46 protein-coding genes and 1 other annotated feature (1 of these 47 running past the window's edge) are annotated in these 57,671 nt (G+C 59.7%); of the genes, 20 read left to right on the top strand and 26 right to left on the bottom strand.

Annotation, left to right across the window (positions count from 1 at the left end; all coding sequences use genetic code 11):
- The 3 genes from dcd to apbC form a co-directional block, all read right to left on the bottom strand.
- Nucleotides 1-63: the 5' portion of a dCTP deaminase gene (gene dcd / locus G5195_RS02140; protein ID WP_005336719.1), read on the bottom strand. It extends 519 nt beyond the left edge of the window; 63 of the gene's 582 nt are visible here — the first part of the coding sequence; its start codon is at nucleotides 61-63; its stop codon lies off the left edge, out of view.
- Between the two features lie 63 nt (nucleotides 64-126).
- Entirely contained in the window at nucleotides 127-771 is a 645-nt protein-coding gene (gene udk / locus G5195_RS02135; RefSeq protein ID WP_041207717.1) for a uridine kinase, read from the bottom strand.
- Between the two features lie 110 nt (nucleotides 772-881).
- On the bottom strand, nucleotides 882-1,964 hold the full coding sequence (gene apbC, locus G5195_RS02130) for an iron-sulfur cluster carrier protein ApbC (protein WP_421235787.1): 1,083 nt from the start codon (nucleotides 1,962-1,964) through the stop codon (nucleotides 882-884).
- 186 nt (nucleotides 1,965-2,150) lie between these two features.
- On the opposite strand from apbC, the gene metG reads away from it, so the two are divergent.
- Nucleotides 2,151-4,184, top strand: coding sequence for a methionine--tRNA ligase (gene metG / locus G5195_RS02125; RefSeq protein WP_421235786.1), 2,034 nt, complete (start codon nucleotides 2,151-2,153; stop codon nucleotides 4,182-4,184).
- Between the two features lie 137 nt (nucleotides 4,185-4,321).
- Here metG and G5195_RS02120 read toward each other — a convergent pair whose 3' ends face one another.
- Together G5195_RS02120 and G5195_RS02115 are read right to left on the bottom strand one after the other, a co-directional pair.
- Nucleotides 4,322-5,188, bottom strand: a complete 867-nt coding sequence (locus tag G5195_RS02120; RefSeq protein ID WP_421235785.1) for a CHAD domain-containing protein — start codon at nucleotides 5,186-5,188, stop codon at nucleotides 4,322-4,324.
- A 15-nt stretch (nucleotides 5,189-5,203) separates the two neighbouring features.
- Nucleotides 5,204-5,476 (bottom strand): acylphosphatase, encoded by a 273-nt coding sequence (locus G5195_RS02115; protein ID WP_005345583.1) that lies wholly within the window; start codon nucleotides 5,474-5,476, stop codon nucleotides 5,204-5,206.
- An 82-nt stretch (nucleotides 5,477-5,558) separates the two neighbouring features.
- Here G5195_RS02115 and G5195_RS02110 point away from each other — a divergent pair, with 82 nt between their 5' ends.
- From G5195_RS02110 to G5195_RS02085, 6 genes are all read left to right on the top strand, one after another.
- Nucleotides 5,559-6,989: a methyl-accepting chemotaxis protein gene (locus G5195_RS02110; RefSeq protein WP_421235784.1), complete on the top strand. Its 1,431-nt coding sequence runs from the start codon at nucleotides 5,559-5,561 to the stop codon at nucleotides 6,987-6,989.
- A gap of 113 nt (nucleotides 6,990-7,102) precedes the next feature.
- Nucleotides 7,103-8,296, top strand: a complete 1,194-nt coding sequence (locus G5195_RS02105) for a class I SAM-dependent methyltransferase (RefSeq protein WP_421221715.1) — start codon at nucleotides 7,103-7,105, stop codon at nucleotides 8,294-8,296.
- Between the two features lie 345 nt (nucleotides 8,297-8,641).
- A complete protein-coding gene (locus G5195_RS02100) occupies nucleotides 8,642-9,826 on the top strand; it encodes an acyltransferase family protein (RefSeq protein ID WP_421221713.1) in 1,185 nt (394 codons plus the stop codon).
- Between the two features lie 411 nt (nucleotides 9,827-10,237).
- Nucleotides 10,238-11,275, top strand: coding sequence for a selenide, water dikinase SelD (gene selD / locus G5195_RS02095; RefSeq protein WP_421221711.1), 1,038 nt, complete (start codon nucleotides 10,238-10,240; stop codon nucleotides 11,273-11,275).
- A complete protein-coding gene (gene mnmH, locus G5195_RS02090; protein ID WP_421221709.1) occupies nucleotides 11,272-12,387 on the top strand; it encodes a tRNA 2-selenouridine(34) synthase MnmH in 1,116 nt (371 codons plus the stop codon). Before selD ends, mnmH begins: the two co-directional genes overlap by 4 nt.
- A gap of 22 nt (nucleotides 12,388-12,409) precedes the next feature.
- Nucleotides 12,410-13,054 carry an MBL fold metallo-hydrolase gene (locus G5195_RS02085; protein WP_421221707.1) on the top strand — a complete coding sequence of 215 codons (645 nt, stop codon included), beginning with the start codon at nucleotides 12,410-12,412 and terminating at the stop codon, nucleotides 13,052-13,054.
- Nucleotides 13,055-13,243: 189 nt separating this feature from the next.
- Here the strand turns inward: G5195_RS02085 and rnd are convergent, their stop codons facing one another.
- The 7 genes from rnd to G5195_RS02050 all read right to left on the bottom strand — a co-directional run bounded on the left by rnd (nucleotide 13,244) and on the right by G5195_RS02050 (nucleotide 20,889).
- A complete protein-coding gene (rnd, locus tag G5195_RS02080; protein WP_058059758.1) occupies nucleotides 13,244-14,356 on the bottom strand; it encodes a ribonuclease D in 1,113 nt (370 codons plus the stop codon).
- Nucleotides 14,357-14,464: 108 nt separating this feature from the next.
- Entirely contained in the window at nucleotides 14,465-16,141 is a 1,677-nt protein-coding gene (fadD, locus tag G5195_RS02075; RefSeq protein WP_421221804.1) for a long-chain-fatty-acid--CoA ligase FadD, read from the bottom strand.
- A gap of 198 nt (nucleotides 16,142-16,339) precedes the next feature.
- Nucleotides 16,340-17,218 carry an alpha/beta fold hydrolase gene (locus G5195_RS02070; RefSeq protein ID WP_421235783.1) on the bottom strand — a complete coding sequence of 293 codons (879 nt, stop codon included), beginning with the start codon at nucleotides 17,216-17,218 and terminating at the stop codon, nucleotides 16,340-16,342.
- A gap of 8 nt (nucleotides 17,219-17,226) precedes the next feature.
- Complete coding sequence (locus G5195_RS02065; RefSeq protein ID WP_019446435.1) at nucleotides 17,227-17,742, bottom strand: Slp family lipoprotein; 516 nt, start codon at nucleotides 17,740-17,742, stop codon at nucleotides 17,227-17,229.
- Nucleotides 17,743-17,861: 119 nt separating this feature from the next.
- Nucleotides 17,862-18,563, bottom strand: a complete 702-nt coding sequence (tsaB, locus tag G5195_RS02060; protein WP_338454717.1) for a tRNA (adenosine(37)-N6)-threonylcarbamoyltransferase complex dimerization subunit type 1 TsaB — start codon at nucleotides 18,561-18,563, stop codon at nucleotides 17,862-17,864.
- Between the two features lie 93 nt (nucleotides 18,564-18,656).
- A complete protein-coding gene (locus G5195_RS02055; RefSeq protein ID WP_139461532.1) occupies nucleotides 18,657-20,576 on the bottom strand; it encodes an ATP-dependent DNA helicase in 1,920 nt (639 codons plus the stop codon).
- A 67-nt stretch (nucleotides 20,577-20,643) separates the two neighbouring features.
- A complete protein-coding gene (locus G5195_RS02050; protein ID WP_139408228.1) occupies nucleotides 20,644-20,889 on the bottom strand; it encodes a hypothetical protein in 246 nt (81 codons plus the stop codon).
- 187 nt (nucleotides 20,890-21,076) lie between these two features.
- Nucleotides 21,077-21,201: a sequence feature (His leader region), on the top strand.
- Nucleotides 21,202-21,229: 28 nt separating this feature from the next.
- Here G5195_RS02050 and hisG point away from each other — a divergent pair.
- The 8 genes from hisG (at nucleotide 21,230) to hisIE (ending at nucleotide 28,601) form a co-directional block, all read left to right on the top strand.
- The gene (gene hisG, locus G5195_RS02045; RefSeq protein ID WP_151285979.1) at nucleotides 21,230-22,126 is read left to right on the top strand and encodes an ATP phosphoribosyltransferase; all 897 of its coding nucleotides are present in this window, start codon (nucleotides 21,230-21,232) and stop codon (nucleotides 22,124-22,126) included.
- Nucleotides 22,127-22,138: 12 nt separating this feature from the next.
- Nucleotides 22,139-23,464 carry a histidinol dehydrogenase gene (gene hisD, locus G5195_RS02040; protein WP_421221701.1) on the top strand — a complete coding sequence of 442 codons (1,326 nt, stop codon included), beginning with the start codon at nucleotides 22,139-22,141 and terminating at the stop codon, nucleotides 23,462-23,464.
- Nucleotides 23,461-24,531: a histidinol-phosphate transaminase gene (gene hisC, locus G5195_RS02035; RefSeq protein WP_421235782.1), complete on the top strand. Its 1,071-nt coding sequence runs from the start codon at nucleotides 23,461-23,463 to the stop codon at nucleotides 24,529-24,531. The genes hisD and hisC overlap by 4 nt, the downstream gene beginning before the upstream one ends.
- Before the next feature lie 15 nt (nucleotides 24,532-24,546).
- On the top strand, nucleotides 24,547-25,671 hold the full coding sequence (hisB, locus tag G5195_RS02030; RefSeq protein WP_421235781.1) for a bifunctional histidinol-phosphatase/imidazoleglycerol-phosphate dehydratase HisB: 1,125 nt from the start codon (nucleotides 24,547-24,549) through the stop codon (nucleotides 25,669-25,671).
- On the top strand, nucleotides 25,671-26,312 hold the full coding sequence (hisH, locus tag G5195_RS02025) for an imidazole glycerol phosphate synthase subunit HisH (protein WP_338454711.1): 642 nt from the start codon (nucleotides 25,671-25,673) through the stop codon (nucleotides 26,310-26,312). Before hisB ends, hisH begins: the two co-directional genes overlap by 1 nt.
- A 5-nt stretch (nucleotides 26,313-26,317) precedes the next feature.
- A complete protein-coding gene (gene hisA / locus G5195_RS02020) occupies nucleotides 26,318-27,079 on the top strand; it encodes a 1-(5-phosphoribosyl)-5-[(5-phosphoribosylamino)methylideneamino]imidazole-4-carboxamide isomerase (protein ID WP_040096996.1) in 762 nt (253 codons plus the stop codon).
- On the top strand, nucleotides 27,079-27,852 hold the full coding sequence (gene hisF, locus G5195_RS02015; RefSeq protein WP_019446757.1) for an imidazole glycerol phosphate synthase subunit HisF: 774 nt from the start codon (nucleotides 27,079-27,081) through the stop codon (nucleotides 27,850-27,852). The genes hisA and hisF overlap by 1 nt, the downstream gene beginning before the upstream one ends.
- A gap of 128 nt (nucleotides 27,853-27,980) precedes the next feature.
- Nucleotides 27,981-28,601 (top strand): bifunctional phosphoribosyl-AMP cyclohydrolase/phosphoribosyl-ATP diphosphatase HisIE, encoded by a 621-nt coding sequence (hisIE, locus tag G5195_RS02010; protein ID WP_421221692.1) that lies wholly within the window; start codon nucleotides 27,981-27,983, stop codon nucleotides 28,599-28,601.
- 33 nt (nucleotides 28,602-28,634) lie between these two features.
- Here hisIE and G5195_RS02005 read toward each other — a convergent pair whose 3' ends face one another.
- Nucleotides 28,635-30,167, bottom strand: coding sequence for a KAP family P-loop NTPase fold protein (locus G5195_RS02005; RefSeq protein WP_421221690.1), 1,533 nt, complete (start codon nucleotides 30,165-30,167; stop codon nucleotides 28,635-28,637).
- A 359-nt stretch (nucleotides 30,168-30,526) separates the two neighbouring features.
- Here G5195_RS02005 and G5195_RS02000 point away from each other — a divergent pair, with 359 nt between their 5' ends.
- Nucleotides 30,527-31,816: a sensor domain-containing diguanylate cyclase gene (locus G5195_RS02000; protein WP_421221688.1), complete on the top strand. Its 1,290-nt coding sequence runs from the start codon at nucleotides 30,527-30,529 to the stop codon at nucleotides 31,814-31,816.
- An 87-nt stretch (nucleotides 31,817-31,903) separates the two neighbouring features.
- Here the strand turns inward: G5195_RS02000 and G5195_RS01995 are convergent, their stop codons facing one another.
- On the bottom strand, nucleotides 31,904-33,526 hold the full coding sequence (locus tag G5195_RS01995) for an acyl-CoA synthetase (RefSeq protein WP_421235780.1): 1,623 nt from the start codon (nucleotides 33,524-33,526) through the stop codon (nucleotides 31,904-31,906).
- 666 nt (nucleotides 33,527-34,192) lie between these two features.
- Between G5195_RS01995 and G5195_RS01990 the strand changes: the two genes are divergently transcribed.
- Nucleotides 34,193-35,719 (top strand): YfcC family protein, encoded by a 1,527-nt coding sequence (locus G5195_RS01990; protein WP_421221684.1) that lies wholly within the window; start codon nucleotides 34,193-34,195, stop codon nucleotides 35,717-35,719.
- A 62-nt stretch (nucleotides 35,720-35,781) separates the two neighbouring features.
- Here G5195_RS01990 and G5195_RS01985 read toward each other — a convergent pair whose 3' ends face one another.
- Nucleotides 35,782-35,970, bottom strand: coding sequence for a hypothetical protein (locus G5195_RS01985; RefSeq protein WP_265774386.1), 189 nt, complete (start codon nucleotides 35,968-35,970; stop codon nucleotides 35,782-35,784).
- A 501-nt stretch (nucleotides 35,971-36,471) separates the two neighbouring features.
- Between G5195_RS01985 and G5195_RS01980 the strand changes: the two genes are divergently transcribed.
- Nucleotides 36,472-37,011, top strand: a complete 540-nt coding sequence (locus G5195_RS01980; protein WP_213388654.1) for a glycine zipper 2TM domain-containing protein — start codon at nucleotides 36,472-36,474, stop codon at nucleotides 37,009-37,011.
- 116 nt (nucleotides 37,012-37,127) lie between these two features.
- On the opposite strand, the gene xdhC is transcribed toward G5195_RS01980, so the two are convergent.
- The 11 genes from xdhC to mocA all read right to left on the bottom strand — a co-directional run bounded on the left by xdhC (nucleotide 37,128) and on the right by mocA (nucleotide 55,048).
- Nucleotides 37,128-37,613 carry a xanthine dehydrogenase iron sulfur-binding subunit XdhC gene (gene xdhC / locus G5195_RS01975; protein WP_005336775.1) on the bottom strand — a complete coding sequence of 162 codons (486 nt, stop codon included), beginning with the start codon at nucleotides 37,611-37,613 and terminating at the stop codon, nucleotides 37,128-37,130.
- On the bottom strand, nucleotides 37,610-38,488 hold the full coding sequence (xdhB, locus tag G5195_RS01970) for a xanthine dehydrogenase FAD-binding subunit XdhB (protein WP_421221679.1): 879 nt from the start codon (nucleotides 38,486-38,488) through the stop codon (nucleotides 37,610-37,612). Before xdhB ends, xdhC begins: the two co-directional genes overlap by 4 nt.
- On the bottom strand, nucleotides 38,481-40,799 hold the full coding sequence (xdhA, locus tag G5195_RS01965) for a xanthine dehydrogenase molybdenum-binding subunit XdhA (protein WP_421221677.1): 2,319 nt from the start codon (nucleotides 40,797-40,799) through the stop codon (nucleotides 38,481-38,483). Before xdhA ends, xdhB begins: the two co-directional genes overlap by 8 nt.
- Nucleotides 40,800-41,163: 364 nt before the next feature.
- Complete coding sequence (locus tag G5195_RS01960; RefSeq protein WP_180343373.1) at nucleotides 41,164-42,465, bottom strand: NCS2 family permease; 1,302 nt, start codon at nucleotides 42,463-42,465, stop codon at nucleotides 41,164-41,166.
- 396 nt (nucleotides 42,466-42,861) lie between these two features.
- On the bottom strand, nucleotides 42,862-44,178 hold the full coding sequence (guaD, locus tag G5195_RS01955; RefSeq protein ID WP_005360769.1) for a guanine deaminase: 1,317 nt from the start codon (nucleotides 44,176-44,178) through the stop codon (nucleotides 42,862-42,864).
- A gap of 51 nt (nucleotides 44,179-44,229) precedes the next feature.
- Nucleotides 44,230-45,753 (bottom strand): nucleobase:cation symporter-2 family protein, encoded by a 1,524-nt coding sequence (locus G5195_RS01950; RefSeq protein ID WP_167556464.1) that lies wholly within the window; start codon nucleotides 45,751-45,753, stop codon nucleotides 44,230-44,232.
- Nucleotides 45,754-45,848: 95 nt separating this feature from the next.
- The gene (locus tag G5195_RS01945) at nucleotides 45,849-48,746 is read right to left on the bottom strand and encodes a molybdopterin-dependent oxidoreductase Mo/Fe-S-binding subunit (protein WP_421221674.1); all 2,898 of its coding nucleotides are present in this window, start codon (nucleotides 48,744-48,746) and stop codon (nucleotides 45,849-45,851) included.
- Nucleotides 48,743-49,519 (bottom strand): molybdopterin-dependent oxidoreductase FAD-binding subunit, encoded by a 777-nt coding sequence (ygfM, locus tag G5195_RS01940; protein WP_421212357.1) that lies wholly within the window; start codon nucleotides 49,517-49,519, stop codon nucleotides 48,743-48,745. The genes G5195_RS01945 and ygfM overlap by 4 nt, the downstream gene beginning before the upstream one ends.
- 80 nt (nucleotides 49,520-49,599) lie before the next feature.
- Nucleotides 49,600-50,928, bottom strand: a complete 1,329-nt coding sequence (gene ssnA / locus G5195_RS01935; RefSeq protein ID WP_421212358.1) for a putative aminohydrolase SsnA — start codon at nucleotides 50,926-50,928, stop codon at nucleotides 49,600-49,602.
- A 30-nt stretch (nucleotides 50,929-50,958) separates the two neighbouring features.
- Nucleotides 50,959-54,069 (bottom strand): putative selenate reductase subunit YgfK, encoded by a 3,111-nt coding sequence (gene ygfK, locus G5195_RS01930; protein WP_421212359.1) that lies wholly within the window; start codon nucleotides 54,067-54,069, stop codon nucleotides 50,959-50,961.
- A 331-nt stretch (nucleotides 54,070-54,400) separates the two neighbouring features.
- On the bottom strand, nucleotides 54,401-55,048 hold the full coding sequence (mocA, locus tag G5195_RS01925; protein ID WP_421221672.1) for a molybdenum cofactor cytidylyltransferase: 648 nt from the start codon (nucleotides 55,046-55,048) through the stop codon (nucleotides 54,401-54,403).
- 1 nt (nucleotide 55,049) lies between these two features.
- Here mocA and yqeC point away from each other — a divergent pair, with 1 nt between their 5' ends.
- Nucleotides 55,050-55,898 carry a selenium cofactor biosynthesis protein YqeC gene (yqeC, locus tag G5195_RS01920; protein WP_421212361.1) on the top strand — a complete coding sequence of 283 codons (849 nt, stop codon included), beginning with the start codon at nucleotides 55,050-55,052 and terminating at the stop codon, nucleotides 55,896-55,898.
- A 27-nt stretch (nucleotides 55,899-55,925) separates the two neighbouring features.
- On the top strand, nucleotides 55,926-57,518 hold the full coding sequence (yqeB, locus tag G5195_RS01915; protein ID WP_421221670.1) for a selenium-dependent molybdenum cofactor biosynthesis protein YqeB: 1,593 nt from the start codon (nucleotides 55,926-55,928) through the stop codon (nucleotides 57,516-57,518).
- Nucleotides 57,519-57,671 lie beyond the last annotated feature (153 nt).

The following is a 57,671-nucleotide window of genomic DNA, read 5'->3' as shown; positions in this document are numbered from 1 at the left end:
TGGCTCAATGACGATCTTGCCTTCATCCAGATGGCGTTCAATATCGGTATCACACAGACGCATTGGGCGACTCTCCTGACTACTTTGTGCTTTAAAAAAGCCGGGCATCACCCGGCTTGTTTCAACTTAACCAATCAACATGTGGCGAATACGCGCCTTGAGCATGTCGATAGCGATACGGTTCTTGCCACCACGGGGCACAATCACATCGGCATACTGCTTGGAAGGCTCGATGAACTGCAGGAACATGGGGCGTACGGTCTTTTGATACTGCTTGAGCACGGAGTCCATGGTCCGACCACGCTCCTGCACGTCACGCACCAGTCGGCGCAGCAGACAGATGTCGAGCGGGGTATCCATAAAGATGGAGGCATCCATCAGGTCGCGCAGACGGCTGTCGGTCAACAGCAGAATACCTTCCAGAATAATCACGCGGCGCGGGGCGAACGGAGTTACCTCGCTCATCCGGGTGTGCTCGGTGTAGGAGTACTGGGGAATATCTACCGCATCCCCTTTCAGCAATTGACTCAGGTGCTGAACCAGCAGGTCGTGATCCAGCGCATTGGGGTGGTCATAGTTGGTTTTTACCCGCTCTTCCATGGTCAGGTGGGTCTGATCACGGTAGTAGCAATCTTCGGTGATCACACCAATCTGACCTGCTCCCAGTTCTGCCACCAGCTCTTCATAAATGGTCTGGGCGATAAGACTTTTGCCAGACGCGGACGCGCCGGCAATACCGATGATCACACACGAATGTTGAGTATCAGACATGACAAATACCTAAAAGAGAAGAGCAGTGGGGATTGTTTAAACCGATCCATTATATGAAAAAGGGTGGGCCATGCCCACCCTCAAATCCCCATCAGGTGACCGACAGCTGATTATTCATCCAGCGCGACAGTATAAAGCGGGGTCGCAATCGGTTTTGCGCTGAAAAAGAGTTCGGCTCCCACCCTGCGCGCCAGCTTCAAATAGGCCTGAGCCAGGCTTCCTTCCGGCGAACTGAAGACGGTCGGACAACCATCATCCATGTGCTGGCGGATGTCGATGTGCAGCGGCAGCTGACCAAGCAGCGCCACTTGATACTGCTCTGCCATCTTCTGGCCGCCGCCGGTACCGAACAGCGGCTCATGGTGGCCACAGGCACTGCAGACGTGGTAGCTCATGTTCTCGATGATGCCGAGCACCGGCACATTGACCTTGTGGAACATGGCGATCCCCTTGCGGGTATCGGCCAGCGCCACATCCTGCGGGGTGGTGACGATCACCGCCGCCGAGGTGGGCACCTGCTGGGCCATGGTGAGCTGGATATCGCCAGTGCCCGGCGGCATGTCGACCACCAGATAATCCACCTCGCCCCAGCGGGTCTCATGGAGGATCTGCGCCAGCGCCTTGCTCGCCATCGGGCCGCGCCAGATGGTGGCATCCTGCTCGGAGACCAGATAGCCGATGCTGTTGCTCTTGAGGCCACAGGCCATCACCGGTTCCATCAGCTTGCCGTCATGGCTGACCGGGCGCTCCTTGAGGGTGCCCATCATGGTAGGAATGGAGGGGCCATAGATATCGGCATCGAGAATGGCGACCCGCGCCCCCTCCTTTTTCAGGGCCAGCGCCAGGTTGACCGCGGTGGTGGATTTGCCCACCCCGCCCTTGCCGGAAGCAACCACGATGATGTTGCGGATCCCCTGCACTGCGTTGAGCCCCTGCGCCCGCGGCATGCTGGCCACATCGATCTCCAATGCCCAATCGATGCGGGAGGCGCCGGTGGCAGCGCGCAATCTGGCGTCGAACTCCTCCTTGAGGGTATCGAGCAGCGACAGCGCGGCAAAGGGCAGCACCAGGCGGACAGAGAGACTTTGATCCTTGCTGATGACGTCGCGCACAAATCCGGCACCGACCAGATCCTTGCTCCAGCCTGCCGGCTTAAATTCGGCGAGGATCTGTTTTACTGAATCAATCACCATTAACTCCTCATTATGTTGTCATTATCTTGAGGTGAACGGTTACCGCACACAAATCAGTGGCTTGCCTGCAGTACAGATGGTGTATCCGGCCAAGCCCGGCACAGCCACAACCCTAGGCAGGCTACCCCCAATTCGGGTAACATGCACGGCACTCTATCATCCCAACAAGCACATCAAGAACGTAATATGGCAACTGATCCTCGTAAAATGCTGGTAACCTGCGCCCTCCCCTATGCCAATGGCTCCATTCACCTTGGCCACATGCTGGAACATATCCAGGCCGATATCTGGGTTCGTTATCAGCGAATGCGCGGTCATCAGGTGCACTTCATCTGTGCCGATGATGCCCACGGCACCCCGATCATGCTCAAGGCACAGCAGATGGGGATCACCCCGGAAGAGATGATCGCTGCGGTCTCCAAGGAGCACCAGGCTGATTTCGCCGGGTTCAACATCAGCTTTGACAACTATCACTCCACCCACAGCGAAGAAAACCGCGAGCTGGCGAAGTTGATCTACGGCCGCCTGAAAAATGGTGGTTTTATCAAGAGCCGCACCATCTCCCAGCTGTTCGATCCGGAAAAATCGATGTTCCTGCCGGATCGTTTCGTCAAGGGTACCTGCCCCAAGTGCAAGTCTCCGGAGCAGTATGGCGACAACTGTGACAGCTGCGGCGCCACCTACAGCCCGACTGAGCTTATCGATCCGAAATCTGCCGTCTCCGGTGCCACTCCGGTGATGAAGGACTCCGAGCACTTCTTCTTCGACCTGCCGCAGTTTGAAAAATGGCTGGCAGAGTGGGTACGTGGCTCCGGCGCCATTCAGGAAGAGATGGCCAACAAGATGCAGGAGTGGTTCGAAAGCGGCCTGCAGCAGTGGGACATCACCCGTGACGCCCCCTACTTCGGTTTCGAAATTCCCGGCGCCCCGGGCAAGTACTTCTACGTCTGGCTGGATGCGCCCATCGGTTACATGGCTTCCTTCAAGAACCTGTGCAACAAGCGTGGCGACATCGACTTTGACAGCTACTGGAAAGCGGACTCCGACGCCGAGCTCTACCACTTCATCGGCAAGGACATCGCCTACTTCCACTGCCTGTTCTGGCCGTCCATGCTGGAAGGTGCCAACTTCCGCAAACCGACCAAGGTCAACGTGCACGGCTATGTGACCGTCAACGGCGCCAAGATGTCCAAGTCCAAGGGCACCTTCATCAAGGCATCCACCTACCTGAACCACCTGGATCCGGAGTGCCTGCGTTACTACTACGCTGCCAAGCTCAACAGCCGCATCGACGATCTGGACTTGAACCTTGAAGATTTCGTGCAGCGGGTCAACGCTGACGTGGTCAACAAGCTGGTCAACCTCGCCTCCCGCAACGCCGGCTTTATTGCCAAGCGTTTTGGCGGCAAGCTGGCGGCAACCAGCGCCGAGCCCGAGCTCTACGCCGAGTTTGCCAATGCCCGTACCGCCATTGCGGAAGCGTATGAGAGCCGCGAGTTCAGCCGCGCCATCCGCGAAATCATGGCGCTGGCCGACAAGGCCAACCGCTATGTGGACGACAAGGCTCCCTGGGTCATCGCCAAGCAGGAAGGGGCAGATGCCGAGCTGCAGGCGGTTTGCTCTGTCGGCATCAACCTGTTCCGCGTGCTGATGGCCTACCTCAAGCCCGTCATGCCGCTGTTGGCCGAGCGTGCCGAAGCCTTCCTGGCTGAAACCCTCAGCTGGGATGGCATCGAGATGCCGCTGGTCGATCATACCGTTGCGCCGTTCAAGGCCCTCTTCTCCCGCATCGAGCCGGCGAAGATTGAAGCCATGATCGAGGCATCCAAGGAAGACTTGGCCAAGGAGCAGGCACCGAAAGTGAGCGGCCCGCTGGCTGATGACCCCATCAGCGAAACCATCACCTATGACGACTTTGCCAAGATTGACCTGCGCGTAGCGCTGATCAAGAAGGCCGAAGCGGTACCGGAAGCCGAGAAGCTGCTCAAGCTGCAACTGGATATCGGCGGCGAAACCCGTCAGGTGTTTGCCGGTATTAAGTCCGCCTACAACCCGGAAGATCTGGAAGGCAAGCTGACCGTGATGGTGGCCAATCTGGCCCCGCGCAAGATGCGTTTCGGCATGTCCGAAGGCATGGTGCTGGCCGCAGGCCCGGGCGGTAAGGATCTCTGGATCCTGGAGCCGCAGGAAGGCGCCCAGCCGGGCATGCGCGTCAAGTAAGCGTATCGCTGACTGCGACCACAGCCAGATAGAGAAGAGAGGCCAAACGGCCTCTCTTTTTTTGTCTCACATATTTGGCTTGGATAGTTTCTGTAGATGCTGGTCGCGGATGACTTCCGCAGATTGCGGTCTCGGGGCTATCCACAACCGGGATTCGCGGTCGATACATTTTGTTCTGAATACCTGACCAGCCGACTTGGCATGTCATTCATGTTGTGGCCTGCCTGCATCGCCAGTTTGAGCGCCACCAGCTCCGCCTGCTGGCAGTCCAATTGACGCAAACGGGCAGTGATCTTTTGCTTCAACTGCTGCCGCAGTTTCGTCTGCTTGCGGGTGTTCCCCTGCTCTGCTCGCAACCTCCGCCGCCATTGACGCCAATCCTGCAACTGGCCGAGTCGTTCCTGCCAGTGAGTCAGGGTGCTCAACCAGCCGGGATCTCCACTCCCCAGATCCAGCAACAGTTCCACGCCATAACGGGCCTGCTTGATCTCGAGGCGCAGCCGATGCCAGCGGCGCAACTGTTGCTGACGGGAGCTGGCAGATTTTCCAACGCAGGGAATAGGTTCATCGAGAGCGCCCTGCGCCTCATCAAGGCGCAGGGCCAGATGCTGCTGATAGAGAAACGCCAATGCCCGCGCATCCGGCACCTGCGCCACCGCTGCAAGCCAGCGGGCCAGTCGCCTCGACAACAGGGGCACGCGACAGGCCGATTTGTGGGTATTGCCCGTGCTGGCAGGCGGCTTGCCAAAACGCTCGGCGTAGACCTGAGCATCCCGCAGCGCCGAAAGCCGCCCGACCGAGCGCAGCAAACGCCGCTCCAGCTCGGGATGATAGGCGAGTGGTCGCCACAGGGCGAGCAGTGCCAGCAAGCGGCGCGCCGCGATACGGTAGCCATGCACGGCCGGTTCGCTGGCCTCTTCGCGCACCGCTCGCGCCGCCTCCTGATAACGGGCGACCCAGCTTGTTGCCTGAGTCAGCAACAGACTTTCCTTGTCAGCGTCCATCTCGTCCCCGCCCCTTCAGTTGGTGTGAAAGCCCTGGCCGGTGGGCGGCAGCGCCTCTTCATACTCCATCCGGGTCACCCTGGCGGTGCGCGGGCCATGCTCCAGCCAACCCAGCATCATCTGCACCCCCTGCGCGGGGCCGCTGATGAGGATCTCCACCGAGCCATCCTCCAGGTTGTAGGCATGGCCCCGCAAACCCAGTTGCAGCGCCCGCTCACGGGTGAAATAGCGAAATCCCACCCCCTGCACCTGCCCCCACACCCGAATGACAAACGATTGCTCTCCCATTTCTCACACCTTCCGCTTAAGAAAAAAATTCCCGAGACGATAATGTGCCCGACACTCTATCTCTGCAGGATGCAGCTCCATTATGAAAGAAGTTAAATTCCGGTGGGTTGACCGCTATCTCATTCACCTCACCATCAGTGAAAAATTCCATATCGCGTTCTGGTTACCTCTCTTCATCATCACCTTTCTCAGCTGGTATATGCTGGCGGCCAGCCATCAGCAGGAGATCTCCCTGCGGGTAGCGCAGTTGCAGCAACGGGTTGAGACCACGGCGCAGCTGGTCAGCCAGCAGCCCACTCTGGTGTTGCCTGCTGATCTGCGTCTGACCCGGCAAGGCAGCAGCGGGTTGCAGCAGCAAGGAGATCACTACCTCTTTACCGCGCCAGCGGGTCAGGCGGGCTACGTCACCGGTGATCTCGATACCGGCAACCTCTCCATGTGGGAGGGTCAGGGCTCGACCCTGCTCCTGATCGGCGCGCTGGCTGCCCTGATGGCACTGGTGATCCACTACATGATGACCTTTGTCTCCGGCGCCCTGTACTCCACCAACAAGGCGCTGCAAACCGTGGCGGACGGGGATCTCACCTTCCGTCTCAACTTCTTCCCGGTGCGGGACGAGTTCTCCACCCTGGCGGGCAGCATCGACCGATTTACCGACCGCCAGCACCAGATCGTCAAACTGGTGGAGGAGTCTGCCGAAGCGCTGACCATGGCCGCCGACGAGTTTCGTGACCATGCCCGCGAAGGCGAGAGCATGGCGCGTTCCCAGCGCCAGCACATGGATTCGCTGGCCACCGCCATGGAGCAGATGTCGGCGGCGATCCGCGAAGTCGCGCGCAATGCCAACGACACCCTGCAACAAACCCGCCAGTCGAGCGAAGAGGCGGCCAATGGCGCCAACCGGGTAGCCCGCACCATAGAGGCGATCCGCACCCTGGCCGACGAGATTGGCAACGCCTCCGGCGCGGTCGAGCGGCTCACCCACAACGCCAACCGGATCAACGAGGTGGTCAACGTCATCAACGCCATCTCCCAGCAGACCAACCTGCTGGCCCTCAACGCCGCTATCGAAGCGGCCCGTGCCGGTGAGCAGGGTCGCGGCTTTGCGGTGGTGGCGGATGAAGTGCGTACCCTCGCCAGCCGTACCCAGCAGGCTACGGTGGAGATCCAGCAGATGATCGAAGAGCTGCAGACCGGTACCGGCGCGCTGAACGAGATCATGGAAAAGACTGTAGGGCGCGCCGCCAGCAGCCAGCAGCTCATCAGCGAAGTGGGGCTCGATATCGAGAAGCTGAGCAACCACAGCGATGCGGTGCTGGAGATGAGCACCCAGATCGCTACCTCGAGCGAAGAGCAAAGCTCGGTCGCCGCCGAGATCACCCACAATCTGGATCAGGTACGCCATGAAGCGGCGCAGGTGGAAGAGTCCGCCAGCGCCTCGGTAGCCGGTACGCAGGGGCTCAAAGCCACCGCCAGCGAGCTGACCCAGGCACTCAAGGGGATTAAGCTCTGACCGTATGAGGTGTCAGATCAGGGCAACCCCATCCATTACACAGGGTTGTTTGAGTTTTACCTGCGGGCCACATAGAATGTGGCCCCTTTTCTTTCTACCATCGGCAAACATCCATGAGCGCTTCCATCTATCTCGTCAAAGGCCGCGAAAAATCCCTGCTGCGTCGCCACCCCTGGATCTTCTCCAAGGGGATTGAGCGGGTTCAGGGCAACCCCATTGACGGCGATACCGTCGAGATCTATGCCAACGATGGCAAGTGGCTCGCCCGTGGCGCCTGGTCAGGCAGTTCCCAGATCCGTGCCCGAGTCTGGACCTTCGACAAGGATGAGACCGTCGATCTCGACTTCTTTATCCGTCGTCTCAAATATGCGCAGGAGTCTCGCGATCCGCTGATCAAGCGTCAGGGTCTCACCGGCTATCGCCTCTGCGCCGCCGAATCCGACGGCCTACCGGGTCTGACCATCGACCGTTATGCCGATTTTCTGGTGTGCCAGATCCTCTCTGCCGGTGCCGAGTTCCAGCGTGAGCTGATAACGCAAGCACTGCGTACCCTCTATCCAGAGTGCAGCATCTATGAGCGCTCCGATGTGGCAGTGCGCAAGAAGGAAGGGCTGAAAGAGCGCACCGGCGTCATCTATGGCGAGACCCCGAACGAGCCGGTGGTCATCGAGGAGAACGGTGGCGTCAAGATCCTGGTGGATATTCGCAACGGCCATAAAACCGGCTTCTATCTGGATCAGCGGGACAACCGTCAGGCTGCCGCCAAATACACCGAAGGCAAGCGCGTCCTCAACTGCTTCTGCTACACCGGCGGGTTTGGCGTTTATGCCCTCAAGGGCGGCGCCAAGGAAGTGGTCAACGTCGATCTCTCCCAGAATGCGCTGGATATCGCCCGCCAGAATGCCGAGCTGAACGGGCTGGATATCAGCAACACCCAGTTTGTCCGTCACGACGTGTTCAAGCTGCTGCGTGAATATCGCGAAAAGGGCGAGAAGTTCGACGTCATCGTGCTGGATCCACCCAAGTTCGCCGAGAGCAAAGCCCAGCTGCTGGGTGCCTGCCGCGGCTACAAGGACATCAACATGCTGGCATTCCAGCTGCTGGCGCCGGGTGGCGTGCTCTTGACCTACTCCTGCTCCGGCCTGATGGAGCAGAGTCTGTTCCAGAAGATCGTTGCCGATGCAGCGCTCGATGCCGGTCGCGATGCCCAGATCCTGGAGCTGCTCTCCCAGGCCTCCGATCACCCCATCGGTACCGCCTATCCGGAAGGCTTCTACCTCAAGGGTCTGGTGGTACGCGCCCGCTGATCGGCAACCACCCTCCCCTTGTGATCAATCAGGCCCCTTGCGGGCCTGATTGTTTTGCTTAACGCCTATAGACCTGCCCCTCGCCCCGTTGACCACCCTCTCTGCTTTATTGGTGTTCTCTCTCCTCCTCTTTCCCTGCCTGCGTCCCACGTCTTTATCTGTTTAAATTTTTTTGCACAATAACTGCACATTTATGATTTAAATCACACCCGTATGACTCTCTTTTCCGTAGTGTGATCCCGCCTGCGGCAGCCAAGCCGGAGCAACCGTCCTATCAGGAGTGATGGACGGTACAACAACAAAAATCGATGTCAGGCCAAGCTGAACATCACAAGGGATCCCGTTATGAATCAATCATTGCCGCTGTTAACGCCGCTGCGGGGCATCGCTGCCCTGATGGTGGTGCTGTTCCATGCCCGCTTGCTGCTCTTTCCCCAGTGGATGGAGTCGATCGCAGGCCACACCCAACTCATCGAGAATGGCTACCTCTGGGTCGACCTGTTCTTTATTTTGAGCGGCGTGGTGCTGGCCCATGTCTATGGCGAGGCCTTCACCCGCACGCCCCGCACCGTGAGCTATGGCCGTTTTCTCTGGCTGCGGCTGACCCGTGTCTACCCCCTCTACCTCGTCACCCTGCTGCTGCTGGTCGGCTGGGAGCTTTACAAGGCGCAGCACGGGGTGGGCTTCTACGCCGGCCCCTTGTTCAAGATGTGGGAGTGGGAAGGGATGCCCCCCTTCGGCTCCCCCTTCACCCCGGCCGAGGCGTTGCCGAGCGCCTTCCTACTGCTACAGGTGGTAACCGATCACGGATTGACCTGGAACTTCGCAGCCTGGTCGCTCAGCGTGGAGTGGATCAGCTACCTGCTGTTCCCGCTGCTGATCCCGCTGGCGGTCACCCGCAGTCGCTGGAGCCATCTCGCCCCCCTGCTGGCGCTGACGGTGCTGGCCTTTATCGTGCACAGTCGCGGCACTCTGGATGTCACCAGCGGCGCGCTGGCGGTGGGGCGCGGGGTGAGTGAATTTGTGCTCGGCCTCTGGCTACTGCCGAGGGTCAAGGCCGCGAAAAACTTCCCCATGATGAAGCATGATCTGCCGCTGCTGGTCGCCTTTATGCTGCCCTTCGCGCTGATGCAGTTCACCATGACGCCACCACTGACACTGCTGCTGATCAGCTCCTACGTGCTGCTGATCTGGATTGCCGCCTGTCAAGGCGATCGCCAAAGCCCGCTGCTGCACCTCCTGGATAACCGCTTCACCAACTGGCTGGGGGATCTCTCCTACTCCATCTACCTGCTCCATGCGCTGGTACTGCTCACTGGCTGCGAGCTCATCCACTATCTGGCACCGGGGATCACCGAGTGGTGGTATGGCCAGACCAACCCGCTGCTGGGGGTAGTGGCAACCTTGCTGATGCTGGCGGTGCTGATCGGGCTCTCGGCGTTGAGCTACAACCTGCTGGAGCGGCCACTGCAACGGTGCCTGCGCCGCTGGGGCAAGGCTCGCCAACCGGTGCTGGAGCAAGCCGGCTAATCTGCATTCGCCAGCTGATTGCCCCGCAGAGGTTAAGCCAACCTCTGCGGGGCAAGTCCACGATTTCTCTTCACCCCTGCCGATAACTGAGCGGCTCATGCCAGCGCCCTCCTCCCTTACCTTTCACCCGCCAATCCCCTTCGCTTTGTGTGAATTCCTGTTCGAACCGGAGGGGGCATTTATGGCATAATGCCCTGTCCTGTGGCCCTTGGCGGGGCTGTGTTGGCGCATCTTTCGCCTCTTCTTCCCCGCCCTACCCGGCAGCCCTGCGTGACTGCCTGACATCACTGCTTCCAGAAGCAGCCAAGGCCACCTATTTTTGCGGCTCTTTACATGACGGTAGATGGCCGCGCATTGACCAAGATGGCTCCCGCAGAGCCTCTGCACACGGTGCACAAACAAGGGGTAAGTATGTCTTCCATTCGTCTGACCCAATACAGCCACGGCGCTGGCTGTGGCTGCAAAATCTCTCCCAAGGTGCTCGACACCATTCTCAAGAGCCAGATCCCGGGCTTCAACGACCCGACCCTGATCGTTGGCAACAGCAGCAAGGATGACGCGGCCGTGGTCGATATCGGCAACGGTCAGGGCATTGTCTCCACCACCGACTTCTTCATGCCCATCGTCGATGATCCCTTCACCTTTGGCCGCATCGCCGCCACCAACGCCATCAGCGATATCTACGCCATGGGCGGCAAGCCTATCGTTGCCATCGCCATCCTCGGCTGGCCCATCAATACCCTGCCCGCAGAAGTGGCCCAGCAGGTGATCGACGGTGGCCGTCAGGTGTGCCACGAAGCGGGGATTTCACTGGCCGGTGGTCACAGTATCGATGCCCCCGAGCCCATCTTCGGTCTTGCGGTGACCGGTATCGTGCCTCTGGATGCCATCAAGCAGAACGACACCGCCAAGGTGGGTGACACCCTCTATCTGACCAAGCCCCTTGGTATCGGCATCCTCACCACAGCCCAGAAGAAGGGCAAGCTGAAGCCTGAACACGAGCAGCTGGCCCCCAACGCCATGTGCACCCTCAACAAGATTGGCCAGCGTTTTGCCGAGCTGCCGGGTGTGCACGCCATGACCGACGTCACCGGTTTTGGTCTGGCTGGCCATCTGCTGGAGATGTGTGAAGGATCCAATGTCAGCGCCCGCCTCGACTTCAAGGCGCTGCCGCTACTGGACGAGGTAGATTACTACCTCGCCGAGGGCTGCGTACCGGGCGGGACTCTGCGCAACCACGACTCCTACGGCCACAAGCTGGATGCCATGGACGATCGCACCCGCAACATCATGTGCGACCCGCAAACCAGCGGCGGCCTGCTGGTCGCCGTGGGTAAAGAGAGCGAAGCCGAGCTGCTCGCCATCGCGCAAGACGCTGGGCTAAAACTCTCGCCCATCGGTCAGATCAAGCCCCTTGAGGGCTCCCGCTTTATCGAGATTGTCCAATGAGTGAATTGCCACTGGCCACGGACTACGCCCAGATTTTTTTAGGCGATGTGCCGTTGATTGATGTGCGCGCCCCCATCGAGTTCAAGGAGGGGGCCTTCCCCTGCTCGACCAGCCTGCCCTTGATGACAGACGATGAGCGCGCCCAGGTGGGGACCTGCTTCAAGAAGCAGGGGCAGGCCGCCGCCATTGAGCTTGGACACAAGCTGGTGGGGGGAGCAGTTCGGGCCGAGCGACTCGAAGGCTGGCTGGCGCAGTTGCGCAAGCAGCCCGATGCCATGCTCTACTGCTTTCGCGGCGGCCTGCGCTCGCAAACCGTACAACAGTGGCTGGCTGAAGCGGGGGTGACTCGCCCCCGCGTCGCCGGTGGCTACAAGGAGCTGCGCCGCTTCCTGATCGACACCCAGGACAAGGCCTCTGCCGAGTGCCACTGGACTGTGCTGACCGGCATGACCGGTTCCGGCAAGACCCATATGCTGGACCACGTGGCCCAGGCGCTCGATCTGGAAGGACACGCCCATCACAGGGGCTCGTCGTTTGGTCAACTGCCCGGCGGCCAGCCCAGCAACATCAATTTTGAAAACAACATGGCCATCGAGCTGCTCAAGCGCCGCCATCAGGGCGAGCATGCCTTCGTGGTGGAAGATGAGAGTCGCCTGATCGGCCGCTGCTGCCTGCCCCTCTCCCTCCATGAGGCCATGAGTCAGGCACCGCTGGTGGTGGTGGATGTGCCGCAGTGCGATCGGGCCGAGCAGATCCGCGAAGATTACGTGCACGATCTCTGGCTGCGCTATCAAGCCATGTATGGCCAAGAAGAGGGATGGCCGCTGTTTGCCGCCTATCTCACCGATGCGCTGGCCCGCCTCAAGCGCCGTCTTGGCGATCAGGCCCACCGCGAGCTGGATGCCCTGATGCAGACCGCCCTCACCGAGCAGGAAAAGAGCGGTGATACCGCGCTGCATCTGGCCTGGATCACGTTGCTGCTGACCCGCTACTACGACCCCATGTATCTCTATCAGCTTGGCAACAAGCAGGAGCGCATCGTGTTTCGCGGTGACAAGCAGGCCTGTCTCGACTATTTCGCCGAGCAGCATGCCAGCGCGCTGCGCGGCTGACCCATCCCAAGAGAGGAACTCTATGTTGAAATTCGAGGTGATCCCGGTCACCCAGTTCGCCCAGAACTGCTCCCTCATCTGGTGTGACGAGACCCATCAGGCGGCCCTGATCGATCCGGGCGGCGAAGCGGACAAACTGCTGGCGGCCATCGCCAAGCGCGGCCTGACCCTAACCCACATCCTGCTGACCCACGGTCATCTGGATCATGTGGGTGCCGCCGCCGAGCTGCGGGAAAACACCGGCGTCGCCATTACCGGCCCCCACAAGGAGGACGCCTTCTGGCTCGACATGCTGCCCCAGCAGAGCCAGATGTTCGGCTTCGCCCATACCCCCGCCTTCACGCCGGATCGCTGGCTTGAGCAGGGTGACAAGGTGCAGCTTGGCCAGTGCGAGCTGGATGTCTACTTCTGCCCCGGCCACACCCCGGGCCATATTGTGCTGCTGAACCAGGCCGAAAAACTCGCTTGGGTTGGCGATGTGCTGTTTGCCGGCAGCATCGGCCGCACCGACTTCCCCCGTGGGGATCACGGTACGCTGATTAAGTCGATCACCGAGACCCTGCTGCCCCTTGGCGATGAGATCGTCTTTATCCCGGGCCATGGCCCCAGCTCAACCTTCGGCCGCGAGAAGGCGAGCAACCCCTACCTGACCCAGCCTATCTGGTGATCAAAAATGGCAGCGGTGTTAGCCGCTGCCTTTTCTTCTCTGCTCTCTTTTTCACTCTCGACTCCTGCCATCCGGCCAGCCACGTCCCACCAGCGTTTCCCATTTCGGCATGCCCATTTGTCTCTTTCGCCCAATAAAAATCCCCACCCGAGGGTGAGGATTGATTTATAGGTGCAACCGTCTGGTGGCTTATTGTGCCAGCAGGTGACCTACCAGCTCATGACGCCACCCTTGCAGCAGCATCGGCTTGTCGCTGCGAGCCCGCTCTTCGTCGTTCATCCGCCAGCTCCAGGTGAAGTACTGGTGAATGATCTTCTTGCTGGCAATCAGCTCGGGCGGAATATTGCTCGCCTTGGCCTTCTCTTCCACCATGGCCTTGATGCGCTTGAGCTCGGCCTTGTACTGGGGAAAGTCCACGAGCCGGCGAATGGGCTCGGGCCAGCTGTCAGGATCGCTCTGCTGCGCCTTGGCGACAATATCGAGCATCCGCTTGCCGTGGATCTTGATCTCGATGGGCGAGAGGCCGAGCTCGTTGAGATCCCGCAGGGAGGCAGGACGACGCTCCGCCACCTTGAACAGGTGCAGCTCTTTCACCACAAAATTGAGGGCCAGATCCCGGCGCACCGCCTCTTGCTGGCGCCAGGCGGCCAGCTCGCGCAGAATGGCGAGCTCGCGGCGACCCAGTTGCCAGGCGTTGACGATGTCAAGATATGCCTGACGGGGATCGCTACCCTGGGTCTTGCGGGCGGAGTGGTTCTGGCACTCCTGCTCGAACCAGGCAAACTTGCCGCTTTCCCGCAGTTTGGCCATCACCTTCTCGTAGAGCGGCATCAGGTAGAAGACATCCGCCGCCGCGTATTCGAGCTGACGCGGTGTAAGCGGGCGTGCCAGCCAGTCGGTGCGCGCCTGATCTTTTTCCAGCTCGACCCCGAGGAATTCATTCACCAGCGCACCAAAGCCGACCGAAACGCCGTAACCGAGAAAGGCGGTAGCAAGCTGGGTGTCGTGCATCTGGTTGGGCAGGTGGCCAGCCTGATGCTGGATAAGCTCCAGATCTTCGCCAGAGGCGTGCAGGATGGCGATCTGCCCTTCCCTGCCCAGTCGTTGCCAGAGGGCGGAGAGATCCAGGGTAAGCGGATCCAGCAGCGCCAGATGCTCGCCGTCATAGATCTGGAACAGGCCAAGCTGGGGATAGTAGGTACGGGTGCGAACGAATTCAGTATCGATAGCCAGGGGAACGTCGGCCAGAGAAGCGAGATACTGCTCAAGTTCGTCTTGCTGAGTGATAAGTTGATAGTGCATCTGTGCCTGCGCGGTTGATCAGGGCCAAAAAGAAAAAACCGTGGGATGACCCACGGTTTTGCATAACGACGGTGCTGGTTTGCAGAGGGTTCTGCAGCTGCAGTCCGGTTATTGCTTGGCAATCTCCTCGTCGCGCAGTACGCGGCGCAGGATCTTGCCCACATTGGTCTTGGGAAGTTCGTCACGAAATTCTACCAGTTTCGGCACCTTATAGGCAGTCAGATGTTTGCGGCAGTGGGCAATAATCTCGTCCTCCTGCAATTTTGCATCTTTCTTGACCACAAAGATCTTCACCAGCTCGCCGGAGACCTTGTGTGGCACACCGACAGCGGCCACTTCCAGCACTTTCGGGTGCAGGGCAACGACATCTTCGATCTCGTTCGGATAGACGTTGAAACCGGAGACCAGGATCATGTCCTTCTTGCGGTCAACGATCTTGAAGAAGCCCTGCTCATCGCACACGGCGATATCACCGGTACAGAGCCAGCCATCCTGCATCACTTCGGCGGTCGCCTCGGGACGCTGCCAGTACCCCACCATCACCTGCGGGCCACGTACCTGCATTTCGCCCGGGGTACCGAATTCATGGATCACCTGACCGTTGTCATCCACCAGACGGATATCGGTGGAGCAGACCGGCAGGCCGATGGAGCCGTTGTAATCACTCAGATCGTAGGGGCAGACGCTCACCAGCGGTGAGCACTCGGTCAGGCCGTAACCTTCAAGCAGCGGGGTGCCGGTCAGCTTCTTCCACTGCTCCGCCACCGCCCGTTGCACCGCCATGCCGCCACCGATGGTGAGCTTGAGCTTGTCAAAAGCGATGCTCTGGAACTCGGCATTGTTGACCAGGGCGTTGAACAGGGTGTTGACGCCGGTAATGCAGGTGAAGGGGTACTTCTTGATCTCTTTGACAAACCCCGGGATGTCGCGCGGGTTGCTGATCAGCAGGTTGTAACCGCCGATACGCATAAAGAGCAGGCAGTTCACGGTCAGGGCGAAGACGTGATAGAGCGGCAGCGCGGTGACCACGAACTCCTTGCCACGCTCCAGCATGGGGCCGTAGACGCCGAGGCACTGCTCGACGTTGGCAATCATGTTTCGATGGGTCAGCATGGCCCCTTTGGAGAGGCCGGTGGTGCCACCGGTGTACTGCAGGAAGGCGAGATCGTCGTTGGTGATCTCCGGCTTGATGTACTGCAGGAAACGCCCCTTGGAGAGGGCCTGACGCATGGTGGTGGCGTGGGGCAGATTGTATTTCGGCACCAGCTTCTTGACGTACTTGACCACGAAGTTGACCAGGGTGCCCTTGGCCAGCCCCAGATTGTCACCCATCCGGGTCAGGATAACGTGCTTGATCGGGGTGTCGTAGACCACTTTTTCCAGGGTATGGGCGAAGTTGGAGACGATGACGATGGCCTTGGCACCGGAGTCTTTGAGCTGATGCTCCAGCTCGCGCGGGGTATAGAGCGGGTTGACGTTGACCACTATCATGCCGGCGCGCAGGATGCCGAACACGGCGATGGGGTATTGGAGCAGGTTAGGCATCATCACCGCAACCCGATCCCCTTTCTCCAGCTTCAGCTCGTTTTGCAGGTAGGCAGCAAAGGCGCGGGACTGCTCTTCCAGTCGGCGGTAGGTGATGGTTTGGCCCATGTTGACGAAGGCGGGCTGATCGGCAAACTGGGTCACCGAGGATTCGAACATCTCGACCAGGGAGCTGTATTGGTCTGGATTGATCTCGGCGGGGACCCCTTCCGGATAACGTTTCAGCCAGACTTTTTCCACAAACTTCTCCTGCATAACTAGCACCTGTGCGCTCACTGTGTTGCCTCCGTCCCGGTTCACATCCATTTTAATCGGTTGTTTTAAGCTGATGCTCTAATGCCGCACATATTTACACAGCGCAACATCAATTAACAGCAAATTAACAACAGAAAAATGTGAGGGAGAAAACAAACCTGGAATTATTGAAAGCTGGCGATTCTACCGAACTTGACAAAACTTTACGATACAAACGGCCGTATCAACCGAATTTTCCATATGAAAATGGTGGTTTCCACCCAATATGACCCGCTCGATCTGCTGGAAGGCATCCTGACGGGCCTGCCATTGGGCTTCAAGCGCAGCAAAGCCCTGCTCCCCCTGAATCAACAGCACAGGACAACGGATAGCCACCATCAATGCACGAGCCTGTCCTTCGCTCATTCTCAGGGGTGAAAGATCCCGCAAGCGGGGGTCGCTGCGCCAGTACCAGCGCCCTGCCCGCTCTTCAAGCTGCCGTTCACAGATAAGGCGCGCCGCCTGCGGCGTGATATCCGCCACTTTGCAACGGGCGGCGACAGCCTCATCGATGGAAGCAAAGCCGTTGGCACTGCGCTCCCGGGTGCGACTGCGGTTTAAAATCGCACGTCGCAGCTGGGCAGGTACCTCCTCATCGGGCTGACTGAGCGGGCCCAGCCCCTCCAGCATGATCAACCGCTCCACCTGTTCGGGGAACACCCCGGCATAGGCGGAGGCGATCAGCGCCCCGAGGGAGTGGCCGAGCAGAGTGAAACGCGACCAGCCCGCCGCCTGCACGATCTGGTAGAGATCGTCCAGCCAGTCGACAAAGACATAGGGGGTGGCTTTGTGATCGGAGTGACCGTGCCCCGGCAGATCGACACAGATGAGGTGAAAATCCCCCAGATGCGGCGCCAGCGGCAAGAAGCTGGCACTGTTGTCGAGCCAGCCATGCAGGGCGATCAGCAGGGGTTTGCCCTGCTGAGCCAGATCCGCGAGTTGATTCTCAAGCAGGGCCACCTGCCGACCATCTGCCAAGGTGAGCAGACGTTCGTGCAGAGTGCTTTTGATGCTGTTGATCATGGCAAGCCTTAACGACGCAGCGGCCGTCTCGGCCAGAAGGGATCATAGAAGGGGTCGTAGAAGTAGGGGTCCATATAGCGCACCTCCACCTCCTTGACTGGCGGCCACAGCTTGCTGCCCGTCACATTGAGCACCGAGAAGCGGTACTTGTGCTCGCCAATCTGGCTATCAACCGGTTGGCCTATGGTACCAAGCACCGTCAGACTGCGCCCCTTGGCGTAGAGGGTCGGATCGACAAAACCCTTCATGATAGCCAGAAAACGGCCCGGGCTCTGCTCGGTCTGCTCCGGCACACCGTTGGACTTGAGCGGCAGATAGACCACTTCAATAACGCTCTGATCCGCCTTGTTGTGCACCGCCGAGATAACGCCGCTCCAGCGCGCCGGCTTGCCCTCCATTCCGCCAAGGGCGGGCTGATAGGCCACCAGCTGGTTTTCAGGCTCATAGGCCAGCTCCTTGGGAACCGAGCTGCAGGCCCCGAGCAGCAGGGCCAGCGCCCCGACCACCATAGTGCGTTTCATCATATCGCTTCTGGTATTACGCATCATGTCACTCTCCTGTTGCCAGCGTGGCCTGTCGGGGCCACCCGCTTTTATTGCAGCTGATGAGCGGCAAGAGCGACATGCTGTCAGTGCTCCTGCCCTTATTCGCGACCCGGCAGTTTTTTCCAGGTCACCTTGTCACGCAAATAGACCGGCGTCGCCTGCTCCACCGGCACCGCCTCCCCCGCCAGCCAGGCGGCGCGGGCCAGCGGCAACATATCTTCTGCCGCCGGGAAACGCACCTGGCTCACCTCCAGCTCATCGGCCAGACCACTCAGGGTCTCGCCATAGGTCTCAAAACCAGTGCCGACGCAGGTCACTGGGCCCGCCAGCTTGCCACGGACGTCAACCAGTGCCGCGGGCTCGCTCACCACCTCGTCCCCCACCAGCTGCATGCGGCCATCAATCAGCTCATAGCGGCCGAAATAGACCTCGTTCATCCGCGCATCGATGGCGGTCAGCACCTGCTCGGCGCCATCCAGTCGATAGGCGCCTTGCGCCATGGCGGCCAAGGTCGAGATGCCAATCAGCGGCACACCTGCACCAAACGCCAGACCTTGCGCCACACTGATGCCGATCCGCACGCCGGTAAAGGAGCCCGGGCCGCGGCCGAACGCGATGGCATCGAGGTCACTCAAACTTATCCCGGCATCCTCTAACACAGCCTGAACCATGGGCAGGATTTTTCGGGTGTGATCCCGTGGCGCCTCCTCCCAGCGGGAGAACAGCTTGTCACCCACCAGCAAGGCGGCGGAGCAGGCTTCGGTAGCGGTATCAACGGCCAGGATCTTCAACTCGTTCATGCTTTCCAATCTCTATAAAATCAGTCAATTACATAACCGGCAAGCGAGATATGCTCACCCGTTGTTTAAATCTGTTATCTGGCGGCACACTTATTATTCACCGCGTTCAGTGCGATCGAAAAAGCTCCCCAACGTTCCCAACTCCCGGGTACGGGGGATGGCGGGCAGACTCTTGATAAAGGTGGCGCCGTAAGGTTTGTTGACCATTCGGGGATCACAGATCACCAGCACCCCGTGATCAGTGCGATCACGAATAAGCCGCCCCACCCCCTGCTTGAGGGCAATCACCGCCTTGGGCAACTGCAGCTCGGCGAAGGGATCGCCCCCCTTGAGCTTGCAATCATCCACCCGCGCCTTGAGCAGCGGATCATCGGGGCTGGCAAACGGCAGCTTGTCGATGATAACACACGACAACGCCGCCCCTCGCACGTCGATCCCCTCCCAGAAACTGCTGGTCGCCACCAGCACGGCACGGCCATTCTCGACAAACTCCTTGAGCAGCCGCTGCTTGTTGTCCTCCCCCTGCAACAAGACGGTGCGGCCAATCTCCCGGCGCAGCACCTCAGCCACCTGACGCATCACCTGATGGCTGGTGCAGAGGAAGAAACAGCCCCCCGGTGTCTTGTTGATGAGGGGGATCATCAGATTGGCCAGCTGCTCGCCACGGCCAAAGGCGTTGGGTTCCGGCAGATAGCGGGGCACACAGAGCCGCGCCTGCTCGCCATAGTCGAACGGGCTGTCGAGAATAAGCTCGGCGCTGCCTGCCAGCCCCAGCTCGGCCTTGAAGTGATCAAAGCGCATATCCACCGTCAGGGTGGCGGAGGTGAAGACCCAGGCCACTTCCGGTCTTTGCACCTCGGCACTGAATCGCTCGGCCACCGACAGCGGCGTCAGATTGAGGGTGAAATGAAGCCGTGAGCAGTCGTACCAGTAGGAGAAACCGGTCTGGTTGACCGCCAGCACTTCACCCAGGCGGGTGCGCAGTTCACTGATTCGCTCGAAGGCGTGATCCAGCTGCTCGCCACGGCCAAGAGCCAGTTTCAGCACCTCGTAGCAAAGCCCGATGGCATCGTTAAGACGAGCCAAAGCCTGCCCCCAAAGCGGCTGGCGCAGCATGTCGCGGGTATTACCACGACCGCCATCCACCCCGAAGGCGAGCCGCAGATCCTGACTGGCGATGGCAAGCCTGTCCGCCGCCTTGCCGAGCTGGGCCATGTCGTGGGCCTCTGCCCGATAGGCCAGCTGGATATCCTGCGCCAGATCCTGAATCGTTCGGCTGCCTACCGACTTGCCGAAGTAGTTGGTGGCGATCTCCGGCAGCTGGTGCGCCTCGTCAAACACATAGACTTGCGCCTCCGGCACCAACTCACCAAATCCGGTGTCTTTCACCGCCATATCGGCGAAGAAGAGGTGGTGGTTGATCACCACCACCTGGGCGTCCATGGCGCGGCGTCGGGCCACCACCAGATGGCAGTCGTCGTAATAGGGGCAGTCGCGACCGAGGCAGTTGTCGTTGGTGCTGGTGACGTGGGCGAGGATCTCGGCGTTCTCCTGCAATCCTGGAATATCCCCCACATCGCCGTTATCGGTAGCGGTGGACCAGGATTTGACCTTCACCAGATCGTTCAGGATTTCAGGCTTTTGCAGATGGGATTCGCTCAAGAGCCGGTTCATCCGCTCGATGCAGAGATAGTTGCTGCGTCCCTTGAGCAGGGCCACCGGCGGGGTGTAGGAGAGCGCCCCTGTGATGGTCGGGAGATCCCGATAGAAGAGCTGCTCCTGCAGGTTCTTGGAGCCGGTGCTGATCACCACCCGCTTGCCGGACTCCAGCGCTGGCACCAGATAGGCGTAGGTCTTGCCGGTACCTGTCCCCGCCTCCACTAGCAGACGGCCACCACTTTTGATGGCGCGCGCGACCGCTTCGGCCATCTCCAGTTGGGGAGCGCGGGCTTTGAAACCGTCGATATGGCTGGCCAGAGGGCCATCTGGCTTGAACAGGGTCTGGATGGTCAAAAGGGCGTCCCGCAGCAAAAGCGGCCATTATGCCAAAAGTGTGGCAAAAGCGGGACTGATTCTGCGCCTAGACGAACAGATCGATCTGGTGATCGGGATCCGGCTTGTGATCGTCCTCCTCCGCCTTTGGCTGATCACGCTTGGCGGGCGTGTTATAAGCCTGCTGGCGCTGCTGGGAGTCACTGTTGTCAGTGCCGGTCTTGCGCAGTTGATGTTTCTTGCTGATCTGGTTCACTTCCCGCTTGATCTCTTCGCTACCGGGCGCGGCAGGTGCCCGGGGCAAAATGGGGAACAACAGGTCCTGGCTGGGCATGATACAAACTCCTGCGGGGGTTATTGTCTAGTTATCGACCAGAAAACCGTTTTCTCAACTTTAATCGATCAAATCACAATTTCGGGTTGCATTTTCTGTCAAGGCAGGTAGTTTAAATCAGGCGTCAATTACGACATCTTATTTTGTAAAGGATTGATTACATGAAGTTCACCACCCTGAAGACTCATCACCACCATCATCATCCCGACTAGTCTTTCAGGAGGTTGACTGCTGGAGGACACTTAACTGGTGACTTCCAAAAGGACCGCAAGATTCATAAACCCTCGGAAGCACCCACTTCCGAGGGTTTTTTCGTTTTTGACTAGAAGGAAATCGAGCAATGGAAACACAACGTCTACGTATCGCCATGCAAAAGTCCGGTCGTCTGAGCCAGGACTCCCAAGCCCTGTTCAAGAGCTGCGGCCTGAAAATCAACCTGCGCGAGCAGCGCCTTATCGCCCATGTCGAGAACATGCCCATCGATATCTTGCGGGTGCGCGATGACGACATCCCGGGTCTGGTGATGGAAGGGGTGGTTGACCTTGGCATCATCGGCGAGAACGTGCTGGAAGAGGTGCAGCTTATTCGCGCTTCACAGGGACTACCCTTCGAGGTCAAAACCCTCAAGCAGCTGGACTTTGGTGGCTGCCGCCTCTCGCTGGCGGTGCCAGAAGATGTGAACTATACAGGGCCAGCGAGTCTTGCCGGCAAACGCATCGCGACCTCCTATCCCGGGCTGCTCAAGCGCTTCTTTGACGACAAGGGTCTCGGCTTCAAGAGCGTGATGCTGGGCGGCTCGGTGGAAGTGGCACCCCGCGCGGGTCTCGCCGATGCCATCTGCGATCTGGTCTCCACCGGTGCGACCCTGGAAGCCAATGGCCTCAAAGAGGTGGAGGTGATCTACCGCTCCAAGGCTGTGCTGGTACAGGCCCCCAACCCCTTGTCCGATGCCAAGCAGAAGCTCATCGACAAACTGCTGCCCCGCATTCAGGGGATGCAGCAGGCCCGCGAGAGCAAATACATCATGCTGCACGCCCCCAAAGACAAGCTCGATGCCATCACCGATCTGCTGCCGGGTGCCGAGCGCCCCACCATCATGCAGCTGGCCGGTGACACCAATCAGGTGGCGCTGCACGTCGTCTCCAGCGAGACCCTGTTCTGGGAGACCATGGAGCAGCTCAAGGCCCTCGGTGCCAGCTCCATTCTGGTGCTGCCCATCGAAAAGATGATGGAATAAGGAAGGGAAATCATGCAGACCCTGATCTGGAAGACCCTCTCCCCCGCCCAGCAAGCCGATGTGCTGACCCGCCCTGCCCTCAATGACGAGGCCGATATCGGCCTCGTGGTACGGGACATCATCGCTGCAGTGCGTAGCCGTGGCGATGAGGCCCTGCGCGAGCTGAGCCAGCGCTTCGAGCGCGCCCCCCGTGAGCAGTTGCGCGTTAGCGAGGCAGAGATTGAAGCCGCCTGCGCGCGGCTGGATAACGACATCAAAAGCGCCATCGAAGCGGCGATTGCCAATATTCGCACCTTCCACGCCGCGCAAGTGCAGCCATTGGTACGGGTAGAAACCCAGCCCGGGGTGGTATGCGAGCTGCGCACCCAGCCCATCAGTCGGGTCGGCCTCTATGTGCCGGGGGGCAGCGCGCCGCTCCCCTCCACCGTGATGATGCTGGCCATTCCGGCACGCTTAGCCGGTTGCCGTGAAGTGGTGCTCTGCACCCCGTCTCCGGCGAGCGACGAGATCCTGTTTGCCGCCCGCGCCTGCGGCGTCGAGAAGGTGTTCGCCATCGGCGGCGCCCAGGCCATCGCGGCGATGGCTTACGGCACCGAGAGCATTCCCAAGGTGGACAAGATCTTCGGCCCGGGCAACGCCTATGTGACCGAAGCCAAGGGACAGGTATCCCGCGACTGGCGCGGCGCCGCCATCGACATGCCCGCCGGCCCCTCCGAGGTGCTGGTGATTGCCGACGAGAGCGCCAACCCCGCCTTCGTGGCAGCAGATCTGCTCTCCCAGGCCGAGCATGGCCCCGACAGCCAGGTGGTGCTGGTGACTACCTCGCCCCTGTTGGCCGATGCCATCGCAGGGGAGATCAAGAGCCAGCTGGCCAAGTTGAGCCGCCGCGATATCGCCGCGCAGGCGCTCGGCAGCAGTCTGGTGATCCTCTGTGACGATCTGGCCGAGGCGTGTGCCATCTCCAACGCCTATGCGCCGGAGCACCTGATCGTGCAGACCCGAGCCCCCCGCGATCTGCTGGATAAACTCGAGAACGCCGGTTCCATCTTTCTCGGAGCATGGACCCCCGAGTCGGTCGGCGATTACGCCAGCGGCACCAACCACACTCTGCCTACCTACGGCTATGCCCGCACCTGCTCCAGCCTTGGCCTCGCCGATTATCAGCGCCGCTACACGGTGCAGGAGCTGAGTGAGCGCGGTATTCAGGGCCTTGGCCCTATCGTCGAGCGTATCGCCCAGGCCGAGGGGCTCGATGGCCACAAAAATGCCGTCACCCTCAGGTTGAATGCCTTGGCCACCGCGCCCCAACCAACAGCACAGCAGAAGGATTTGTCATGAGCATTGCCAATCTGGCGCGCCGCGTGGTGCGGGCCCTCACCCCTTATCAATCCGCCCGCCGCATCGGCGGCAAGGGCCACGTCTGGCTCAACGCCAACGAGGCGCCGCAGGCCTATCCCTTCACCATCGAGGGGAGCCGTCTCAACCGCTACCCTGAGTGCCAACCGGCCGAGGTGGTGAACGGCTATGCCGCCTATGCCGGGGTTAATCCGGATCAGGTGCTGGTGAGCCGCGGCGCCGATGAGGCCATCGAGCTCTTGATCCGCACCTTCTGTGAAGCGGGTGAAGATCAGATCCTCATCTGCCCGCCCACCTACGGCATGTACGCCATCAGCGCCGAGACCTGTGGCGTGGGCATCGTCGAACAGCCGCTGACCGCCAACCGTCAGCCAGACTGGCCCGCCATTGCCGATCGCCTCAGTGACGTGAAGCTGGTGTTTCTCTGCTCCCCCAACAACCCCACCGGGGATCTGGTGGGTCGCGATGGACTTATTGCCCTGTTGGAGAAGGCGCGGGATCGCGCCATCGTGGTGGTGGACGAGGCCTATATCGAGTTCTGCCCCGAGGCGTCCGTAGTGGACCTGCTGGCCCGCTTCCCCAATCTGGTGGTGACCCGCACCCTCTCCAAAGCCTTTGCTCTGGCGGGGATCCGCTGTGGCTTTACGCTGGCAAGCCCCGAGGTGATCGCCATGCTGGCCAAGGTGATCGCCCCCTATCCCATCCCCGAGCCCATCGCCCAGATCGCGGCGCAGGCCCTCTCCCCCATGGGACTGGAGCTGATGCGCGAGCGAGTGGTAGAGCTCAACAAGCAAAAAGCCGCCTTCAAGGCAGAGCTGACAAAGCTTGCCTGCGTGAAGGAAGTATTCGAGGACAAGGGCAACTTCGTGCTGGTGCGCTTTGTGGATGGCGCCGCCGTCTTTGCTGCCATGAAGGCTGCCGGCATCATACTGCGGGATTTCTCGACAAAACCCGGCTTGGATAACAGCATTCGCGTCACCATCGGCTATCAGGGCGAGATGGATGCCGTGCTGGCGGTACTGCGTGATATGCCCTCTCCCACTTTGTAAGACAAGGATGTAGCGATGAAGACCCCGTTTTTGTTTATCGACCGCGACGGCACCCTGATTGAAGAGCCGGTGACCGACAAGCAGGTGGATAGCCTCGCCAAGCTGCGCTTCGAGCCCATGGTCATTCCGGTGTTGCGCGAGTTGCAGGCTGCTGGCTACGTGCTGGTGATGGTGACCAATCAGGATGGGCTGGGCACCGCCAGCCTGCCGCTGGAGAACTTCCAGCCACCCCACGACCTGATGATGCACCTGTTTGAATCGCAAGGGGTGAACTGGGAGCAGGTGCTGATCTGCCCGCACTTCCCCACCGACGGCTGCAGCTGCCGCAAGCCCCACCTCGGGCTGGTAAAGGAGTATCTCGCCTCCGGTCGTATCGACTTTGCCAACTCCTTCGTGATTGGCGATCGCCAGACCGATCTGCAGCTGGCCGAGAATATGGGCATTGGCGGTATTCGCTACCACCCACAGGATCACGACTGGCTCGCCATCCGTGATCAGCTGTTGTCCAAGGGGCGCGTAGCCTCGGTGGAGCGTAACACCAAGGAGACCCGCATTCAGGTAGCGGTAGATTTGGACCCTTCTGCCACAAACAAGAGCGGCGGCAACCAGATCGCCACCGGTATCGGCTTCTTTGATCACATGCTGGATCAAATTGCCACCCACGCCGGTTTCCAGCTCAAGCTGAACGTCAGCGGCGATCTGCATATCGACGATCACCACACGGTAGAGGATGTGGGGCTGGCGCTGGGTCAGGCGCTGCGTCAGGCCCTTGGCAACAAGCGCGGGATCGGTCGCTTCGGCTTCGTGCTGGCGATGGACGAGGTGCAGGCAGTGATCGATGCGCGCCCGCTGACCGAGCAGGAGGTGAGCACCGCACTGGATCTCAGCGGTCGCCCCTACTTCGTGTTTGACTGCCCGAGCGGTTTTGGCCGCGACAACGTCGGCGAGATGGCCACTGAGATGGTGCCCCACTTTTTCCGCTCGCTGTCAGACGCCATGGCCATCACCCTGCAGATGAAGGTGGGCAACGGCAACACCCACCATCAGGTGGAAGCGCTGTTCAAAGGCTTTGGCCGCGCCCTGCGTCAGGCCATTCGGGTGGAAGGGAGCGAGCTTCCCTCCAGCAAGGGAGTGCTGTGATGGATGTGAGCAAGCAGAAGCTGGTCATCATCGACACCGGCTGTGCCAATCTGGCCTCGGTGCGCATGGCATTCGAGCGCCTCGGCGTGCAGCCGCTGGTCTCCAGCCAGGCCGCCGATATCGAGCAGGCGGACAAGCTGATCCTGCCCGGTGTCGGCACCGCGGTGGCCGCCATGAAAAACCTCAACGAGCGCGGACTAGTGCCCCTTATTCGCGCCGCCAAGCAGCCGCTGTTGGGCTTTTGCCTCGGTATGCAGATGCTGGCGGAGGCCTCCGAAGAGAGCATGGGTACGGATGACTCGTCAGAGCAGCTTATCGACTGCCTTGGCATAGTGCCGGGCAAGATCCGGCTGATGGAGGTCGGTAATCTGCGGCTGCCCCATATGGGCTGGAACCAGATTGAGCATGACGAGACCCATCCTCTGCTCAAGGGGATCCCGAGCGGCAGCTACTTCTACTTTGTTCACTCGTATGCGCTGGAGGTGACCGAAGCGACGCTGGCGACCTGCGACTACGGCCAGCCGTTTACCGCCATCGTCGGTGGGGTTGCAGAGCACAGCAACTTCTTCGGCGCCCAATTCCACCCGGAGCGCTCAGGCGTAGCCGGTGCCCGTTTGCTGCAAAACTTTCTGGAGCTGTGACTAGCATGATCATTCCCGCAATTGACCTTATCAACGGTCAGGTGGTTCGCCTCTATCAGGGGGACTACGAGCAGAAGACCGAATACAGCAGCAGCCCGCAGGCCCGCTTCGACGAATATGTCTCCCAGGGGGCGGTGCAGCTCCATCTGGTGGATCTGGACGGTGCCAAGGATGCCAAGGCGCGCCAGCTGCCCCTGCTGACCCAACTGCTGTCAGCCACCGAAGCGCCGGTGCAGGTCGGCGGTGGCGTACGTACCGAACAGGATGTGGCAGACCTCTTGGCCGCCGGCGCCAGCCGGGTGGTGATTGGCTCCACCGCCGTCAAATCCCCGGATCTGGTAGCCAGCTGGATGGAGAAATACGGCCCCGAGCAGATCGTGCTGGCCCTGGACGTCAATATCGATGAGCAGGGCAATCGCCATATCGCGGTAGCAGGCTGGCAGGAGAACAGCGGGGTGACCATCGAAGCGCTGATCGAACGCTTCCTCCCCGCCGGTCTCAAGCACGTGCTCTGCACCGACATCAGCCGTGACGGCACCCTGGCTGGCACCAATGTCGAACTCTATCGGGATCTCTGCGCCCGCTACCCGAGTGTCGCCTTTCAGGCCTCCGGCGGCATTGGCGGCATCGCGGATATCGAGGCGCTCAAGGGCTCCGGCGTCAAGGGGATCATCCTTGGCCGCGCCCTGCTGGAGGGCAAATTCTCGGTAGGTGACGCTATCGCCTGCTGGCAAGCGCCCGCTGCCGATACCAGAGGAGGCAACTGATGCTGGCAAGACGCATTATCCCCTGTCTCGACGTGAAAGATGGCGTGGTGGTCAAAGGGGTGCAGTTTCGCAACCACGAGGTGATGGGCGGCATAGTCGAGCTGGCGCGCCGCTACGCCGAAGAGGGTGCTGACGAGCTGGTGTTCTATGACATAACCGCCTCCAGCGATGCGCGGGTGGTGGACAAGAGCTGGGTGAGCCGGGTAGCGGAGGTGATCGATATCCCCTTCTGCGTCGCCGGTGGCATCAAGAGCGTGGAAGATGCCCGCCAGATCCTCGAATTTGGCGCCGACAAGGTCTCCATCAACTCCCCGGCCCTGGCCGACCCAACCCTCATCAGCCGACTGGCCGAGCGCTTTGGCGTGCAGTGCGTAGTGGTGGGCATTGACTCCTACTTCGATGCCGAAACAGGCCACTATCAGGTCAAACAGTTTACCGGTGACGAGAGCCGCACCCGCACCACCGCCTGGCACACCCTCGACTGGGTACAGGAGGTGCAAAAACGCGGCGCGGGCGAAATCGTGCTGAACGTGATGAATCAGGACGGCATGCGTCAGGGTTATGATCTCGACCAGCTCAAGCTGGTGCGCAGCGTCTGCAAGGTGCCGCTGATTGCCTCCGGCGGCGCCGGTGCCATGGCGCACTTTCGCGATGCCTTTACCCTCGCCGATGTGGACGGGGCGCTGGCCGCCTCTGTGTTCCACAAGGGCCTTATCCCCATTCCCGAATTGAAACGCTGGCTGAAAACCGAAGGAGTCGCCATCCGTGAATAACTTCTCTGAAAATGCACAAACAACCGCCAGCACGCGCCCCCTTGCCGAGCAGCTCGACTGGGAAAAGTGTAAATGCGCCATGATCCCCCGCCCAGAGTGCCGGTCTGATAATAGAGGAGCCGATACCCGTGCATAATTCCAACTTATTAATTGAACAGCTCGACTGGGAAAAATGCGATGGCATGATCCCCGCCATCGTCCAGCATGCCGCCAGCGGCGAGGTGCTGATGCAGGGCTTTATGACCCGCGAGGCGCTGGAGAAGACCCAGACTACCGGTCAGGTCACCTTCTTTAGCCGCAGCAAACAGCGGCTCTGGACCAAGGGTGAAAGCTCGGGCAATGTGCTCCAACTCGTCGCTATCAGCACCGACTGTGATCAGGATTCCCTGCTGATTGCCGCCAACCCCGTCGGCCCCACCTGCCATAAAGGGACAACCTCCTGCTTCCATGGTCACCCTCTGCCGCCCCTCGGTTTTCTGGCAGAGCTGGAGCAGGTGCTGGCAGCCCGCAAAGGGGCCGATCCGGCCACCAGCTACACCGCCAGCCTCTATGGCAAAGGGACCAAGCGCATCGCCCAGAAGGTAGGTGAGGAAGGAGTTGAGGTGGCGCTGGCCGCCATGGCCAAGGATCGAGAGGAGCTCATCAACGAATCCGCCGATCTGCTCTACCACCTGACCGTACTGCTACAAAATGAAGGGCTGGGATTACAGGATGTCGTTCAGCGGCTTTATAAGCGGCATAATAAATAAACTGATAATAAAGCCGGGTTACCCCGGCTTTATTTAGTCAAGATGCACGGCTAGCTCAACTAAATTTTTATACGTTGTTAAGCGTCGCTCCAATAGTGACAGTTCCTTTTCTGCCAAAATAGTATTTTCTTCTACAGTCAAATTCCGCATACGCCCAACACAATCTATTGTTAACGAGATAAAACGAGATGAATATTCATCATCTAAAGTCGGCTTCAATAGCCCCTCATAAGACATGACTAAAATGTTTCTCAAGGAAACCATATATTCACTATCTTTAAATGGATTTGTATATCGTTCACCATCGACATACTTAATATAACTTCCTATAGTACTCCCTGCTTTTATAAAACATTGAAAATGTTGTTCTTCATACTCACTTGTCAGACTATTAAAACCTTTCAAAGTAGGATGGTTATCTGTCTTAGGCATTTTGCCATCCGCTACAGCGCGATAATCTTCATTATTTTTCTCGCATAGAGAGAACAGGTAAACAAGAAAAATCAGATTTAATGTGCAACCTTGGTAATTTACGATGGAGGCGATCGTTCGATCCAACACTTGCTCTGTTTTTCTTAAGCTCAATGAAAAATGATCACAAACAGCAGTTAATACATTTACCAACACTTGGCTATTAGTGATCTCAGGCCATACAGTGACATGCTCAAAATGCAATTTTTTATCTACAACTGCCTGCTTAATAAACTCTCGCCGAGAGATACTGCCTAACGTAAATCGTCTATGAAAAAATCGGCCAAGATAACTTTCTGCATCAAAACCATCGCCATAAATTACCTTGATAGCATGCTGTAACTGCTCGGTATCGGTTGCAAGTACAAAAACCACGCCGGGAATATCAAAAATATGTTTTATGGTCTCCAGCATTTCTACCGCATAGGAGGGGCGACAGCGATCCAGCTCATCAATCAGAATAAAGGCTGGATAATCCAATCGACCTTGGCCATCCAATTGGTCTAAGTTTGCTGAAACCGCAGCTTCAACCCATTGCCGAATTTCTTGTTTAAGATACTGGATAGATTCATAACGCTCTTTGTGATTGCTGCAAAGTGTATCAACCAGCTTATCTGCGTCTTCGCCTTCCACAGAAAAATCACCATCTTCAAGTCCAGCTTTTTTAATAGCAGACTTGAGCACCAATTTTCCGCCCAGCTTGAGCAAACCCAATAGCTTGGGCTTGATGCCATCAGGTATGGAAACCTTATTTCCTGTTGCATCTTTCAATTGATCGATAATCGACGAAATCACCGTCAATAAGGGATCATCGGAAAAGTCCTGCTGCCAGGCGTCGATATAGACAGTGGGATAGTGCGCTTTCAGCTCCATATACCAGCGCTTGATAAACCAGGTTTTACCCGCCCCCCACTCGGCATTGAGGTTGAGCACATAGTTGCGCTGCTTGCCTTCGGCGGCGAGGTAGTTGGTCAGAAATTCGGCATAGCGGGCGCGATCCAGCCGATCTGCGCTCAAACTCTCTTCGCTACCCGCAATGGCCCCCGGCCCGTCCCACTGAACTGTGTCATTCCAATTAAACGGTGCCACTACCATCTCGTATCTCTCCATATTGCGTTGCTGGAGATGATATCAGGGACACCGAGGAAATAGTTTGACTAAAGACCTGTTCGTTACCCTTTTTGCCACTCGGGGAGGTTTATTTAGCTGTTGTTCAACTTCTCTGTCGAGAGCCGATGATACGGGGTCGATACATGGTGGCAAGCTATCTCAACAACCATGGACTCAACTGATTTCCTTTGATTTGCTAAGAGGTTACAACCATGTGACATAACGCAGAACCTGCGGAAATAAATGAGAAATATGCCGTGAAGAGTGCTTAATTTAAAGCAGTTGATGCACGTTGGCCTCGTGTTCAGCCAACCCATCACAGCGACCCAAGGATGGCCAACTTCATGAAGGATGAACCCTTCTCCACCCGATTGCAGCACGAGCTGGATCACCTCAGATCCATCTTTAACGAGATGGGGGCTTACCTCTTTACCAAGGATCTGGATGGCCGTTATATCTATGCCAATCAGGCTGTGCTGGATCTCTTTTGTTGTACCCTGGCCGAACTGCAAGGCAAGGATGATCGCGCCTTTTTTGACCTCGACTTCTCGGAAGATCTGAGACGAAATGATCGTCAGGTGCTGGAGCAGCAGGTCGCCATCGCCCGGGAGGAGATCAACTACCTCAAACCCACGGGAGAGAAACGGGTCTACTGGAGCGTGAAAAAGCCGATGTACGACCGAGATGGCAACCTGATCGGTCTGTGCGGCATCTCCACCGATATCACGGAACACAAGCTGATTGAGGCCCGTATGGCCGAGCAGCATCAGTTGCTGGAGATCATCCTGGCCAATGTGGATGCCCATATCTATATGAAGGACAGCCAGCACCGCTTTCTCTACGTCAATCAGAAGGTGTGTGCCCTGCTCGGTTTACCCGCCGAACAGATCATCAACCGCAGCGATAATGAGCTGTTCTCCCCACACGGAGCCAACCAGCTGTGGCAGCTGGACAACCGGGTGTTCGAAACGGGTGAGCTGCAAGCCGGTGAAGAGTCACTGACCGATACCGAAGGCAAGCAACATTACTACTGGTCTGTCAAAGTCCCCTTCAAGCTGGCTGATGGTACCCCCACCCTGATCGGTATCTCCTCCGATATCACCGAGCTGCACCAGCTCAAGGAACAACTGCAATATCAATCGGTTCGTGACAGCCTCTCCGGACTTTATAACCGCCGTTTCTTCTTCGAGGTGTGCGAAAAGAACCTGAGTATGAACATGCGCCACCAGCTCACCTCTGTGCTGATAGTGCTGGATGTGGATCAGTTCAAATGCATCAACGATCGCTACGGTCACCCGCTGGGCGATCAGGCGCTGATCCATCTGGGCAGGGTGATGCAATCGGTGCTGCGCAGCGAAGATGTGCTGGCCCGCATCGGCGGTGACGAGTTTGCCATCTTGCTGCCCAACACCACCCTCTCGGCCGCCGCATCCCTGGCCGAGCGGCTGCGCCTTCAGGTGATGCAAAGCCCGCTGCCCCTGCCAGATGGAGATAAGCTGGTCATCACCATCAGCGCCGGACTGGTGGAAAATGGCGAGGGGGAGCTGATGGAGAGCCTCTACGCCCGCGCAGATCAGATGCTCTATCAGGCCAAACAGAGCGGCCGCAACTGCGTCGCGTGCAAGGCACCCTAGCCATACAACGGGAGGGCCAGCAGCCCTCCATACTCCCTTGTTTATTACTCAGATGAATGGCTGTGCTGGCTCCTTACGAACAGGCGGCTACCCCAACTGTTTGCGCAGCACAAACTTTTGCACTTTGCCGGTCGAGGTCTTCGGCAGCGGGGTAAAGATGATCCGCTTGGGCGCCTTGAAGTGGGCCATCTGATCACGGCAAAAGGCGATAAGATCCGCCTGAGTAGTCTCTCTCCCCTCTTTCAGTTTCACGAAGGCGCAGGGCACCTCCCCCCACTTCTCATCGGGCATGGCGATCACTGCCGCTTCGTCCACATCGGGATGGCGATAGAGCACGTCCTCCACCTCCAGACTGGAGATATTCTCCCCGCCGGAGATGATGATGTCCTTGGATCTGTCCTTGATCTCCACATAACCATCCGGGTGCCATACCGCCAGATCGCCACTGCGAAACCACCCCTCCGCCATCGCCTCGGCGCTGGCAGCCGGATTTTTCAGATATCCCTTCATCACCACATTACCGCGCAGCACTATCTCCCCCATGGTTTTGCCATCTTTGGCCACCGGTTCGCCACTGACCGGATTGATGACCCGCATCTCCCCCTGCAGAGGCGACGCAACACCCTGGCGCGCCTTGAGGCGGGAGAGCGCCGTGGCATCCTGACCTTGCCAGCTTCTTTGCGGTTCGCACAACACGCAGGGGCCATAGGTTTCGGTGAGGCCATAGACGTGGGTCACGGCGATCCCCATCGCTTCCATACCGGCGATCACGGTGGCGGGGGGCGCAGCGCCAGCGGTCATCACCTTGATGGGGTGATCCAGCCCCTGCTTGAGCGCCGGATCGGCATTGTTGAGCATATTGAGCACGATGGGCGCTGCGCAGAAGTGGCTCACCTTGTGCTCGTGCAGCGCCTCATAAATGGCGGCCGCCTGCACATGCCGCAGGCAGACGCTCACCCCGGCGGTGGCCGCCAGCGTCCAGGGGAAACACCAGCCGTTGCAGTGAAACATCGGCAAGGTCCAGAGATAGACGGGGTGTTTGGGCAGCTCCCAGGAGAGCACGTTGTTGATGGCGTTGAGGTGGGCGCCGCGATGGTGATAGACCACCCCCTTGGGATTGCCGGTAGTGCCGGAGGTGTAGTTAAGGGAGATGGCCTGCCACTCATCTTGGGGCAGCCAGCCGGGCTCATCGCCACTCCCTTGCGCAAGGAACTGTTCATAGTCGAGGTCACTGATAAGCGCCCCCTCCCGGTAGAGGGGATCATCGATGGCGATGACCAGCGGTTGGCTCTCCAGCAGACCCAGCGCCTTGCGCACCACGGCGCCAAACTCCCTGTCTACCAGCACCACCTTGCTCTGGGCATGCTGGAAGATAAAGGCCATCGACTCGGCATCGAGCCGGGTATTGATGGTGTTGAGCACGGCGCCGCTCATGGGCACCCCGAAGTGGGCTTCAAACATCGCCGGGATATTGGGCGCAACGATGGAGACGGTATCCCCCTCTCCGATACCGCTCAGCCGCAGGGCCGAGGCCAGCTGGCGGCAACGGCGGGCGGTCTGGCCCCAGCTCTGGCGCAGCGGGCCGTGGAACAGCGCCGGATAGTCGGGATAGACCTGCTCCGCCCTCCCCAAAAAGCTGATGGGGGTCAGGGCCTCGAAATTGGCGGCGGTTTTGGCAAGGTCACGCTCATAGATGTTCTGCACTGTCATCGGATTCCTTCCTCACAAGTGGCACAAAACGGGCAGTTTCGGGATGATTCAGAGATCAGACAGCGACATAGGCATCCTGCCCGTCACTGGTCTCTTATGGGGATGACAGCCTAACAGCGAGCCTGCGGCGACAGGTATTAGCAAAACGTCTTAGACAGGGGCAGCCTGTTGCCAACAGGGGTTCCCTGTTTTCGTTGCAAAAAATATTTCGTTACTGGAAAGCGTGCCATTTTTTTCACAGGCTGTTTTTGGCGAATAACGAAAAATGACGATAGTGGAATATTATTCCGTCAAAGCTGCCTTATATGTCATTTCATTCATCTCGGCACGCACTATTTTCATGACCTTTATTTAAGGCAAGCTGCGTAAAACGAAAGCTGAAATAGTTATTGCATAATAACTTTTATTTCATATCAGCTGTTAAATCCATGGAAAATAAATTTTGTGAGCCATCCCATAAAGCGAGCATGGCACCATGTTCATCCAGCCGCGCACGGGTTACGGTTACAACGTGAAACAATCTACCGGATGTCCAATATCAGGCCAGATTTCTCGCCAATCACTACGCAATACACAGTGAATTTGCGTACCTTGGATGTATGACGCAGAAACCCTATCGACCCGATATTCCGCCGAGCCCAAACCTGCTTTATCAAGGAGCATTTTATGTGTGCCGTGCCGAATACCACACCACGCAGACAATTTCCTACTGCATTTACCATTCTGTTTCTTATTATGTTGCTGGCCATTGCGCTGACCTGGATAATTCCGGCGGGCGCCTATGCCAAACTCTCTTATAATCCGGCCAGTGAAAGCCTGATGGTCAATAGCCCACAGGGGGAAATAAGCCGACTTCCCGCAACCCAGGATGCCCTGGCAAAACTCAATATCAATATTGCGGTAGAGCAATTTACCAACGGCACCATCCGCAAGCCCATCGCCATTCCCGGCACCTATGCACGGCTGGAGCAAGCGCCCAAGGGGCTCGGTGACGTGGCAGTCAGCATGGTCAAGGGCACCATAGAGGGGGCGGATATCATCGTCTTTATTCTGGTGCTCGGGGGGCTGATCGGCGTCATCAACAAGACAGGTGCCTTCAGTGCAGGGCTGGTGGCGTTGTCGCGCAAGACCCGGGGCAACGAGTTCCTGTTTGTGGCGCTGGTCTGCTTCGTAATGGCGCTGGGAGGCACCACCTGCGGACTGGAGGAAGAGGCGGTCGCCTTCTACCCCATACTGGTGCCCATCTTTCTGGCGCTCGGCTATGACTCCATCGTCTGCGTAGGGGCCATCTTCCTCGCCGCCTCCATGGGCACCACCTTCTCCACCATCAATCCCTTCTCGGTGGTGATCGCCTCCAATGCCGCCGGCATTCCCTTTACCGAGGGGCTGATCTTTCGCGCCATTGGCTGTCTGGTGGGCACCATGGTGGTGATCAGTTATCTCTACTGGTACTGCAAGAAGATCAAGGCCAACCCGGCCTTCTCCTACACCTATGAGGACAGAGAGAGTTTTCGCGCCCGTTTTCTCAAAGAGGGCTCTATGGACGAAGGGGTACCCTTCACCCTGCGCCGCAAGATCATTCTGACCCTGTTTATCCTCGCCTTCCCGCTGATGGTGTGGGGCGTCTCCATGGCCGGTTGGTGGTTCCCGCAGATGGCGGCCTCCTTCCTGACCATCGCCATCATCATCATTTTTATCTCGGGCCTCAAAGAGAAAGAGGCGGTCGAAGCCTTCACCCAGGGCGCATCGGAGCTGGTGGCCGTTTCGCTCATCATCGGGCTGGCACGGGGGGTTAATCTGGTGCTGGATCAGGGGATGATCTCGGACACCATTCTGGCCTACGCCTCCGATCTGGTCTCCGGCATGCACGGCGCCGTGTTCGCGGTGGCGCAGATGCTGGTGTTCACCCTGCTGGGGCTGGTGGTGCCCTCCTCCTCGGGGCTCGCAGTGCTCTCCATGCCCATCATGGCGCCGCTGGCAGATACCGTGATGATCCCCCGCTATATCGTGGTGTCGGCCTACAACTGGGGCCAATACGCCATGCTGTTCCTGGCCCCCACCGGACTGGTGCTGGTCACCCTGCAGATGCTCGGCATCCAGTTCAACAAGTGGGTCAAGTTCGTGCTGCCCATGGTGGGCTTTGTGCTGGGATTTGGCGCCCTGATGCTGGTGGCGCAAGTGATGTTGGCCTGATGGGCCTGTGATACATGAGTGACAACACCCCGAGCCTGGCGCGGGGTGTTCTTTTGTCAGCCTTAGTGGCGCACCCGCCCCTGCTGGCGGAAGCAGTAGAGTTTAAGGCTGATGTCGGCGATATCGGCGGGAAGCTCCTCTCCCTGCTCGGGCAGTGGCCGGTAGAGGGATGAGAGCAGACGTTCGGCCTGCTGCGCCGTGATGATGTTGGCCTGGACGGCCGGGGTGATCCAGCTGGGTAACATTGACATATCTCCCCCTCGTTGATCCGGTGATCTCGGGTGAACTTCTTCATATCAGGTCTTACGTGGTTGTCTGCCGACCCGTTCACCCTTTGCTTCACCCAATCAAAGCAAAATGCTTGCCGTGATCTCTTATCGGCCAACATCCGATGGGGCTGGAGCCATTTATCAAGCACTTGCGTGGCCATCTCAACGAACAGAGCCCTTGTTCAAGATCTCCCTTGACCTGCCCCCGTCAGTACTTTGCCACTCTGGCATTCTGCTCACCGCCCGCCTTGCAAATTGCGACTCGAATTGCTCCTTATCACACTGGCAAAGCCCGCCATACGCCGGAAATTGGTCACTATTAGTCCGTTGTCGCCAAAGTCAGACACTTTTTCATGGTGGCTGTTTTTTGACCTTGCCAGCGCCTGTCGCAGGCCCATCCCCCTCGCCTTGTCCGGCCAACCGGTTATGACAAGATGGCGCCAGATTGGAACAGCCCGGATGGGTATGCAGGAGAACAACAAGATGAACAGATCCATGATGGCAGGTATCGGTATTGGCATCGCCTCGGCCCTGGCACTCTCGGCGGCGGCCAGCGGCTCCCTCTTTACACTCCAGCCCACCTTTGCCGAGGTGATCGCCAGCAAGCCGATCACCGAGAGCATCAAGACTCCCCGACAGGAGTGTCGCAACGTCACCGTGACCCACCGCAAGCCGGTACAGGATGAACACAAGATCCTCGGTACCGTGGTGGGCGCAGCGCTGGGTGGTGTGGTTGGCCACCAGTTTGGCGGCGGCAGCGGCAAGAAGGTGGCCACCGCAGCCGGGGCTGTCGCGGGGGGTTATGCCGGTAATCAGGTGCAGGGCAATATGCAGGCTGGCGATACCTACACCACCACCGAGCAGCGCTGCAAAACCGTGCAGGATACGAGCGTCAACACCATTGGTTATGACGTGACCTATCGCCTCGCAGGTCAGGAGGGGGTGATCCGCATGAAGCAAGCCCCGGGCGCCACCATTCCGGTCAAAGATGGCAAATTGGTGATCGACCAGCCAAAAGTGTGATTTCTCCTGACCCCGCTCAGCAGCAGGCCCGCCTCTTTCGAGGCGGGCCTGTGTTTTTGGGCGGCTTGATTTCCTTTCTCACACAACAGCACGCACCACTCACGGCACCCGAACTATCACCCTTTGCAGCACTTCTTCACCGCCCGTACCACGTTCTGATACCCGGTACAGCGGCAGAGGTTGCCCGATAGCCCGCGGCGGATCTCCGCATCGGTCAGCGGACGGCGCTCGGTCTTGTCGAGCAGGGCGGCGCTCGCCATCACGAGGCCTGGGGTGCAAAAACCGCACTGCACCGCCCCCTCGTCGATAAAGGCCTGCTGCACATCAGAGAGCTCGTTACCTTTGCGTTCCCCCTCCACGGTACGAATGGATTTGCCATCGGCCCAGACCGCCAGATAGAGGCAGCTGTCGATAGCGGTGCCATCCACCCGCACGGTACAGGCGCCGCACTCACCGACACTGCACCCCTCTTTCACGCTGATAAGCCCCTGCCCGCGCAGAAAGTGGAGCAGCGACATGGTGGGCGGCACTGCATAGGAGTAAGGCTTGCCGTTGATCTCGCACTGGATCTCCACTGCGGGACAGCTTTGCGGTTGCATCATAGGATCTTGCCTCCGGCACGTTCGACTGCGCAGGCGACCACCCGCTGCGCCAGGGTTTTGATAAGGTGCAGGCGAAACTCCTTCTCTGCCCGCCAGGAGGATCGTGGCGCCACATCGGCCACCACCGCCTCGGCAATCGCTGCCAGTGTGGCGCGAGTCAGCGGTTGCCCTTCGGCTGCCGCTTCCGCGTGAGGGGTGCGCACCGGTGTCGGGGCCGCTACCCCATAGGCCAGCCGCAGACTCTTGAAGTGACCATTCTCAATCTGACAGTAGGCGGCGCAGCCGATGGTGGCGATATCCATGGCATCGCGCATGGCGTATTTGAAGTAGTGGGAGCCCACATGGGGGTGAGAATCCGGCGCAAAGTGGAATGCCACCAGAATTTCCGCCGGTTGCAGCGCCACCTTGCCGGGACCGGTGTGAAAACCGGCGATGGGTATGCGGCGCGTACCATCGGGGCCGGCGATTTCCAGCTCTGCTTCCAGCGCGACAGTCGGCGCCGCCGAGTCTGCACTGGTGGCGCCATTGCAGATATTGCCGCCATAGGTGGCGACGTTGCGGATCTGCGGGCCGGCGATGGTAGCGGCCGCCTCGGCCAGCATCGGCAGGCGACGCTGCACCAGCTCGTTTTCGATGATCTCGGTAAAGGTGGTGCCGGAGCCGATGCGGATCGACCCATCAGGCAACTCGCACACCCCTTTGAGTTCGGGCAAGTCGTGAATATCAACGATATGGCGATAGGCGGCGTTGAGGTGATGGAGCTGGATCATCACATCGGTGCCACCGGCCAGCAAACGCGCCTCGGGATCAGCCTGACGCAGGGCGACCGCCTCGGCCACGCTGTGCGCCTTGTAGTAACGGGCAATATCAAACATGGTGTTGCTCCTCCCCTGATCCCTCGCCAATCAAACCCGCCGCGACAAACTCCCGGAACAGGATTTTGGGGGTGATAGGCAGCTCGTTGATGGCCACCCCGGTCGCCATGCGAATGGCGTTACGGATCGCCGGGCCCGGCGAGATAATGGGCGGTTCCCCCAGGGATTTGTGGCCATAGACCGACTGGGGCTCGTAGGTCTGCACGAAGTCGCATTCAAGTTCGGGCAAATCCAGCATGGTAGGGAACTTGTAGTCGAGCAGGTTGGGGTTGCGTACCACGCCGGTTTTGGCGTCGATGATCATCTCCTCGAACAGGGACCAGCCGATCCCCATCCCCATGCCGCCGTGCACCTGCCCCTCCGCCAGCTGCGGGTTGAGGATCTTGCCTGCATCGTGCAGGTTGATGATGCGATTGATGGTCACCTTGCAGAGATCGATATCAACGCTGAGATCGACAAACGTGCATCCGAAACTGGGCGGGTTGGTGGTGGTCTTGTGGGAGACCTCGGAGGTGATCTGACCGCCGATAGTGAGGTGGTAGTAGGCGTTGACCGACACCTCGGCGACGCTAATCAACACCTTCTCCGGCGCACCGGCCAGCACCACGTAACCGTCGATCAGAGTCAATGACCCCACATCCTGATGGCAGAGTTGGGCCGCCAGCGACAAAATGCGGGCCCGCAACTGCAGCGCCGCCTGATGGATGGCGGGGGCCGCCACATAGCTCTGGCGCGAGGCGAACGAGCCAGGATCATAGGCGGTGATGTCGGTATCCTGAGTCGAGATAACCCGGATCTGCTCAAACGGAATGCCCAATGTCTGGGCAGCCATCTGGGCAAAGACAGTGTCCGACCCCTGCCCTATCTCGGTGGCGCCGATCTGCAGATTGACGGTGCCATCCTGATTGAGCAGCATGCGGGCACCGGCGATCTCCACCCCCACCGGATAGGTGTTGGAGCCGTAGCTAAAGCACGCAACCCCGATGCCGCGCCGCACCCGGCTGGCAGGATCCTGCCCCAGACACTCGGCCTTGAGCCGATCCCACTCGAACATCTCGCGACCACGGATCAGGCAGTCGGGCAACCCGGCGCTGTAGATGGTCTTCTGGTTGACCTGATTGACGTCCCCTTCCCTCGCCACGTTGGCGATGCGCACATCAAGCGGATCCAGCCCCAGTTCGGCGCAGGCGTCATCCAGCATGCATTCGAGGGCAAAAATCACCTGCGGCGCGCCGTAACCGCGCATGGCACCGGCGGTGGGCAGGTTGCTGTAGAAGGTCTTGGCATCATAGCCGAAGGCGCTGCGCGGATAGAGGTAACTGATCTTGTTGCCACCGGCACTGGCGATGGAGTGGCCGTGGGAGGCATAGCCGCCGGTGTTGGAGAGCACGTCGAGCTGATAGCCCTTGAGGGTGCCGTCGCGGTTGAGGCCCATCTTGCCATCGATGGCAAAGCCGTGGCGGGTGCGGGAGGCAAAAAAGCACTCTTCCCGGCTCAAGGTCACCTTGACCGGCACGCCGCCAAGCTGGTAGCTCAGAAACGCCGCCATCGGCTCTTCCAGCACATCCTGCTTGTTGCCAAAACCGCCGCCCATATAGGGCTTGATCACCCGCACGCTCGACCAGGGCAGGCCGAGAGATTTGGCCACCCGGCTGCGCACTATCTGGGGGATCTGGGTGCTGCTGACGACGATGATGTGGTCCGGCTGATCCATGTAGGCGTAGCAGGTCACCGTCTCCAGATGGCAGTGCTGCACTACTGGAGTCCGGTAGTGCCCCTGAAACTGCAGATCGGCCGCAGCGATGGCCTGCTCCGGGTCATTGGCACGAAGCTGGCTTTGGCGCAGCAGATTGCCGCTCGGGTGGATGGGATAGGCACCGTCGGCCAGCGCACTTTCGGCATCCGTCATCACCGGCAGTGGCTCGTAGGTCACCTTGACCAGCGCGGCCGCTTTTTCGGCCACCAGTGGATCGCGGGCCACGACTATGGCGACCCCATCACCAAAGTGGCGTACATGGTCGGTGAGCAGACGGCGGTCTTTCACATCCCGTTTGGCCTCATCGAGGGACCAGGCGTGACCGGCAGTGCGAAAGCAGGTGGTGGGGACATCCTCATGGGTAAACACGGCTTCGACCCCGTGCAGGGCCAGTGCCTCGCTGGCGTCGATGGTGAGCACCTTGCCGTGGGCAATATTGCTGCGCACATACTTGGCGTGGCGCATCCCGAGCATGATGTTGTCATCGGTATAGCGGGCGCTGCCGGTCACCTTGGCCTCGGCATCCACCCGCTTGAGCGGTAATCCTATGGACATATGCAAGTCCTTTTTCGAATGGAAAAATCTGGAACCGGCATAAAAAACAGCAAGATATGCGCCTGTTTCCCGCCATCGTCAGGAGAATGGGGAGAAGTGTGAAGGGGATCTCATCTAGCCCGCTTTTGTTGGCCCGAAGCGACAAGCCAGAGGCAGCCCCTGAGCAAACGGGACACATCAGCGGTGAAAAAAGCGGCAGAGCGAGGAGAGCAAGGGTGGGAGCCTATCAATCTGGTAGGGGGATTTATCAAAATGGTATCGCGATGGCACCAGCGGCTAAAGCATGGTAACCAGCGTTGACGGTCAGAGCGCCGCAGATATAAAAATGGGGCCGCCAGTGCGGCCCCAAACGGGCGGGTTATCCCTAAATAGCCCACCCCCCAGCATAAAAGAGCACCAGCGCCAGGGCGATGACCACGGTGCCGACGTTGAGCTTGTGCCACTCCTTCGAGCAGATGCGGCCGATCACCAGCGAGCTGAAGCCGAGCATGATGCCGGTGACAATGTTGCAGGTGAGCACGATAAAGACCGCGCACACCAACCCGGACATGGCCCCGACAAAGTCATCGAAATCGAGTTTGGTGACGTTGCTCAGCATCAAGAGCCCCACATACATCAGGGCCGGTGCGGTGGCATAGGCGGGCACCAGATAGGAGAGCGGCGAGAGGAACAGCATCAGCAGGAACAGGCCACCCACCACAGTCGCGGTGAGGCCGGTTTTGCCCCCCGCCGCCGTGCCCGCGGCCGATTCGATATAGACGGCAGCCGGGGCCGCCCCCACCAGACTGGAGAAGATGCTGCTGACCGAGTCGGCACTGAGCGCCTTGCCGCTGTTGATGATATGACCATCCTTATCGAGCAGGTTGGCCTGCCCCGCCACGGCGCGGATGGTACCGGTGGCATCGAATACCGCCGTCATCACCAGCGCCAGCACGCTGGGCAGCACCAGCGGCGAGAGGGCCCCCATGATATCCAGACTGAAGATGAGGGACTTGCCCTGATCGTCCGACAGGCTCGGCAGGGCGAACAGTCCCTGATACTTCACCGCCGGATCGAAAATCAGGCCGAAGATTGAGATGGCGATAATCACCAGCAAGATCCCCCCCGGTACTCTCAGCTTCTCCAGCCCGAAGATCACCGCAAGGCCGATCAGGGACATAATGACCGGCATAGAGGTAAAGGCCCCCAGCGCCACCGGCAGCCCCTCGAGCGGGTTCTTGATCACCAGCCCCACCCCGTTGGCGGCGATAAGCAGCAGGAAGAGACCAATCCCGATGCCGGTGCCGTGGGCAATCCCCATCGGCAGGTTGTCGAGGATCCAGCTACGCACCCCGGTCACCGAGATAGCGGTAAACAGCACCCCCATCAGGAAGACGGCCCCCAACGCCACAGGAATGGGGATCTGCTGCCCCAGCACCAGACTGAAGGCGGTAAACGCTGTGAGGGAAATAGCGCAGCCGATGGCCATCGGCAACTTGGCCCAGAGCCCCATCAAGAGCGAACCGAACCCCGCCACCAGACAGGTGGCGACAAACACGGCGCCGGGAGGAAAGCCCGCCTTGCCGAGCATGCTCGGCACCACGATCACCGAGTAGACCATGGCAAGGAAGGTGGTGAGGCCCGCCAGAACCTCCTGTCTGACATTGCTGCCCCGCTCGCTGATCATAAAGTAGCGATCAAGAGCCGTGAGCGGCTGTTGCTTTGCTGCGCTCTGGCTGGCGTCATCATCGGCCAGCTGTTCCACGCTGTTTGTCCTGCTGTTTGCTTGGGTCATACCCAACTCCTTCACACGCGCCTGAATGTTCCATGACGAAATGGCGACAGGATCTGCGGGTCTGCCGAGCGCCAGTCTGATGAGAAACAGGCGATGGCGGCAGAGGATGCGACAGACCGACCAGGGCAGGCAGCCTTGACTCAAACGTTTGCCTTGCTGGTCAAAAAAACCGGGCCATTTCACGTTCTATGCGGGGAGATCCCCTGTGGTGCGGCAAGACTGGCCTCCTGTTGGGTACGCCAGCCGCCGTATTCGTTGGGGCTGCGCCGCGGCAGCCCACTCCAGCCCCTACCCCCGTTCATGCACCAGCTGGCCATCCACATAGGTGCGGTAGATGGATCTGTCATCCCCCAGGGTCAGCAGCACAAAGAGCTTGTCGCGCAAGGTGGTGGAGTTGTCATAACGCAGCTGCTGCAGCGGGGTGGCGACCGGGTCGAGCACCACGAAATCCGCCTCCTTGCCCACCGCAAAGCTGCCGATCTTCTCGTCCAGCCCCAGCGAATGGGCGCCGCCCAAGGTCGCCAGATAGAAGGCCTGATAGGCCGAGAGCCGCTCGCCCTGCAACTGCATCACCTTGTAGGCCTCGTTGAGGGTCTGCAGCATGTTGAAGGTGGTGCCCGCGCCGATGTCGGTGCCCATCCCCACCTTCACCTGCTTGCGCCACGCCTTGTGCAGCTTGAAGAGACCGCTGCCGAGATAAAGATTCGAGGTGGGGCAAAACGCGATGGTGGAGCCGGTCTCCTTCAGGCAATCCCACTCCTGCTCTTCCAGATGGACGCAGTGGGCAAAGACGCAGTTGTGGCCGGTCAGGCCATGCTGGTGATAGACATCGAGATAGCCCTTGTGCGCCGGGAAGAGGGATTTGACCCAGGCGATCTCATCCTTGTTCTCGCACAGATGGGTGTGCAGATAGGTGGTGGGAAACTCTTCGCGCAGTCGCCGCGCCATCGCCAGCTGCTCGGGTGTCGAGGTGGGTGCAAATCGTGGTGTGATGGCATAGAGCAGTCGACCATTGCCGTGCCAGCGCTCGATAAGCTGCTTGCTCTGCACATAGCTGCTCTCGGCGGTATCGAGCAGATAATCGGGCGCATTGCGATCCATCATCACTTTGCCCGCGATCATCCGCATATTGATGCGGCTCGCCGCCTCGAACAGGGCGTCTACCGACTCGGGGTGCACTGTGCCGAACACCAGCGCCGTGGTGGTGCCGTTGCGCAGCAACTGCTTGATAAAGAAGGTGGACATCTCGCGGGCATACTCGAGATCGTTGTAGCGCCGCTCGGCCGGGAAGGTGTGGCGGTTGAGCCACTCCAGCAGCTGCTCGCCATAGGCCCCCACCATCTCGCTCTGGGGATAGTGAATGTGGGTATCGACAAAGCCCGGCACTATCATCTTGCCGCGATAATCGCGCACCCGCACCTCGGTCGGAATGCGATCCTTGCCCTCCTCCCACTCACCAAACCAGTCGATGCAACCGTTGCGAATGATCAGCAGGCCATCCTCGATAAGGCGCGCGTTGGACTCAATCTCCTCGGGCTGATCCACCACCCGGGTGATATCGAAGAAGCTGCCGCGTACCGCTTTGACAGAGTTGTCGTTTTTCATAACCGTTTCCCTGTTTTTCTTGTTCTGTTGACGTTTTTGCCGGTTTAACCGTCAGATCCGTTCCACTTGTGGCGCCACCGCCTGCCCGGGCACTGGCTCTGGTGAACCCTCCCCCTTGCTGGCCGATGACAGGCCCGCGCTGCGGGCGGTAAAGATCACATCCGGCTTGTCGCTCAGCTGGATCACTTCAACCGCCTCGGCATCCCTGACGGCCGCCTTGCGCTTGCGGCTTTGCGGCAACACCAGATTCATGATGATGGCGGTGATGCCGCCGGCGCAGATGGGGTTCTCCACCAGCATGTAGATACCCGCCGGCAGCACCTTGAAGACGTTCGGGTCATAGGAAACCCCGAGCCCAAGACCCAGCGAGGTGGCGACAATCAGAGTCTCCCGCCGATCGAAACCGTGGCTGATGATGATGCGACCACCGGCGATGGCGATCATGGAGAACATGATGACCATGGCGCCCCCCATCACAGGTGACGGTATGGTGGTAAAGAAGCGCCCCACCACCGGGAAGAGCCCCAGCAGCACCAGGATGACGGCGATAAACTTGCCCACATGGCGTGAGGCCACCCCGGTCATCTGGATGACGCCGTTGTTCTGGGCAAAGGTGGTGAGTGGCAAAGAGCCGAGGGCCGAGGCGATCACCGATACCAGACCGTCCGCCAGTACGCCGCCGGAGAGCCGTTTTTGAAACTCGGGGCCCTGAATATCCCGGTGGGAGACCATGGCGGTGGCGGTGATGTCCCCCACCGCCTCCAGCACGCTCAACAGATAGATGGTGCCCGCCAACATAAAGGCGTGAAAGTCGAAGGAGAAACCGTACTTGAACGGGATCGGCACCGTAATAAGCGGCAGGTTTTCAAGGGCGGAAAAATCCACCATGCCAAGCATCAGGGCCACCGCATAACCCACCATTAGGCCGATGGCAATGCCGCTCATCCGCAGCAGCGGGCTTCGGCTGCAGTTGAAGGCGACGATGACGCAGAGCACCAAAAGCCCCAGTCCGATGTGCTCGTATTTACCAAAGGTGCCGCTGCTCATGGCGGAGAAGCCGCCGCCAAAGTCGATGATCCCCACCTTGATAAGGCTCAGACCAATCATCAGCACCACTACCCCGCTCACGGTCGGGGTGATCACCCGCTTGAGGTAGGGCAGCACAAAGGAGGAGCCCATCACCAGAAAGGCACCGACAAAGGAGACCCCGAGCAGAGTCGAGACGATCAGCTCCTCATGGATGCCATCTTTTTTCATGGCGCCGCCGAGCGCTATCATCACGGTGACGAAGGAGAAGTTGACCGACTGAATGGAGAGCAGCCCCGAACCGATGGGGCCATAACGGTTCACCTGCAACCAGGTGCCGATACCGGAGGCGATCATCGCCATGGAGACCAGATAGGCGGTGATCTCGGTAGATAGGCCCAGGGCGCCGCCGACGATCAGCGCCGGGGTTACCATGGGAACAAAAATCGCCAGCAGATGGGTCACTGCACCCATCAGGGTTTGATAAAACGGGGGTTTGTCTTCCAGCTCGTAAATGAGATCCGAGTGCTTGCGTGTTGTTTTAGACATCGTGTTTGTCCCATCACACAGAATGTAGGCGGAGTACTCATTCCGCCGTCAGGCGCTGGGGGCGAGCTGGCGCCCGCCCCTCACCTTTTCTTTTGTTATGCCGACACTTTTTGCTCCAGCTTGCCCAGTTCGCGCAGGATCTGCTCCGGCGTGAAGTGCCACTTGCGCAGCCAGACACCGCAGGCGTCGTGAATGGCGGTAGCGATGGCGGGCGCCGCGCCGTTGACCCCGATCTCCGAGATGGACTTGGCGCCGTAGGGGCCAACCTTGTCGTCACTCGGTACCAGGAAGGCCCGGAAGTCGCGCGGAATGTCGCCAATCTTGGGCGCGCCATAGCTCTTCAGATCCCGGGTGAGCGGGATGCCCTTGCTGTCGTAGCAGATCTCCTCGCTCATGGTGTGGCCGATGGCCCGCATGGTCGCCCCGTAGATCTGGCCGAGCGCCAGTTCCGGGTTGATGGGGGTACCACAGTCGAGCAGGGCGTAGAACTTGTCGAGCCGGATCTCGCCAGTTCTGACGTTGACCGCCACCTCGGCGAAGTTGGCCCCATACGGGAAGGCGAGCTCTGAGGTGATGTAGCTGGCAGTGCCCACCAGAATACCGAAGCCGGTACCGGTCTCGGCCTTGTGGGCCAGCTTGGCGAGGCTCACCTCCCCCAGCTTGCCGCGCACCACACCTGGGAACGCCAGCTCAACATCTGTTACCGGCTCGCCCAGCATGGCGGCACCATGGAACAGGATCTTCGCCTTGAGGTTCTCGGCCGCCATCTTGGCCGCGTTGCCGGAGAAGCAGGTACCGGACGAGGCGTAGGCCCCCTTGTCGAACAGGGCGTGGTCGGTGTCGCCGGAGATCACATGCACATCCCCGAGCGGGCAGTGCAGCACTTCGGCAGTCAGCTTGGCCACCACGGTATCGAGGCCGGTGCCGATATCGGCGCCACCGGAGTGGACGATAAAGGTGCCGTCCGATTCCAGTTTGACCATGCAGTTGGCCTGATCGATGTCCGGGATCCCCGATTTTTGCATGATGATGGCGACGCCACGGCCGATGCGCCAATCCCCGTCGGCGGGTTTGGGGCTATCCCAGGCAATCAGTTCGCGACCCTGTTTGAGGATGGGCTCGAGGGCGCAGCTGGCGGCGTGGGGCACAGAAGTGGGCATCTTGCCCTCGCCGATGGCCCCCAGCACCTTGAGGATGTTCCCTTCATGCACCCGGTTGTGCTCCACCATGTCGAGCTGATCGATGCCCAGTTTCTCGGCCAGCTCGGCAATGGCCATGGTCAGGGCGAAGTTGCCCTTGGGCGCGCCATAACCCTGATAGGCGCCGGTCGGGCAGATGTTGCTGTAGTAGGTGTTGACGGTAAAGCGCACGTTGTCGCAAGGATAGAGCGGCAGGGAGAGCGCCGGGCCGTTGCTCGGCACCGTCAGAGAGTGGTTGCCGTAAGGGCCGGTATTGGCGCGAAAATCCATGTCGATGGCGGTGATGGTGCCATCTTTCTTGGCCCCCACTTTCACCTTCACCTTGGCCACGTGGCGGGAGGTGTTGCTGATGAACTCCTCTTCACGGGTGTAGCGGAAGGTGACCGGACGGCCGGTGACCTTGGTCGCCCAGGCGCACACTTCTTCCAGCAGGATATCCTGCTTGGAGCCAAAGCCGCCCCCTACCCGCTCCTTGATCACGTGCACCTGATGTTGCTTGAGGCCGACGATGCGCGCCACCTGACGGCGTACGTGCCACGGCACCTGAGTAGAGGCGTGAATGACCAGACGCGCCCCATCCATGTAGGTGAAGCAGATGTGCGGCTCGGTCGGGCACTGCTGGGCCTGGGTCGATTCGTAGGTGCGCTCGACAATCTCGTCCGCCTCGGCAAAGCCTTTGGCCACATCGCCGATCTGGCCATGGACGCTGGCGGCCAGGTTCTCGTGCGGGCGGGAGCCGATGGGGAAGTTGATGATCATGTGCTCGTCGCCACGGCGTACCGAGCAGGCGTTCTGCTGCTCGAGATCCGCCGGCGCACCGGCCATGTAGACGATGGGTTCGTCGTGGACCAGGGGCGCATTGGGGGCCATCGCCTCATCGATAGTCATGACCGCCGGCAGCACCTGATACTCGACCTCGATGAGTTTCAGCGCCGCCAATGCGATGGCTTCGCTCTCGGCCACCACAGCGGCGACCCTGTCACCTACGTGGCGCAGCTTGCGGCTGAACATACGGCGATCGAGCGGTGACGGCTCGGGTGCGCTCTGGCCACCCGGGGTGTAGTAGATATCCGGGCAGTTGAGGTGAGTGATGACATGCACCACCCCCGGCATGGCTTCGGCGCGGCTCACGTCGAGTTTGGTGATCACCGCATGGGGATGAGGGCTGCGCAGCATCTTGATGACCAACGCATCCTCGGTGACCCGATCCTCCACGTAGCAGGGCTTGGCCTGCACCATCTTGGCGGCGTCAACCTTGGGGCAGCTCTTGCCGATGTGGCGCAGATCGTCGCGAAACTCCGGGGCGATCTGGCACAGGTAATCGGGATCCTTCATCCGTGAGCAAGCGAGCTCGATGGCCTGATAGAACTGCTGGTAACCGCCATCACGGTGAAACAGGCCCGAGAGGGCATCGTCGATTTGATCACGGGTGGGCTCGGGATGGCGATCAAGCAGGTCGGTGACGATGAGCGCGGCGGCCGGATCGTTGTAGCCGGACTGCACCACGCCCACATCTACCATCGCCTGCTGTACCAGGCTGAGCTGGTTCCAGCTGCCCAGCGACTCGGCGGTGCGCACCTCTGACCCATCCAGTTGGGCGGCGATCAGCAGGGAGGCGTTGATCACCTTGCCGTTGAAGAGAATGGCGTCGGAGCCGGCAAAGCCAAAGCCGTCGTCGCTGTTGCGCACCGAGTGCATCCGGCACTGGTTGAACAGCACCCGCTGGGCATTCTCGCCAGCCGGAGTGATGACGGTGCGCAGGGCACCGTTCAGTGTGAAGTTGAGTTCCATCATGCCTGTACCTCCTGCTGCTGACACTCGACCAGCAGATCCGCCACCACTACCCCGCTGATATAGCGCTTGTAGGTCACGCTGCCGCCGAGATCCTCGCGCGGTGCAACCAGCTCGCTCACGGCCGCCTCCAGCGCGGCATCGTGCAGATCGCGGCGCTCCAGATCCCGCAGGCGCATCGGCTGCGGCGTAACGCCAGCAACGGCGACCCGCATCTCGCCAAGGGCATCAAGGGCCACGGCGGCAGTCATCACCGCCAAGCCGTCGGCGTTGCGGCTGATGCGGCGAGTGGCGCAGCGCAGTTCAGGCTCCGGCAGCACCACCCCCAGCACCAGCTCCTTGCGCTGGCCCGCCAGATAGGCATCGATGGGTTGCAGCAGGTTGTTCTCCAGCACCACCACGGCTTCGAGCACCAGCAACACCGGCAGCAAGGGGGAGTCCTGCTGTTGGCAGGCAAGTTCGCCACCGAGAGTGGCCTGATTGCGCAGATGGCGGGAGTAGACAAACCCCAGCGCGTCGCACAGGGCGGCCGGGGTGCGGGGATCATCTTTCAGGGTCTGCAGGGTGACGGTGGCGCCGATATGGAGCTGGCCGTGCTGTTGCTCGATCTGGTCAAGCCCCAGCTTGTCCAGTGAGATAGCGACCTTCTTGTCGGTGCGGGTCGGGGCGGCGTTAAGCTTGCTGCCGCCCCCCATGTAGACGGCGTCGTTGCCGAAGCTGGCCTTGAGTTCCAAAGCCTGACCCAGTTGCTCGGGTCGGAAGAATTGCTCAATCATGTGTCGTCCTTACTCTTGCTGCCCGCCGCCGGGGTGATCCACAGGGCGGGCAATCCGGTCCAAAACTGTGGAAGATGGCTCTAGGCCAGCTGATCCATCCGTTGCCACAGGCGGCTCGCCACCTTGCTGGCCTGCTCATAAATGGGCGCGACATCGAACGGGAACTCGCGGTCCTGATAGACCATGCGCCCCTCCACCATCACGCTGTTGACGCTGTTCGATCCCATACCAAAGGCGAGATGGCCACCGAGGTTGCGCGGCGCCAGCGGAGTCGGTGCGTCGTAGTCGCAAATGGTGAGGTCGGCCTTGTATCCCGGCTCCAGGCGGCCAAATTTGGCGCCGAAGTTGCGTTCCAGCAGGGTGTTGCCATTCCAGAGGAAGCGGGCAAAGCTGTCGGGCCACAGCGCGCCACCGGCATCCTTGTGTTTGAAGTAGGCAAACTTGAGCTCTTCGAGCATGTCGGAGCCGATACCATCGGTGCCAAGTGCCAGATTGCGATACTCCGGCAGGTGCATGTTGTAGCCCACATGGTTGTTCATGTTGGAGCGGGCGTTGTGCACCAGGAAGGCATCGCGGCTGTTGAGCAGCTCGATGTCAGCCGGGCTCAGGTAGATGCCGTGGGCGATCAGGGTCTTGCTGTCGACAAGGCCAAACTCGTCCAGCCGGGCGATGGGTTCCTTACCATAGTGGTGGTGGCCGTGGGCCATGTCGTAGCGGTCCTCCGCCACATGGATATGCAGCCCGCGACCGGTGACCTGTACCGCTTCGCGCAGCATGGCCAGCCCCTCGTCGGGTACGGTGAAGGGGGCGTGGGCGCCGATATGAGCCTCCACCAGATAGGGTTCGCTCCCCTTGGCCTTGGCGGCATCAATGGCCTGCGCGAACAGGATGTTCTCCTCCACCCCGGCCTGCAGTTCGGCGAGGCCGCCGTTGCGATCCGTAGTCTCGAAGCAGGTCATGCCACGCAGACCCGCCTCCATAAACCCTTTGCACAGCACATTCAGGGAGCCCTTGATGAAGTTGGGCGAAGCGTGGTGGTCGATCACCGCACTGCAGCCGCTCTTGATCGCTTCCAGCGAGCAGATGAGACCGCTGTAGTAGAGGGACTCTTCATCGAGCGCCCGATCGAGCCGCCACCAGAGATTTTTCAGGGTGGAAATAAAATCCGGGCAAGGGGCGATATTGGCCATGATCCCCCGCGACAGGCCTGAGTAGAAGTGGTTGTGGGCACAGACGATGCCCGGCATCACCAGCTTGCCGCCCATCTCCCGATAGTTGGCCTCCGGGTAGAGGGCCCGCAGATTGGGCCCCACCGCTTTGATAAGCGATCCTTCGATGGCGATATCCACCCCTTCCAGCACCCGGGTCGGCTCCAGCTGGACAGCGGTGACGTTCTTCAGAATAAACATGGTTTGCTCCTTCGCTTATTCGTGGTTCGCTCAGGCCTCGACGGCCCCCAGCAGGTAGTGGTGATGAGCATGGACATGGCTGATGATCCGGCACATGTCGCCAAGGGCCGCTGGCGCATCCTTGATCCGGCTCTGGGCGTCTATGGTCAGACGATAGGTCTCGCCATCCTGACGCACCCGCAGTTCGCCACTATCCGCCAGATAGAAACCGGGGTTGCGGCTGTTGTCGAAATCCTCGGGCAGGCTGAAGATGGTGACCTTGTCCTGATAGGGCTTGCCCTGCCACGGGCAGAACTGGGCGCAGTTGCCACATTCGTTGCAGTAGGCATCCAGGTGCAGGGTCTGGAACTGGTCTTTGAAGCCCGGCACCGCGATGGCGACGTTGGCCCGGTTGGGGCAGACATCCACGCACTTGCTGCAGAGGTAGTTGCACTCGAGGCAACGGTGCGCCTCTTGCGCCACGAAGGCATCGCGCTCGCTCTTGTCTACCATGGTGACGGCGATGCTCCCCTTGCGACGGTAGATCTCGTCCTTGCCCGACGGCTGGATTGAGACCTCGGCCTGACTGCCAGCGATATGCTCGCGAGAGAGCACCAGATCCGCGGCGCGGCGGGCACCACCGATGGCTCCGACGATGGAGGATGGGCCGCTCTGCACGTCACCGATCAGGAAGACGTTGCGACGGCTGGTTTCGCCGGTCTGGCTGTCCACCTGGGGCCAGCCATCGCTGCCAAGAGGAATGCCCATGGCTTTGAGCACCTCGCAGTCAGGCTGCTCGCCGATGGCGGTGATCAGGGCATCCATCTGCATCACTTCGGTCTGCTCGGTGGGCACCGGACGGCGGCGGCCCTGCTCGTCAGGTTCCCCCAGTGCCATCATCCGCACGGTAAGCTTGCCATCTTTGTCAAAACGCTCCGGATTGGTGAGGAAGCAGAAACGTACCCCATCCTCCACCGCTTCCAGATACTCCTCGCGATAGGCGGGCATCTCTTTTTCGCTGCGTCGGTAGATCACGGTCACATCGCTGACACCCGGCACCTTGAGGGCGGCGCGGGCGCAGTCCATGGCGGTGTTACCGGCGCCGATCACCGCCACATGGCGGCCGAGTGGCAGCGGTTTGCCCTGATTGAAGCTGCGCAGGAAGTTGAAGGATTTGTAGACCCGATCATGACCCCCTTCGAGACGCATGCCGCCATTCTTGTCGGCGCCGATGCCGACGAAGACATAGGTAAAGCCCTGGGCGTGCAGCTTGTCGACGGTGAGCGCCGGATCGCAGCCAAACTCGAATTTGACCCCGTGGGCGGCGACAAAGTCGATATCGTGCTGGATAAGCTCGGCCGGAATGCGGAACTCGGGGATAATGTGTTTGACCACGCCACCGGCATCCGCTTCGCGCTCGAACACGGTGACCGGGTGGCCTGCGCGGGCCAGGAAATAACCGGCGGAGAGACCGGCCGGGCCAGCACCAATAACCGCAACCGGATGCTTGTCACCACTGCCTGCCGGTTTGTGCCAGCGGGCCTTGTACCCTTCCCAGCCGCGCTCCAGTGCCACTTTTTTCAGCTCGCGGATATTTAGCGCGCTGTCGTAGTCGAGACGGGTGCAGTTGTACTGGCACTGGTGATCGCAGATATGGCCGGTGATGGCAGGCAAGGCGTTGCGCTGATAAATCAGCTCAAGGGCTGCCACATACTCCCCCTCGCCCATCAGGCGAATGTACTCGGGGATATCCTGATGCACGGCGCAGGCGGTGACGCAGGGTGCCACATAGCAGTCGGTCAGCGGCAGACCGCCCCCCACTTCGATGCGATCGTCGGACTTCCACTCCTTCTGGGTGTAATCCATGGTGAGGGCCTTGGCGGCAAGCGCCTCCAGCTTGGCCACATCCACCTGACTCATGCCCCAGCTGTCAGAGGCGTCGATCTCTTTGAGGCACTCGATCTGGCGCAGGTAGCCACCCGGTTTGAGCAGGTCGGTAGCCATGGTGATGGGACGAATACCGGTCTCGAAGATCTCCGCGATATTGAACTTGCTGGCGCCACCCGAGTAGGAGATGGGCAGCTTGCCATCGAAGGCGCGAGACAGCACAGCCGCCACGTTGATGGAGAGCGGGAACAGCGCCCGGCCAGACATGTACATCTCATCGCCGGGCAGTGCCCCTTTGCGGTTGATGGTGCCAAGGGTATTGGTGAGCTTGACCCCGAAGGTGAGCCCCTTCTCGGCTCCCAGCGCCATCAGACGGGTCAGCATCGCCTTGGCCTGATCCAGCTTGAGGTCGTGATCGAACGACTCTTCACTCAGCCCAATGTAATCAAAGCCGCAGGTATCGAGGATCTCGCGCACCCGCGGGTAACCCAGCAGGGTCGGGTTCAGTTTGACGAAGGTGTTGAGCCCCTTCTCTTCCAGCATGTAGCGGCAGATGGCCTCAATCTCGTTGGGCGGGCAGCCGTGCATGGTAGAGAGGGTAACGCCGTGCACCAGATTGGCCGGGATACGATCCACCAGCTGTTGCAGGCGAGCGCGGCGCGCCCCCAGTCCCAGCTCGGCGATAAACTGCTCGTCGGCCACGATGTCACGTACCACCTGCTGGTACTCGGCAAATTTCGGACTTTGGCTTGCATCCATCAGGCTGTGGATGAACTGCTGCATCGGTGGCTGTTTGATGCCATCGAGGTTGTAACCCACGCTCATGTTGAAGATGAAGGACTTGGCCTCTCCGTCGAGGCGGGGATCGAACACCTCTTCCAGCAGGTAGAGGGCAAACCAGGCTTTCAGATACTCGTCAAACGCCTTGGGCAGGGTGAACTCGGTGGACCACTCGGTGTTGAAGCACTCGTCTTCGGCGTCGATGCAGGGCTTTTCCAGTTCGAGACGGTCCAGGATCTGCACCGTCTTGAGCTCGATAAAGCGCCCGCCAGTCAGCCAGGAGGTGACGATATTCTGGGCCAACTGGGTATGGGGGCCGGCTGCCGGGCCAATGGGGGTCTCGCAGGTTTCACCGAACACCTTGATCTTGCGCTCGTCCTGCTTGCGATAGAATTGTGCGGCGGGAATACCGAAAATGCTCTGACTCTCTTTATATTCCGCAAAAATACGGGTCAGAAGGTTCTTGAAGGGAACGGGTCGCATAATATCGCCCATGGCTATCTCCTTGCAGCTGTTCTGCGCATTGGCAGCATGAATAAATGGGGTATCCCGCACGGGCATTACCCCTTGGCAAGGAGAAGAGCAACTATCAGGCCACTACAGTTACAAAACGAGCTACAAAACTATTTTTTAGGGTAAAAGCGTGAGACAGCTCCAATTAATGATGAGAATTTATGATGTCACCATTATGGGTATTGCGAGTAGTTATCAATCACTCTGAAATTTACTTAATGAGCTGATTAAAAAGAACTCGCCCTATCAGATCAAGTGCGAGAAATATCACTTTGATACGCCATTTATCTCCCCGTTATCTTTTTAAACTGGGTTATTTCGTGGGCTCGCTCTCATTTTCAAGAATGCCACCCAGCAGCGCCTGATAGCGCTCCGGGGTATCCACATCAAACAGGATGGCGGGGCAGTCAACTGGCACCATACGGTGCGGATGCCCTTGCAACCAGCGCCGTACCGACGACTGCACCGGGGCCGCTGCCAACTCGCGGGCAAGGGATTTTGGCAGCAACACCGGATGGCCCGCCTCCCCCAGCCAGGTGGGAAAGAGTGTCTCACAGCCCCGTGCCTGCCAGAGCTGTTGATAGACCTCGCGCGGGATACAGGGGAGATCCCCGTGGCTGATAAAGAGGTAGTCAGCGTCACTGGCCGCCAGGGCGCAGCGGATGGAGCTGCCCAGCCCCTGCCGATAGTCGGGGTTGTGGACGACAACAATATCCGGCCGTGATCCGTAGCGCGCTTGAAGCTCCTCGCCACGATGGCCCACCACCAGAATAACCCGCTGACAAAAGGCCTGGGCATTTTTGAGACTTGCATCAAGCATTGTCCCCTGGCAATAAGGTAGCATCATTTTCCAGGTACCCATTCGGGAAGACAAACCCGCCGCCGTTATTATACAGTCACACTGCACTTGTTCCTGGCAACGTTGTTTCCCACTCCCTTCGATATTTATTTTGGTCGTCATTATGTCGCACCCACACGTTGTTGCTGTCGAATTTCCAGATATAGATCCGCTATTAAACTCGCTCACCAAAAATATTGATAGCCATACTATCTTAATTAGCCTCTGCGGGGCCGGTGGAAAAACCAGCACCCTGTTCTGGCTGGCGGAATATTTTTATCAACAGGGTAAAAGGGTGCTAATTACCACCACCACCCGGATGTTTCTGCCAGCCCCGTCACACTATCGGGAATTGATTATCGAGACGGATCCCGTTCGTCAACTTACCCGCTGTCAGGCGCTGCCGGATGGCCCGACTCTGGTTGCCCTGTTCAGCCATCTCGATGAGCGCACCGGCAAGGTTGCAGGGCCGGATCTGCGCCAAATCGACCTGCTCAAAGGACAGCAGCGCTTCGATCTTATCCTGGTCGAGGCGGATGGCGCTCATCACAAGTTATTGAAAGTGCCCGCTTTGCACGAACCTTGCATTCCCCAGAGCAGTGATTGGGTGATAGCCCTGACAGGCGGCGCCATGGTGGGTGCCAAGGCCGACCCGCAGCAGATCCACCGCTGGGCAGAGCTTCAGGCCCTGTGCGGGATAGAAGCCGGTGACCCCCTCGACTGGGCCCTGTTTCACCAGCTGCTCTCCCACCCCGAGGGGCTGTTCAAGGGCACCCCGGCCAGGGCGCGCCGGATCTGGTTTATCAATGGGGATTATCAAAATGAGGCGTCGTGGCTGGCTGAATTGATAAAGCTGCATAGCCGCCACCCCGAGCTCCATGCCATCTGGCAGGGGGCGGTTCGCGAGCCACAGCCCATTCGCCACGCACTCGGTTACTTCGCTCAGGATGAGGCTCAGCCGCCTCGCCCATGATGGTTTAAGGATAAGAAGAGGTACCTTATGAATCTTTTTTCACACGCAGCCCGACTGGAACAGGAGAACACGCCGTTTGCCATTGCCCAGATCATCGAGAGCCGTGGCTCCACCCCCCGCCATCAGGCCCAGATGCTGGTGATGGCCGATGGCCAGATCCTCGGCACCATCGGCGGCGGCATGATCGAGCGGCTGGTGATCGAGGAAGCGATAGCCGCCATTGCCGAGCGCAAGCCGCGCATCTTCCACGGCCGGATGGCCCGCAACGGTGAGCATGCGGTCGGGTCGGATTGCGGTGGCGCCATGTCGGTCTATATCGATGTCTATGGCCTGCGCCCTCGGCTGGTGCTCATTGGTGCCGGTCACGTCAACCGGGCGCTGGCCCATGCTGCGGCGCCACTGGGTTTTGATATCCATGTGGGCGACTGTTTTGAAGGGAGCCTCAATCCCGATCACTTCCCCGTCGGCACTCACCTCAAACAGGCTGATACCATCAGCGCGGTGATCGAGGCGCTGGCCATCGAGCCCGCCAACTTCGTTATCATCGCCACCAACCATCAGGACAAGGAGGCGCTGGATCGGCTCATCAGCCGTCCCCTCGCCTATCTGGGGCTGCTCGCCAGCAAGCGCAAGGTGCAGACCTTCACCCAGGCGCTGCGCCAACAAGGGGTGAGCCAGGAACAACTGCAGCGGCTGCACGCCCCCATCGGCTACAACATAGGTGCCGAGACCCCCGAGGAGATCGCCATCAGCATCCTCGCCGAGCTGCTGCAGGTGAAAAACGGCAAAGCGGGTGGTCTGATGCAGGATGACGTGCGCCTCAAGCGGGATCAGCTGGTGGTGATGCGTGGCTCAGGTGATATCGCCACCGGGGTGGCGCTGCGCCTGCACAATGCGGGCTTCAAAGTGGTGATGCTGGATCTCAACAAGCCCACGGTGATCCGCCGCACCGTCGCCTTCGCCCAGGGGATGTTCGACGGTGAAACCAGTGTCGAGGGTGTGCGCGCCAAGCGGGTCGAGAGCGTTGAGCAAGCGTTCGAGCAGCTGGATCGGGGCGTCATTCCGCTACTGGTTGACCCCGACTGCGCCACCCTGCGCGATCTCAAGCCCCGCTACCTGGTGGATGCCATCCTCGCCAAACAGAACCTCGGCACCCACAAGGAGATGGCCCCCATTACGGTGGCCCTTGGCCCGGGCTTTGAGGCGGGGCGCGACTGCGATGCGGTGATCGAGACCAACCGCGGTCATCATCTGGGGCGGGTCATCTATCAGGGCCCCGCCCAGCCTAACACCGGCATTCCCGGAGTGATCGAGGGGCACTCCGCACGCCGGGTGGTGCGCGCCCCCGTCGCCGGAGTGATGAAGAGTGTGATCAAGCTCGGCGATCTGGTGCAGGAGGGGGATGTGATTGCCCATGTGGGGGATGCTCCCATTATCGCGCCGCTCTCGGGCATGGTACGGGGGCTGCTGAGCGATGGCATCGAAGTCCCGGTCGGCTTCAAGATTGGCGATATCGACCCCAGAGGCGAGCGCGCCGATGCGACTACGGTATCGGACAAGGCTCGCGCCATCGGCGGCGCCGTGCTGGAAGCCATGATGCATCTGGCCCAGCGCAGATAACGGCTCTTCGCGTCCCCCTCACCAAGCAAAAAGCCCCACCATGATGGTGGGGCTTTTTTCGGCCTGTCTGTCTAGTCCTGAAATAGGTTTACACATTTTCAACTAGCATTTCTCTACTCAGAACCCCCTATGTACCGCATCGGGGGTTCTGTA

The organism is Aeromonas sp. 601039, from assembly GCF_049174415.1.
Classification (GTDB): Bacteria; Pseudomonadota; Gammaproteobacteria; order Enterobacterales; family Aeromonadaceae; genus Aeromonas; species Aeromonas veronii_A.
This window is presented reverse-complemented; position numbering and strand designations above follow the sequence as displayed.

Excerpts from the sequence above, each read along its gene's own strand:
- udk (WP_041207717.1), bottom strand. The coding sequence starts at position 771 with ATGTCTGATACTCAACATTCGTGTGTGATCATCGGTATTGCCGGCGCG.
- apbC (WP_421235787.1), bottom strand. The coding sequence starts at position 1,964 with ATGGTGATTGATTCAGTAAAACAGATCCTCGCCGAATTTAAGCCGGCA.
- metG (WP_421235786.1), top strand. The coding sequence starts at position 2,151 with ATGGCAACTGATCCTCGTAAAATGCTGGTAACCTGCGCCCTCCCCTAT.
- G5195_RS02120 (WP_421235785.1), bottom strand. The coding sequence starts at position 5,188 with ATGGACGCTGACAAGGAAAGTCTGTTGCTGACTCAGGCAACAAGCTGG.
- G5195_RS02115 (WP_005345583.1), bottom strand. The coding sequence starts at position 5,476 with ATGGGAGAGCAATCGTTTGTCATTCGGGTGTGGGGGCAGGTGCAGGGG.
- G5195_RS02110 (WP_421235784.1), top strand. The coding sequence starts at position 5,559 with ATGAAAGAAGTTAAATTCCGGTGGGTTGACCGCTATCTCATTCACCTC.
- G5195_RS02105 (WP_421221715.1), top strand. The coding sequence starts at position 7,103 with ATGAGCGCTTCCATCTATCTCGTCAAAGGCCGCGAAAAATCCCTGCTG.
- G5195_RS02100 (WP_421221713.1), top strand. The coding sequence starts at position 8,642 with ATGAATCAATCATTGCCGCTGTTAACGCCGCTGCGGGGCATCGCTGCC.
- selD (WP_421221711.1), top strand. The coding sequence starts at position 10,238 with ATGTCTTCCATTCGTCTGACCCAATACAGCCACGGCGCTGGCTGTGGC.
- mnmH (WP_421221709.1), top strand. The coding sequence starts at position 11,272 with ATGAGTGAATTGCCACTGGCCACGGACTACGCCCAGATTTTTTTAGGC.
- G5195_RS02085 (WP_421221707.1), top strand. The coding sequence starts at position 12,410 with ATGTTGAAATTCGAGGTGATCCCGGTCACCCAGTTCGCCCAGAACTGC.
- rnd (WP_058059758.1), bottom strand. The coding sequence starts at position 14,356 with ATGCACTATCAACTTATCACTCAGCAAGACGAACTTGAGCAGTATCTC.
- G5195_RS02070 (WP_421235783.1), bottom strand. The coding sequence starts at position 17,218 with ATGATCAACAGCATCAAAAGCACTCTGCACGAACGTCTGCTCACCTTG.
- G5195_RS02065 (WP_019446435.1), bottom strand. The coding sequence starts at position 17,742 with ATGATGAAACGCACTATGGTGGTCGGGGCGCTGGCCCTGCTGCTCGGG.
- tsaB (WP_338454717.1), bottom strand. The coding sequence starts at position 18,563 with ATGAACGAGTTGAAGATCCTGGCCGTTGATACCGCTACCGAAGCCTGC.
- G5195_RS02050 (WP_139408228.1), bottom strand. The coding sequence starts at position 20,889 with ATGCCCAGCCAGGACCTGTTGTTCCCCATTTTGCCCCGGGCACCTGCC.
- hisG (WP_151285979.1), top strand. The coding sequence starts at position 21,230 with ATGGAAACACAACGTCTACGTATCGCCATGCAAAAGTCCGGTCGTCTG.
- hisD (WP_421221701.1), top strand. The coding sequence starts at position 22,139 with ATGCAGACCCTGATCTGGAAGACCCTCTCCCCCGCCCAGCAAGCCGAT.
- hisC (WP_421235782.1), top strand. The coding sequence starts at position 23,461 with ATGAGCATTGCCAATCTGGCGCGCCGCGTGGTGCGGGCCCTCACCCCT.
- hisB (WP_421235781.1), top strand. The coding sequence starts at position 24,547 with ATGAAGACCCCGTTTTTGTTTATCGACCGCGACGGCACCCTGATTGAA.
- hisH (WP_338454711.1), top strand. The coding sequence starts at position 25,671 with ATGGATGTGAGCAAGCAGAAGCTGGTCATCATCGACACCGGCTGTGCC.
- hisA (WP_040096996.1), top strand. The coding sequence starts at position 26,318 with ATGATCATTCCCGCAATTGACCTTATCAACGGTCAGGTGGTTCGCCTC.
- hisF (WP_019446757.1), top strand. The coding sequence starts at position 27,079 with ATGCTGGCAAGACGCATTATCCCCTGTCTCGACGTGAAAGATGGCGTG.
- G5195_RS02005 (WP_421221690.1), bottom strand. The coding sequence starts at position 30,167 with ATGGTAGTGGCACCGTTTAATTGGAATGACACAGTTCAGTGGGACGGG.
- G5195_RS02000 (WP_421221688.1), top strand. The coding sequence starts at position 30,527 with ATGAAGGATGAACCCTTCTCCACCCGATTGCAGCACGAGCTGGATCAC.
- G5195_RS01995 (WP_421235780.1), bottom strand. The coding sequence starts at position 33,526 with ATGACAGTGCAGAACATCTATGAGCGTGACCTTGCCAAAACCGCCGCC.
- G5195_RS01990 (WP_421221684.1), top strand. The coding sequence starts at position 34,193 with ATGTGTGCCGTGCCGAATACCACACCACGCAGACAATTTCCTACTGCA.
- G5195_RS01985 (WP_265774386.1), bottom strand. The coding sequence starts at position 35,970 with ATGTCAATGTTACCCAGCTGGATCACCCCGGCCGTCCAGGCCAACATC.
- G5195_RS01980 (WP_213388654.1), top strand. The coding sequence starts at position 36,472 with ATGAACAGATCCATGATGGCAGGTATCGGTATTGGCATCGCCTCGGCC.
- xdhC (WP_005336775.1), bottom strand. The coding sequence starts at position 37,613 with ATGATGCAACCGCAAAGCTGTCCCGCAGTGGAGATCCAGTGCGAGATC.
- xdhB (WP_421221679.1), bottom strand. The coding sequence starts at position 38,488 with ATGTTTGATATTGCCCGTTACTACAAGGCGCACAGCGTGGCCGAGGCG.
- xdhA (WP_421221677.1), bottom strand. The coding sequence starts at position 40,799 with ATGTCCATAGGATTACCGCTCAAGCGGGTGGATGCCGAGGCCAAGGTG.
- G5195_RS01960 (WP_180343373.1), bottom strand. The coding sequence starts at position 42,465 with ATGATCAGCGAGCGGGGCAGCAATGTCAGACAGGAGGTTCTGGCGGGC.
- guaD (WP_005360769.1), bottom strand. The coding sequence starts at position 44,178 with ATGAAAAACGACAACTCTGTCAAAGCGGTACGCGGCAGCTTCTTCGAT.
- G5195_RS01950 (WP_167556464.1), bottom strand. The coding sequence starts at position 45,753 with ATGTCTAAAACAACACGCAAGCACTCGGATCTCATTTACGAGCTGGAA.
- G5195_RS01945 (WP_421221674.1), bottom strand. The coding sequence starts at position 48,746 with ATGATGGAACTCAACTTCACACTGAACGGTGCCCTGCGCACCGTCATC.
- ygfM (WP_421212357.1), bottom strand. The coding sequence starts at position 49,519 with ATGATTGAGCAATTCTTCCGACCCGAGCAACTGGGTCAGGCTTTGGAA.
- ssnA (WP_421212358.1), bottom strand. The coding sequence starts at position 50,928 with ATGTTTATTCTGAAGAACGTCACCGCTGTCCAGCTGGAGCCGACCCGG.
- ygfK (WP_421212359.1), bottom strand. The coding sequence starts at position 54,069 with ATGGGCGATATTATGCGACCCGTTCCCTTCAAGAACCTTCTGACCCGT.
- mocA (WP_421221672.1), bottom strand. The coding sequence starts at position 55,048 with ATGACGACCAAAATAAATATCGAAGGGAGTGGGAAACAACGTTGCCAG.
- yqeC (WP_421212361.1), top strand. The coding sequence starts at position 55,050 with ATGTCGCACCCACACGTTGTTGCTGTCGAATTTCCAGATATAGATCCG.
- yqeB (WP_421221670.1), top strand. The coding sequence starts at position 55,926 with ATGAATCTTTTTTCACACGCAGCCCGACTGGAACAGGAGAACACGCCG.